A 54,166-nucleotide genomic window follows, 5' to 3' on the forward strand; every position below is an offset into this window, starting at 1 on the left:
CGCGGGGCCGGCTAGAGTAGGTTCTATGGGTTTATCTCGAGCACTCCGGATGATGCGGGAAGATATTGATACCGCGCGCCGGCGCGATCCGGCGGCGCGCTCCCGCCTGGAAGTAGTACTGGCTTACTCCGGCGTGCATGCCGTGTGGGGGCACCGGGTGGCACACGCGATGTGGGAGGCGACGCCGCGGCTGCGGCTACCGGCGCGCCTCCTCTCGCAAGCCACCCGGTTGCTCACCGGGGTGGAAATCCACCCCGGTGCTCGCATCGGCCGCCGTTTCTTCATTGACCACGGCATGGGCGTGGTCATCGGAGAAACCACAGAGATCGGCGATGATTGCATGATCTACCACGGGGTGACCCTGGGTGGGTCATCAGCCGAACCGGTCAAACGCCACCCCACCTTGGGAAATGGCGTCATGGTGGGAGCGGGCGCGAAAATACTCGGCCCTGTCCGCATTGGGGACGGTTCCCAGGTGGGCGCTAACGCCGTCGTCGTTCATGATGTGCCGGCGGAAGCGACCGCGGTGGGAATCCCCGCACGGGTACGCACCCCGGCCCATCACGAACCGCTCATCGATCCGGCGATCTATATTTAGGGCTTTTTAGGCGCCTTCGTAACGCGCGATCTGGTCGATGCGGCGCTGGTGGCGCTCATCTTCGCTGAAGGGTGTTTCCAGGAAAAGCTTGACGAGGTTCCACGCCTCTTCCGGGGTATGCTGGCGCGCTCCAATGGAAATAACGTTGGCGTTATTGTGTTCGCGCCCGAGCTTGGCGGTGGCCTCATTCCAGGCGAGGATCGCGCGCACGCCGCGCACTTTATTCGCTGAAATCTGCTCGCCGTTCCCGGACCCGCCCAATACAATTCCTAGCGACCCGGCATCATCTACGACGCCCTGCCCGCAGGCAATACACGGGGCGGGGTAATCATCGAGCGCGTCATAGGTTTTAGCGCCGTGGTCCACCACTTCGTAGCCACTTTCTTCCAGTTTCTCCACCAGGAATTCCTTGAGCTCGAAACCGGCATGATCTGTTCCAATATGTACTCGCATGCAGCAATCCTATCCTATTGTGCCGCTTGTCACTTTTACTTTGGGGTGGTGCGCCGGTGGCGATGCGCTATTTAAAGTGTCGTAGGCGTCCACTACCCTGGACACATGACTGATACTGCTTTGCATGCTGTGCTTTCGGGTGCCGATACGTCGGTGCGCCCCCAGGATGATCTTTTCCGTGCCGTCAATGGCACCTGGTTGCGTGAGAAGGAAATTCCAGCCGATCAGGTCTCGGTCGGTTCTTTCATTGATCTACGCGATGAGGCGGAACTTCACGTACGTGAACTTATTGAGAAAGCTGCGGATGCCGCGGGCACTGCCGGTTCGGAAACGGCCGCTGGCGATAAGGCCGCCGCTGCGGATGCCGCACCGGGCGTTCCTGCGGAATCCCTCGCGAAGGTTGTGGCCCTCTACCGTTCTTTTATTGATACCGCTGCAATTAATGAGAAGGGCACCGCTCCCCTCACCGCTGATCTTGATCCGGTAGCCCAGGCGGAAACAAAGGAGGATCTGGCCCGCGTTATTGGCGCCCTCATGCGCACCGGGGTGGATAGTTTCTTCGGGGTGGATGTGGCCCCCAGCCTGGTCAATCCCAATGTCCATGAGTTCTCCATCGGCCAGTCCGGCCTGGGTTTGCCCGATGAAGCCTATTACCGCGAAGCGCAATTCGCTCCGGTCCTGAGCGCCTACCGGGATTTCGTGCCGCAACTGGCCCAGCTCGCTTTTGATGAGAAGGCCACCGAACCCAGCGCTGCTATCACAGCCGCCGCCGGGCGCGTCATCGATGTGGAAACAAAACTCGCCGCCGCGCATATGAGCCGCACGGATGCCCGGGATATGGATAAGGTCAATAACCCGATGTCCTTCGCGGATTTCGTGGCTTCGGCCCCGCAGTTCCCCTGGGCCACCGCGCTGCGCGCTATCGGTTACGATCCTGATGGGCTCGGTACCATTATTGTCACCACCCCGCAGGCGTTGCGGGCCGCCGCGCAGCTGTGGGAAGAAACTCCGCTGGAAACCTTGCGGGAATACACTCGCTGGCGCATTCTGCTCGCGCGTGCTTCCTACCTGCCCGAAGTGATTGATGCCAAGAACTTCGATTTCTACGGCAAGGTGCTCGCCGGTACCACCCAGCAACGTGACCGCTGGAAGCGTGCGGTGCAATTGGTCAATGGCGTGCTCGGTGAGGCAGTAGGCCAGCTTTACGTGGCCTCCTACTTCCCGCCCGAACACAAGGCCACCATGGATCAGCTGGTGGCTGACCTCTTGGATGCCTACCGCCTGTCCATCCGGAATCTGGATTGGATGAGCGATGCCACCAAGGAGCGCGCCCTGGCCAAACTGGATACTTTCGCCCCGAAGATCGGCTATCCCGATAAGTGGAAGGATTATTCCTCCATGCAGATCGGTACGGATCTGCTGGCCAATATTCGCGCTGCGTGCGAATTTGAGGTGGAGGAAAACATCGCGAAGCTCGGCAAGGAAGTTGACCGCAGCGAATGGCATATGAATCCGCAAACGGTCAATGCCTACTACAACCCGCAGTGGAATGAGATCGTATTCCCGGCGGCGATTTTGCAATGGCCTTTCTTCGAGCAGGATCGCGATGCGGCTTTCAATTACGGCGGTATTGGCGCGGTTATCGGCCACGAAATCGGGCACGGTTTCGATGACCAGGGCTCCAAGTTCGATGCGGATGGTTCCCTCAATAACTGGTGGACGGATGAGGATCGGGCGGAATTTGAGAAGCGCACCGCGGCTCTTATCGCGCAATTCAATTCCTATATCCCGGCCCAGTTGAACGGTGATGAGGCTTTCCACGTCAACGGTGAACTCACCCAGGGTGAAAACATCGGGGATCTAGGTGGCCTGTCCATCGCGCTCAAGGCTTATGAAATCCACTTGGCGCGCGAAGGTCTCACGCTGGAGAGTGCTCCGGTTATTGATGGCTACACCGGCGCGCAGCGCGTCTTCCTCTCCTTCGCCAAGATCTGGCAGGGGAAGAACCGTGACGAATGGGCCCGCCAGCTCATCGCCATTGACCCGCATTCCCCCTCCGAATTCCGCTGCAATGGCACGGTGAAGAATATCGATGCCTTCGCGCAGGCTTTCGGTTTGGAAGAAGGCGACGGCCTCTACCTCGCCCCGGAAGAACGCGTGCGTATTTGGTAAACGTGCTTCGTGCCTCCGTGCGAATACGTGCGGAAGTAGTACGACGCCGGCGCTAGCGCGCGCCTAGTTGCCAGAGTGCCACGGCGGCGGGGTGCCGGACTGACCAGGCCACCTATCCATGACATCTGTCATGAAGAAGTGGTGATTCTTGGCAGTTCCGGTACCCCGCCGCCCATTTTTACACTGATGGCATGAACACAATACCCGGGGCCAACCCGCCCCATCCGGTCCCTACCGCGCACCCCGTTGTTGCGGCCCGCGCCCTCAGCCGTTCTTTCGGACAAGTGCGCGCCGTAGATAATCTGTCGCTCACGATCACTACCGGGGAAATCGTGGCACTCCTAGGCCCCAACGGAGCCGGGAAAACCACACTCCTCGATATGGTTCTCGGCTTCACCAAGCCCAGCAGCGGCACCCTTGACGTTCTCGGCCAGGCTCCCGGCTCCCCGGCCCTCACCGGGCACATTGGGGCCATGTTGCAGACCGGCGGGATGCTACGCGATCTCACCGCCGCGGAAACCCTCCATTTCCTTGCCGATTGCCTTCCCTCCCACCTACCGGTCGCTGATGTCATTGAGCGCGCCGGCATGAGCGACTTCGCCTCCCGGAAAATCGCGAAATGCTCCGGCGGCCAAATCCAGCGCATCCGTTTCGGTGCCGCACTGCTATCAGACCCGGAGCTGCTTATCCTCGATGAGCCCACCGCGGGGCTGGATGCCACGGCGCGCCGTGACTTCTGGGCGCATATTCGGGCCGACGCCGCCCGCGGGCGCACCATTATCTTCGCCACCCATTACCTCCAGGAAGCCCAAGACCTTGCCGAGCGAGTCATCCTCATGAATAACGGACGCATCGTCGCGGACGGGAGCGTTGCTGATATTACCGCCCAGCAACGCCACCACCTCACCGTCACCTGGAATCCGCAATCCAGCATCACCCCGGAGGAACTGGCCCGGCGCACGGGCGCTGACACCATAGAGCGGGACGGGGAGCTGGTGCGTTTCACCGTGGCAGATTCTGATCGGCTTGCCGCCGTGATTCTCAACGAAGGTCTCGGCTCCCATCTTCAGATTTCTGCCGCCAGCCTCGAAGATGCTTTCTTCACCCTCACAGCCTCCCCGCACACCGATTCACCCGCCACTGCGGCACCCGAAGGAGCCCGCTCATGACCACTCCCGTAACCAGTCCGGCTACGCCCCGTTCCCGCACCAGTATTTTCTTCTCCTATATCCGACACGAGCTCTGGCGTAATTTGCGGATGGTGGATTCCCTGATCTTCCTTATTGCCCTCCCCCTCGTGATCTTCGCGGTTTTCGGGGTGGCCTCACCGGGAACCGATAAGCACATTCCTGGCGGCACCATCGCCGCCTACGTCATGGTGAGCTTGGCCCTCTACGGGGCGGCAACCGCCGCGACGTCTATGGCGGGGGCTGCCGCCGTGGAACATGACAGTGGCTGGGGCCGCCACCTAGCCCTCACCGGGATGCGCCGCGGGGACTATCTGGCAGGCAAAATCATTGTCAGCCTCCTCATCGCCTGCCTCCCCATCGGCGCGACCTTCCTCCTCGGTATTCTCACCACGGCGCAATTTGATACCCCCGGAATCTGGCTCGCGAGCGCCGGACTGTGCCTGGTAGGCGTATTTCCCTTCGCGTTCTTCGGTCTGGCCGTAGCCCTGGCATTACGCAGTGAAACCGCGGTGTCCATTGCCTCCGGCGTGGTGGTGCTTCTCGCTTTCCTCGGTAATCTTTTCATGCCGCTGAGCGGGGCAATGATGGAGATGGCCCGCTACACGCCCTTCTACGGGGCAGGCGTGCTGGCCCACTGGCCCCAGAACGGGGAGGTTATTATTACCGGTGCTTTCGCCACGCCGGGTATGCCAGAGATCCTTCCCACCGAATCCTTCGCCTGGGCAATCGGGAATGTGGTGGTGTGGACGCTTATTTTCGCGGCGCTGGCATTCCTCGCCCTGCGCCGTTCGACGGTGCGGCGCTAGAGTACGGGCGCTAAGGTACGGCTAACGTGCGAGCACAGCACCGGGCACGAGCGGCGGCCGCGGAAGAGCTTCGCGACCGCTATGCTCGTTCTATGGCCCCATCCCCCGCCGCGTCGTCTCCCACAGTCTCATCGACCACCGCCGCGCCGCGGACCTCCGCGCCGTCCCCAGCTAGCCATTATCTAAATCGCATGTGGCGCACCGCCAACCAGATACCGGCAGCCCCCACCACTCGCCGCGAGCGCCTGACCATGCTCTTCGGCAGCGGGATCTGGCTCATCTTCCTGGTCTTTCCTTTCGCTGGAGTTCTCTTAACGCCAAGTCTCACTCCACTTGAGCGCGGCCTCGGTTACGCGGGAATCTGTGGGTTTGGACTGACATATATTCTGATTTTCCAATTTCCGGATATGCGTCCCTCGTGGCCCCGCTGGGTATCCCTAACGTTATGGAGCATTCCGCTGCTTGCCTGCGCGGCACTTATCCACCCTTTCCCCTTTGGCTTCGCCTACACGGCACCTTTCTTCGCGGCAATATGGATTTTTTCGCTCCCGCTCATACCCGGGATTCCGTGCGGGCTTCTCTGTTTCGCGGGCGGAGCGGCGGCCCATATCTTGGCGCCGTATGATTTCGTGTGGGCAGCGTTTCTGGGCAGCATTATTATCCCAATGATCCCCATTCTCATCTCTCGCTTGCTGGAAGAATTTGCCGCGCGGTCGGCACGGATGCGCGCAGAGCTCATCCTTTCGGAGCAACGCTCCGAGCTGGCCTCCGTGGTTCATGATGTGCTGGGGCATTCGCTGACCGCCATCACCGTGAAAACTCAATTGGCCTCGCGACTAATGGAGACCAACCCGGATGCGGCGCGTGCCGAATTAGAAGAAAGTCTCAAAATTTCGCGCGATGCTATCGACACGGTGCGGGCCACCGTGACCGACCTGCGCCAGCCCACTCTTGATGCTGAGCTGGATTCCGCCTGCGCACTGCTCCGTTCCGCGCGTATCGCCGCGCATGTCACGCCTCCCCCGGAACTTCCCCTCCTCACCGCCCAGCTTTTCGCGTGGGTGGTGCGGGAAGCGGTCACGAATACGGTGCGCCATTCGGGTGCGCACACCTGCACCATCACTATTGAGGACAGGGAGAGTGGCACGCGCTTGCGGGTGGAGGACGACGGCGTAGGTATCCCCGCGGAAACTTCGGCAGGTACCGGACTGACCGGACTGCGCGAACGTGTTGAAGCTGCTGGTGGGACCCTATCGATCACCCGGCTAGAACCGGGAACTCGCGTGGAGGTACGGCTATGACTGGTAGTACGGGAATAAGCAACGGGGCGTGGGCAACCGCCGATGCGCAGGCGGCGGGTACGCCCATCCGAGTAGTTATCGCTGATGATCAGCGAATGGTGCGCGAAGCATTGGCGGCGCTCCTCAACCTGGAAGAGGATATCGAGATAGTGGCGCAGCTGGAAGATGGCAGCGCCGTCGTTCCCACCGTGGTGGAAACTTGCGCCGATATTGCGCTCCTCGATATCGAAATGCCGCATGTGGATGGAATTGCGGCGGCGCAAGCACTGCAGGACGCGGGGGCCGGCTGCGGCGTCGTTATTGTGACAACCTTTGGGCGTGCCGGGTATTTGCAGCGTGCTATGGCGGCCGGGGCGCGCGGTTTCGTTGTTAAAGATGCGCCGGCCGAGGAACTCGCCGCGGCGCTGCGCACCGTTGCCGGCGGCGGCTACGCTATCGATCCGCAGCTGGCCGCGCAGGCCTTGCAAATGGGGCCCAATCCGCTCACCGAACGCGAAGGAGATGTGCTGCGGCTGGCGCTCAGCGGTGCGACCGTGAAAAGCATGGCAGCGCAACTGTTTTTATCGCAGGGGACGGTGCGCAATCACCTCTCGGCCGCTATCGGGAAAACGGGGGCGAGCACCCGTACCGAGGCGGCGCAGCTCGCCCGGGCCCGCGGGTGGATCTAGGAGTGCACCCGCGGGCGGCGCTGGCGGCGGCTAGCTAAAAATTGGCCCCGTGGTGCGCGAGCGCTTGAGCTCGAAGAAACCGGGGGTGCGAGCTAGGGCGAGGCAGCCGTCCCAGAGGGCGAGGGCGGCCTCGCCGTGCGGGGCCGGGGAGATGACAGGGCCGAAGAAGGCCACGCCGTCAAATGAAATAATGGGCACGCCGACCTCATCACCCACGAGCGCCAGCCCGGCCGCCACGCTCTCACGGAGGGCGGCGTCGTAATGTGCGGCGTCGTTCAAATACTCGCTACCTTCACCGAGAGCAGCGAGCACCTCGGCAAGAATCTCGCGCCCCACGGGGCGCCGGTCTTCGTGAATAGCCTGGCCCAGAGCGGCGTAGAACTCGCCGACTTTTTCGTTACCTTCCAGCTGGGCGATTTTCATGGCGACAAGCGCTGTTTCGCGGCCCTCTTCCACATGTGCGCGGTACTCCTCCGAAATATCTTTGCCCTCATTGAGAATGGCGAGGGAGAAAGGACGCCAGGTGACGGTGAAATCACGGGCAGCGGCGACCTCCGCGACCCAGCGAGAAGTAATCCACGTCCACGGACATGTTGCATCAAACCAAAATTCAACCTGAGTACTCATGGTTCTATCCAAGCGTGAAAATGGGCGCCGCGGGGCGCCTCGCGCCATGAGCGAAACTGAAACGGCAGGGCAACGGTACGCGAACGGCGCGCGAACAGTGCGGCAGAAAGCGGGCACGGCGGGCACGGGCGCGCCAGAACCGGTAGGATTTCACGTAAATTGTGCTGAAAGCCAAGGAAAGGAAGCTTGATGGCCGGGACTAATCTCACCCGCGCAGAAGCTGCGGAGCGCGCACAGATCGTCGCAACGCAGAATTACCGCATTGAACTTGATCTGACCACCGGGGAGGAAACCTTCGCGGCGGTGACCGAAATTGATTCTGAAGCAACGCCGGGTGCCGATACGTTCCTCGACCTCATCGCGAAGTCGGTGGAGCGCGTAGTGCTTAACGGCGCGGAGCTTGACCCGGCCAGCTACCAGGATTCGCGCCTGCCGCTGCCCAACCTCGCGGCGCAGAATACGGTGCGGGTGGAATCCACCCAGTACTACTCGCGCACAGGCGAGGGCCTGCACCGTTACGTGGATCCGGCCGACGGCGAGGTCTACCTCTACTCCCAGTTTGAGGTGGCGGACGCCCGGCGAGTCTTCGCGAATTTTGAGCAGCCTGATCTCAAAGCGAATTTCACCTTCACGGTGACCGCTCCGGAGAACTGGAAAGTCTTCTCCGTGTCCCCCACCCCGGAGCCGGTGGCCCTGGGCGAAGGCAAGGCGCGCTGGGATTTCACCCCCACCGAGCGCCTGTCCACCTACCTGGTGGCGATTGTGGCCGGCCCCTACGAGGGCGTGGAAGGCGAACCCTTCCATTCCATTGACGGGCGCGATATTCCGCTGGGCGTGTACGCGCGTAAGTCGCTGGCACCCTACCTGGATGCCGATGAGATTTTCACCATCACCCGCCAGGGCTTCGACTACTACGAAGCCAATTACGGCCATCCCTACCCGTTCCGCAAGTACGACCAGGTGTTCTGCCCCGAATACAATGCCGGGGCCATGGAGCACCCGGGCCTGGTGACCATCGTGGAAACCTACGTATTCCGCACCAAGCCCACCGGCGCGATTATCGACCGGCGCACCATCACCATCCTGCACGAACAGGCCCATATGTGGTTCGGTGACCTGGTCACCATGAAGTGGTGGGATGACCTGTGGCTCAACGAATCCTTCGCGGAGTTCATGAGCCACCTGGCCGCTGCCAATAACACCCGGTGGAAGGATGCCTGGACCACCTTCCTCGCATCCGAAAAGACCTGGGCGATCCAACAGGACCAGCTCCCCTCCACCCACCCGATTGCCGCGGATATTCGCGATCTGGAAGATGTGCTCGTCAATTTTGACGGCATCACCTACGGCAAGGGCGCTTCGGTGCTCAAGCAGCTGGTGGCGTACGTGGGTCAGGAACAATTCTTGGCCGGGGTGCGGGCCTACATTGCCAAGCACAAGTGGGGCAATGCTACCCTCACCGATTTGCTCACCGAGCTGGAGGCTTCCTCCGGGCGCGATCTCAAGGAATGGACCCGGGTGTGGCTGGAAGAATCCGGCGTCAATACCCTGCGTCCCGAAGTCGAATCGAGCAGCGGGGTTATTGACCGGCTCACCGTGGTCCAGACGAATGACGCGAACTCCTCGCTACGCCCGCACCGTATCCGCATCGCCGGATATGACCTGGACGGGGACGCGCTGCGTTGCGTGAAGTCCGAATGGGTGGATATTGCCGGTGAACGCACCGAGATCGCCTCCTTCGCGGGAGCGGAACGCCCCGACCTCATCCTCCTCAACAGCCAGGATTGGGGTTACGCCAAGATCCGTTTCGATGCTGATTCCTTCCGGGTAGCCTTGGAGAACCTCGACAAGTTTGATAACCACCTGGATCGCTCCGTGGTGGTCTTTGCGGCCATGGATATGATGCGTGACGGTGAACTCGACGCCCACACTTACGCCGATATCGCGCTGGCCGTGCTGGCGGACGAAACCGATGGAACCGTGCTGCGCGTGGTGCTCGGGTCCCTGCATTCCGCGGTTGAGCTGTACTCTAACCCGGCAACCCGCGTGGAGTTCGCGGCGGCTGTTTCCGAGCGTATTTTCGAATTGGCGCTCACCGCGGCACCGGGTTCGGACCGCCAGCTCCAGCTCATGGGTGCGGCGATGCGCCGGGCCGTGAGCGAAGAGCAGCTCGCTCTTATTGCCGGGTGGCGCGACGGCGTTGCCGTTCCGGAAGGCTATGACGTCGACCAGGAAGTGCGCTGGAATATTCTCATCGCGCTGGCAGCGAATGGGCGGGCCGATCAGGCCGCCATCGATGCCGAATTCGCCCGCGATTCTTCCTCCTTCGGGCAGATTTTCGCGGCCCAGGCCGAAGGTGCGCTGCCTGATAGCGCGGCCAAGGAAAAGGTCTGGGAAGAAATTGTGCATCCGGAGACCAATACCCGCCAGCGCAACCTCGCCCTGGGCACCGGGCGATCCTCCGCGGAAAGCGTACGGGCGTACGCGGAGAAGTACTTCGCGGTTGCCAAGGAAATGTGGGATAACAACTCGGTGGAGATCGCCTCGAATATGCTCGAGTACGCTTACCCGGCCCAGCTGGCCGGCCGTACCGATCTTGGGGTTGACCTGCTGGCCCTCGGTCAGGAATGGCTGGCCACCACGGATGCTGCTCCGGCCTGCCGGCGCATCGTCTCCGAAGTGGTCGATGGTACCGCTCGCGCGGTGCGCAACCAGGAAGCCGACCGGAAGGCCGGGAACTAGGAGCTCTAGCTCTGGCAAGATAAGCCGCGTGCAAAGCGCATAAATCGGCGCGCGAGCAGGTTATACAAGCGCATGGCGCAAACGGTGGTGCGGGAACTCCTGATGGGTTTCCGCACCACCGCAGTTAACTGGTGTGCCACTGGCGCTAGTGTGTTCGCTTTCTTGAATATTTATATCGTCACACTTATTAATAGATTTTCATTAACTGCTTATAAACTTGTGGTGCGTACCGTATATATCCAAGGAAGAGGAAGGTACCCCGATGAAGCACCCGAGTTACCTGGCTGTTGCCGCCGCCGCGGCCACAGCCATTTTTATTCCCACCGTGGCACTTGGTGCCCCGGCCACACCGAACGCAACGACGAGCAATCTTTCCCGCATGGATGCGGACAAGGATAAGGTTGCACAAGATAAGGCCGCCGCGGAAGCCGAACTGGCTCGAGTAACTGCCGATCTCGCCGCCGAGCAGGCGAAGATTCCGCAGCTCGAAGAATCTCTTGCGGCCGCACGCCAGCGCTTGGCGGATCAGGAGGCACCGCTCGCCCCGCTCCTCGCACAGCAGCAGGAACTGACAACCGCATGCGGCAAGCTGGACACCGCCGTAGCCAGCCAGGAGGAAAAACTGGCCCAGCTGCGAACCACACTGAAAGAAGTTCAGGAAACCGAGTACGCCACCATTGATGAGAAAAACGCGCTGGTGGTCAAGCGGACAAAGATGCAGCAGGCCGGCGCGGATGTAACGGAGATCAGCGCTCAGATCGACGCCCTGGAAAAGAAGCTTGAGCAGCTGCGCACCCAACAGCAGCAGCTCAATACCCAGATTTATGCCTTGCAGCCGCTCGTTGAGGAGCTGCGGGCCGCGCAGCAGCAGTGCCCCGTTATGCAGGCTGAGCTTGCCCAGCAGATTAAGGATGCGCAGGCGGCGGCAGACCCGGCCCGCGCGGAGGTTGCCGAGCAGGAGAAAGCGCTGAGTGAGGCGCGCACCCGGGTGGCGACGCTCACCGAACGCGCCGCCGCGCTCAACAAGAAGATCGCGGAGCTCGCAGAGATCCTCGCGCGCCCGGTGCCCGCCCCGCCCTCGCAGCCCGACCGTCCGGTCCAACCGGGGCAGCCGGCCCCGTCTGTTCCGGCAGATCCGGCCCAGCCTTCCTCTCCCGTTGTTCCGACGACGCCGCCCGCCGGTCCGGCGGCCAGTCCGGCCGGCACCGGTGCCCCGGCCACGCCCACCGCACCTGCCGGGGCGGCAGCGAGCAGCACTCAGGCAGGAGCGGCGCCCCAGGCCACATCCCAGAAAAAGCAGCTTGCCAACTCCGGCGCTGAACTGGGTGGTGCCATCGGCGCGGCCGTTGTGCTTCTCGGGGCTGGCGGCGTGCTCATGACCCGGCGAGTGCGCGGCTAAGTAGCGGGCCAGCTATCCAGCAACCGCTGGATCCCCATCATGATAGAAGCGGCGGATACACACCGGTATCCGCCGCTTCTTCTATAGGAATGCTGGCGTTTTCACACCATACTGGCGCTTCCACACCACGCAGCTGCTTTTATGCCACGCGGCCATGTTTTACCCACGCGGCCGCGCCGTCCCTTAGCGCAAGGCGCGCGGGAGCCGGGCGCCGTCGTCGTTAAACGCGGAGAGCGGGTAGCACGTGACCTGAAGATCGCCGCTCACCTCCATCCGCACCTGCCCGCGCGGGTAAATGCGCTGGGTGAAGGAGGCGGTGTTCTCCTGGAAAAGCTCCACCAGAGAGCCGTCCATCCACAGCGAGGCCGGCGCGTTCACCGCCGCGGTGAAGAGTACTTCGTTCGTTTCCGAATCGCGCAGCGAGATGGTGCCGCTACCCGCCAGATCCAGGGAGAAGGAGTGCAGCTCGGGCAGTTCGGTCACGACCTCGCCTTCGCCTTCACGTAGCGCGAAAATTTCGGGGGCCGGCTGGGTCCACACCCGGCCCTCGGTGATACGCACCTGGCGCGGGTAGGTCAGCGCACCGTTGTAGCCCGAAGCGTCAATATCCGCGTCGGTGCGATCCGAACCTTCCCAGGTCCAGCCCCACGCAAGCACACGGTCCCCATCCACCACGCACTGGGGCGCGTAGAAGTCGGGCCCGGCGTCGAATTCACCGCCGGCGCGGGGCACGAAACGCGGGTATCCGGCGCTCATATCGAGATCGCCCACCAGGTAGGCCACACCCGTGAGATGATCCATGAGCGTTTCCGCTTCCACCCACTGGGAAACGATAAGCACCCACGCATCCCCCACCTGGATGAGCTGGGGGCATTCCCAGATGGAGGCCGGGGCGTAGATGGAGGCGAGCGGGTCGTCGCCCACCAGCAGGGTGTCCAGGTAGAGCCAGTTGCGCCAGTCGGAGCATTCGTAGAGGAAGATGACGGGGGTGCCGTCCTCGAAGCCGCCGCCGTGAATGGCGTAGGTTGTGCCCTCCACCTGGAAAATGAAGGGGTCGCGCATAGCGCGCACGTTTTCGATGGGCGGCATGGTGGCGACGACGCCGGTGGGCTCCCAGCCGCTCCGGTCGGCGTTTTCCTCTGCCAGGACCGTCACGGAGGGGCCATCCCCGCGGGTGACGGCGGTGTAGAGCAGCGATGATACCCCCTCGTGCACGGTGCCCACGCCGGACCAGCAGCCGGCCGAATCGGGCTGACCGGGGCGCGGCTTGAGGGCGATGGGCTGCGCCGTCCAATTGACGAGGTCGGCGGAGGTGGCATGCCCCCAGTGGATGTGGTCATGCCAAGGTGCCTTGGGGTTGTACTGGTAGAACATATGCCAGGTATCGCCCACCTTGTGGATGCCGTTGGGGTCGTTGACCCACCCGAAGTTCGGGCGCACGTGCAGGGCGGGGAAGAAACGGTCGGGGAAGTGATCGAGCTGTGTCATGATTGCCTCCTTTGTTGCGGGGGTTGGGGGCGGCGTGGCGGCCAGCGGGGAACGGCTGTGTCCCTCATCGTTGAGGAGGGCACGGTCGGGTACCCAGCCGGCGTGACGGCGCCCGTGGGCTGCGGCGTAGAGCCGATGTTGGTCGGTTCCCGCCGTTGAGCTTTCCTGCGGCGCCGTGGGGCAGCCGCAGCTCGGCCCGGTGATGACGGTGCAGGGCACCAGTCGGGTACGGTGCCGCGTAGCGGCGGCATCCGGTTCACCAAGCAGGCGGGTTATCTCGGTAATGGCGCGCTCGGCAACCTCTTCTACGGGGTCCACGGCGCGCAGGAATGATTGGGCTTCGGGCAGGTGGGAATCGTCGAAAACTGCCAGGCGGATATCGCGGCCGGGTACCAGCCCGCGGCGCCGTATCTCCGCCATGGCGGGCACGCACATGGCGGAGCTGCCCAGTACCAGGGCGTCAATATGGGCGCAGGAATCGAGTACCTGAGCGATCTGGCGGCGCAGCGCCCGCGGGGAGGAATGGGCCCCCACCAGCTGATGGCGGGTCACCCGGTGGCCCCGTTCCACCAGGGCCTCCTCGAAGCCGCGCATATGCTGCGAGCCGTTGGCGATGCGCCGGTCCGGGTAGAAGAGCACCGGGTAGCGCACCCCGTGGTCGAGGAGGTGTGCGGTGATATCGCGGATCCCCTGCTGGTAGTCCGTGCTTACCTGCGGAGCCACCACGGCGGGATCATTCCCGTTAACCACCGCGAAGGGGATGGCGTGGCGGCGCAGCCGGGGCAGCGAATGCCGGCGCCATCCGGGCACGGGGCTGATAATAACCGCGTCCAGACGGTGCGCGATGAGGGCGCTGAGCGCCGCTTCTTCGGTATGCACATTCGCCCCGGTATCCAGCAGGAAGGGCACCAGGCCGGCGTCGGTGGCCTGGCGGGCAAGCTCCAGGGCCACCGCCGTGCCCCCGGCGTTACCCAGCAAGGTTCCCACAATGGCGATTCCGGGCGACGCCCCGGCACGCAGGGAGCGGACGGTGCGCGGGCTGGAGTACCCCAGTTCCGCCGCCGCTTCAAGGACCCGCATCCGGGTGGATTCGGCCACCCGCCGGGTTCCGTTGAGCACGTGGGACACCGTGGTGATCGACACCCCGGCGCGGCTCGCCACGTCTTTCATCCCTACGCCCGCCATTGTTCCTCCTTCTTATTTTTTACGACGACGCCGGCGGCCCGCTGCGCGGCCCGCGCGCACCTGCCCGCGCGCCACTCGGACGGCGCACGGTGCGCACACGGTGCGTGGGCACCGTACCTGGCGCGGGGCGCACACGGTGCGCCGCCGTCAGCGCCGTCCGGGCTATACGTCTTCGAGAAGAGTTCCCTTCGTCTCCGGCATCATAGTCCGTGACCAGATGACCGCGCCGAGCATGCACGCAGCGTAGAAGAGGAATGTGAAGGTCATCGAGGCTTGGAACATCACCGGGAACGTGCCAGAAATGATCGCGGCAGACACCCAGTGGGCGGCCGAACCAACGGCCTGCCCGTTCGCACGGTGGGCCGGCGGGAAGATCTCCGAGATGAAGACCCACAGTACCGAACCAATACCAACCGCGTGCGCGGCGATGAACACGATGATGAGCACCAGCACAATAATGCCGGTGGTAGTGGACAGTTCCGAGCCGTTGAAATAGAAGATTCCGGCGATAGCCAGCAGGGCCACCAGGTCAATGCCCGCACCGAGCGTGACCAGCGGGCGGCGCCCCACCTTATCCACGAGGGAGCGCCCCAGCAGGGTGAAGGCCAGGTTGGTCAGCCCCACCAGGATGGAGGAAGCGAAGGCGGCATCGCCGGCGATACCGGCCGACTGGAGCAGGGACGGTGCGTAGTAGAGCACCGCGTTGGTGCCCGCGAACTGCGAGAAGAAGGCAATGAGGATGGCCATGGTGATGGGGCGGGCGGTGCGCTTGGAGAAGAAGGGCTCCGTTGCCGCGGCGTGCGGAGCAGCATTATGCATATTTTCCATCACCTGAGCGGCCTCGTGCTTGCCCCACAGGTCTTCCATCACACGCAGGGATTCGGCGTCGCGCCCGCGGGTGTAGAGCCAGCGCGGGCTTTCCGGGATGAAGTAGCACACCGCGAGGAAGATGAGTGAGGGTACCGCCTGAATACCGAGCATCCAGCGCCAGCCCAGTTCCACCGGCATCATCTTGACGATGATGTAATTGGAGAAGTAGGACACCACAATGCCGATCACGATATTGAGCTGCACCGTGGCCACCAGTTTTCCGCGCCGGGCCGCTGGGGAAATCTCCGCCGTGTAGAGCGGGGCAATCACCGAGGAAGCCCCCACTGCGATCCCGCCAAGCATGCGGAAGATGAGGAAGAAGACCCAGCTATTGGCCACCGCCACGCACACCGAGGTGATGAGGTAGAGGGCCGCCACGCCTTTGAGCACGGGGCGCCGGCCCCATTTATCGGCCGGAATGCCACCGAAGAGGGCCCCGATAATGGTGCCGATCAAGGCGCAGGACACCGTGAAGCCCAGCTGCCCGGCACTCAAATCCCATTTATCTTGGAGCGCTGCCGTGGTTCCGGAAATCACCGCGGTATCGAAACCGAAGAGGAAGCCACCGAGTGACGCGGCGGTGGCCGAAAATGGTACGAGATGTTTTTTCATGTTCTCTCCTCACCGTTGAGAATGCTAATCGTGGCCGGTGCGGAGACGGTGGGAACGGTGCGCTTCCATTGCGCCTCATCCTCCCCTGCCCCGTACCCCATTCCCCACTCAGGGACGAGGCAGACCGGCCGGTGCATTCACTCTAAGAAGAAGTGCTGGCAACAGATAGGCCCGTCTCCTAAAATTTGCGCAAATTTTAGGAGACGGGCCTAGCTGCGTCGTCGTACCTTTAAAGCCAGTCGCACAACCGCTTGTTCTAGCGAGCCACCTTAGCCGCTTAGCCGCGCGGGTGACAGCGCTCATATTCCGCCGTATACGCGGCGATAAGGGAGCGCAGCCGGGGGTGCTCGCCCAGGTCCTCGGTGAGCACCACATTTTCGGTGCCGTCCGCCAGCGGAATCTTCCAATTCGGGTACTCGGTATCCGTGCCGGGCTGGTTTTGGGTGCGCCGCTCGCCCACCGCATCCACCAGCGCAATGGCCTGCAGCTGGGCGGGGGTGCGGGCAATATAGCAGTGCATCGCCTCAATGAGCTCGCGCTCGGTAGGATCACCATTCTCCAGCAGGCCGCAACCGCACAGGGTCTCGATAAGTACCTGGCGCTCGCGGCGGGCTTCTTCGCGCACCTGCTCCACCGGCTCCACCAAGATATTCAGGGAGGCGCGCAGATCCACGTGTTCGCCGGCTAGGTAACCAGCCAGCGGGGGCAGGTCGTGAGTATCCACCGTGACCAGGGAAGCGCTGCGGTAATGTTCGGGGGCGCGGAAGGATTCCCCTTCCTTTTCGAAAAGCATTACGGAGGTGCCGAAAATCCCGCGTTCGGTGAGGAAATCACGCACCCAGGGCTCCACGTTGCCTAAGTCTTCCCCGATGAGGAAGGTCCCCGAACGCACCGCTTCCAGCATAAGCACCCCGATGAGCGCTTCGTGGTTGTAGTAGACGTAGGTGCCGTCCACCGGCTTATTGCCCGCCGGAATCCACCACAAACGGAAGAATCCCATCACGTGGTCGATGCGCAGCGCGCCGGCATGGCGCATAACGGTGCGGGCCATATCGCGCACCGGGGCGTAATGCTGGCGATCCAGCTCCACCGGGTTGAAGGGCGGCGGGGACCAGTCTTGGCCGAGCTGGTTGTACATATCGGGCGGGGAACCCACGCTCACCCCGCTCGCGAAGGCATCCGGGTTGGCCCAGGCGTCCGCGCCGCAGGCCTGCACCCCTACCGCGAGGTCGTGCACCACGCCGATGCCCATACCGGCATCGCGCGCCACCTTCTGGGCGGCCTCCAGCTGCTGGTCCATCACCCACTGGCACCAGCAGTAGAAATCGATACGTTCGCTCAGCTCAGCGCGTTCGCGGCGCGCCGCCAGGGTATCGGGGCGCTCGCACGCGGCGGGGAAATGCTTGCCGTAGCGTTCATACATGGCGCACCAGAAAGCGAAATCTTCCAGGCCCTGCCCTTCGGCGGCACGGAAAGCATCGAAATCGGCCTGGCGGGCGTGGCTGCGCGGCTCGCGGTAAATCACTTCGAGGGCGCTGCGCTTGGCTTCCCAGCAGGCACTGCGATCCAGCAGCGTATTGTGCAGCGAGGATTCCTTGGGGGCCTGCCCCGCCCACGTGACCATGGAGCGCTTGCCGGAGTCCATATAGGCCACTTCGCGGATATCCTCCGGGCGGATGTAGAGGGGGTTGAAGAAGCGGCGCGACGTCGGCAAATACGGCGAGTTGGTGAGCTGCCCGCACGGTTCGGCGGCGTGCAACGGGTTAATAAGCACGAATTGCGCCCCCAGCCCGCCGAAAAGCGAACCGAGTTCGGCCAGATCCGCGGTGTCCCCCGTCCCCCAGGATTCACGCGAACGCACCGAGTAGAGCTGACTCATCACGCCCCAGCCGGCCACGCCCCTGTCGGCCGGCGCGGGCAGGCGCGCGGGCACCACGATAAGCGCCCCGCTGTGCCAGGTGGCGGCCTCCTCCCCCGCGGCCGGCGGGGTCACCTTAGCGCGCACCGTATGGTAGCCGAGCGGAAGATTGCCCGGGATCACGAAGGCGGCGCGGCCGATCATGGCGCCGTCGATGAGGCGCGGCAGTTCAAAATCTTCAGCCTGGACGGCGGGAAGTTCCCCGCCGTCTTCCAGTTCGTAGGTGAGGGTAACGGCGGCACCGTGCGGCACGTGCACGCGGATGATCTGCTCATTTCCTTCGCGCACCACCGTGGTGGCGGGCAGCACGTGGCGCCATTCGCGGCTATCTACCGTGTCCAGCGCCGCCTGCGCCGCTTCCGGAGTGGAGGTGTCAATCCCCATGGCCGCGAGCACCGCGACGAGCGTATCGGCATCCACCGTCACGTATTCGCCCGCGAAACTCCAATAGTGCGTTGCCACTCCGTATGCATCAGCGATGCGGTTGAGCATATCTTGCGGTGGTGAACCCGCCATGGTTCCCTCCTTGTGTCTCCCCGTGTGTCCCCGGTTGCTCGCCTCCGGTGGCGAGCCCGGTTACTAGAATATCTGCTCTCTTGCCTTTGCGTGGAATCTGGCGCCGTGGCGGGAATGGTGCGACGACGGCGCCAGCTGGCGCCCCTCCCCTGAGCCGCGCACGGACTCGCCATCGCGGTATTTTTCGGGTGTGAAAATTCGGGCCCCGCCTCACGCTGTTCGCGCGGGGTAGGTGCGGCGGAGGTAGCCGAATGCGAAGACGATAGCCACCGCGATGAGCAGCCATGTTAGTGCGTAGGGCAGCGCGAATACCCCCTGATGCGCTGTGAAGGCTGTGGCGACGATAGAGGTGGTGAGCGGTATGAACATGGTGGAGGCGAGGGATTCTACGATCACCGCCGAGCTTGCCATGGTCTCGATGGTGATGCCGTCGGGGACGTCGGGGTCATCGAAGAAAATATTGAGGGTGTCCAGGTACGCAATTCCCATTCCGATCCCGGCAATGGTCCATACGGTGCAGAACACCGCGGTGGGTGATGCGAGGTGCCACCCGGAGAAAATCCAGGCCGCGAAGAAGAGTGCCGCGAGCGCGATGCAACCGAGTCCGCTTATCACGCGGAGTCGATATCCGCGCCGGGTGGTGGCCGGTTTGATGCCGCAGAACACGCCCACGATGGCCCATCCGAGGCCGCCACCCATGATGATGACGCCCAGCGCATCCGGGCCGGCCCGGTAAAGGTCATGCGCCGTGAGAGAGACGAGTTCATTTCCGGCAAAATACCCTCCGGTGAGGAAGAGCATGCCGGCAAGGGCGGCGCGGCGGGGTGTTGCGCGCGTGAAGGTGCCCTGCGGCATGAGGAGCACGGCCACGTAGCCGAGCACCGCTACCCCCGTCACCATGAGCACGATCTTGAGCGCACCCGCCGCGGGGAGCACCGTTATTCCCACCCCCACGATGATGAGGAGGAGCGCTGTAACGGAGAAGGGCGATTTTTTACGTTCCCCTTCGGTTGTGAGATTGAGGGCGATAACGAAGCGGGCTACCAGCAGGAGCGGGAGGTAGAGCAGCATGGCCCAGCGCCAGGACAGCAGGTGTGTCACCCACGCCGCGTAAGCGGGGCCCAGCACGGAAGACACCACCCAACTGGCGGAGGAAAAAGCTAGGGTGAGCCGCCGGGCGCGCCCGGAGAGTCCGAGCGCCACCGCCCCGATGGAGGTCATCGCCAGGGTGGAGCCCGCCAGGCCCCGGATCACCGCCCCGCCAAGGTAGACCGAGATATGCGGTGCCGCCGCACTGGTGCAGGCTCCCACCACCAGGAATACCGTGGCTCCCATGAGGAGGCGCGGTAGCCGAATCCGATTCATGAGCGCCGCCCCGATGGGTAGTCCCGCCATGGAGGACATTGCGGATACCCCCATGATGACGCCGTAGAGGTGTTGCGCGTGCAGGTCCTTCGCCAGGATCGGCAAAATCAGCTGATTGAGGTAGGTCTGCATTCCCCCGATAAGTTCGAGGACGATCACGGCAATGGCAATAACAAGCCCGGCGCTTCGCTTTTTCATGGCCTTACTTTAACGGCGTGAAGAACAAAAAGATACGGGAAGCCGCATCACAATACCGTCTCAAAATATGGACAACTGTGCTATGGTGGCTTCGTTCGACCACACGCATCTTGACGCCCACCCGTGCACCCTCGCACTATTTGAGCGCCAAAATCTCCACATATGCGCGATACGGCCTGTTCAGATGCTGAGATTATGAAAGGTTTCTGAAGGTTTCCGTGCCCGCTATTGTTACGCACCTGCGTTCCCTCCTGCCCTGCGCCGCTGACCTGCGCGCCACGAAAAAATACTGGCGTCAAGATATCGCTGCCGGCATCACGGTGGGGATCGTGGCCCTCCCCCTCGCCTTGGCTTTCGCTATTTCCAGTGGACTCAGCGCGGAGGCCGGCCTCATTACCGCGATTGTGGCGGGGATTATCGCCGCGGTTTTCGGTGGTTCCAACTATCAGATTTCTGGACCCACCGGCGCCATGGCGGTGATCCTTGCCCCCATCGTTGCCGCGCACGGCGCACGGGTGGTGCCGCTCCTATGCCTCATGGCGGGACTCATGATTCTGCTGGCCGGGGTGCTGGGTTTGGGCCGCGCCGTCTCCCTCATCCCCTGGCCGGTGATCGAGGGTTTCACGGTGGGGATTGCCGCTATCCTTTTCTTCCAACAGGTGCCCAATATTATCGGCGTGGAGGCGCGGGCAGGCTTGAGCACCCTACCAGCGGCTTTCGAAGCACTCACCCGAATAACTCCGACAACGGCGCTCACCACGGGGCTGCTCTGCCTGACCGCCGTCATCATTATCGCGGCATGCGCGAAGATCTCGAAGAAGCTGCCCGGTTCCCTTATCGCGGTCGTGATAGTGAGCGTGGGCGCCTGGGGCGCCGGCCTCACGGTGCCGTCCATCGGCACCATCCCCGCTGCTCTCCCCGCCCCAGTCGTCCCCGAAATATCCGTGGGCCTGCTCAGCGCGCTGGCGCCGGGCGCGCTGGCGGTGGCGGCACTGGCGGGTATCGAGTCGCTGATCTCCGCGCGGATCGCGGCGGGGATGGTGCGCGGCGGCAGTTATTCGCCGGACCGGGAACTGGTGGGCCAGGGCCTAGCGTCGGTGGGCTGCGGACTTTTCGGTGGGATGCCGGCGACGGGCGCCATTGTCCGCACCGCTGTGAACGTGCGCTCGGGTGGGCGTTCGCGCCTGGCCGCGATTATTCATTCGGCGGTGCTTCTCGGGGTGGTGTACGTGGCTTCCGCGACTGTTGCGGTTATTCCACTTTCGGTTCTTGCGGGTGTGCTGGCGGTTACCTGCTACCGCATGATTAATCCCGCCACGGTGCGTCAGGTGCTGCGTTCCAACCGCGCGGACGCCGCGGTTTTCGTTATGACGGCGATTATTACGGTGGGCCTGGATATTATTTGGGCGATCACCGTGGGAATTATTATTTCCGGCATTTTGGTGTTGCGGCGCATGGCCAACCGTTCAGGTATTTTCCGTGAAGATCTCCCCTCGGATCCGAAAATCGCTATTTTGCGCATTGACGGCACCATGTTCTTCGGTGTGGGTGACCGTATCGAGCGTGAAATTCCGCGCCTGGCGGGAGTGGATGTGGTGATTTTGCGGCTTTCCCGAGTGGGGATCGTGGACGCAACCGGGGTGCGCGCTCTGGCGCAGGTGGTAGATCGCTTGGTAGATGCCGGAAATACCGTGCTGGTCAAGGGTTTGCCCACGCAGGTGCAGGAGATGGCCCAGCGCATGGAGCTGGGCCAACTCAGCATCGACGATTATCTTTTCGCGGATATGGACAACGCCCTGGCGCAGGCTCGCCAGATCGTGGCCGCGAACGGCGGCGCTGACCCAAGCGGCCGTTTCCGCGCGGTTGCGGAATAGGTACGACGACGCCGCCTACCCCCTACTGCCTAAACGAAGGGTGCACCGTACTCATAAGAATGCCCAGTGCCAGCAGCACCACGCAGACCACAATCGGGAGCCACGGTGCGATGCCGTAGAGCGCCGTGGAGCCAACGGGGGCCAGCACGTAGGCCATCCCGTTATTGGCGTTGATGAGCCCGGCCATGCCGCCCTGTTCATGCGGTTCCATCTTCAGGGTGGGCGCGGTGTTATAGCCCGGCATCGCCAAGCCGGAACCAAAGCCCGCCAGAACGCAGGCCACTACGAAGACCCACAGGTGCGTCGGGTAGAGCAGCAGCGCCACTGCCACGAAGAAAATGATCAGGCCGCGGCGGAAGAGCTGCACCGCGCTCCAGCCGAGCCGCGGCGCCACCCCGGCCTGGGCAATAATCATGACCACTCCCATAATGGACATGCACAAGGCCGTGAACCCTGCGGTGGCCGCAGCCTCCAGTCCCAAGGCATCTTGAAGCAGGAAGCCGAATACGGTGGTCAGGGTGGAAAATACCGTGAACATGAGGAAACCGCAGGCCAGGAAGGCAAATGCCCGCGGGTCAAAATAGCTAACTTTGGCGGGTTTCTCCACTCGCTTTTCACCTCGGGTGGGTGTGAAGGTGAGGAGCAGCACCGCAATTCCCGCCAGAATCATGAGTGGCATAACCACGAGTGGCAGCATGAATCCGCCGAGGGCCGCCAGGCTCCCGCCCACCAGCGCGCCAAGAATGGTGGCGAAGCCTTGTGCGGCACCGAGCATACCCACGCCTTTGACTCGCTGCGCCTCACTGTGGGTATGGGTGATGATGTAGGTCTGCGCGGCTGGTGTAATGGCGGCGATGGATCCGCCGTAGAGGAGCCCCCGGGTAAACACCACCCCGATCACCAAGGCACTTCCAGCAAGCGCACCTTGAAGCCCGAACCAGGCCACTACCACGAAGGCTGCCAGTGCCGTGGCAGCGCCGAGCATGCCCGTCACCAAGATGGGGCGGGTGCCCCGCCGTAGGGATACTCTCCCCCAGGTGGTTGAACTGAGCGAGAGCACGATGGCAGCCAGGGAGATCGTCGCCCCAATATGCCATTCCTGCAAACCGATTTCCCGCGAGAGCGGAGCAATAATCGGGTTGAGAATCATCTGCCCCATATAGGCCAGCAATACAGCCAAAAATAGCGGGAATAGACCCGGTATCTGGTTCTTTTTCGATGCAGATTGAGATGTTGATCCGCGCCCCGTTTCCGGCTTTAGCTCAGATTCTGATCGCGATTCCGATACCGGTTCCGATCCTGATTCCCATGCCGAGTGCGGGTGAGCATTAGCTTCGGTCATAGCAGTTCCCTTTCAGACGTTATGAGTGAACTGCACACACACTAGAACACTGTTCTAGTAGTGTCAATGCCGTGTGGCGATATGCTGGATATATGCACGCTACATCCGTGAATACCGGCAGGCGCGTCGGCCTGAACCAGGATAAAATTCGCCGGGTCGCTCAGTCCCTGACCCGCGAACGCGGCATAGAAAATTGGTCAATTCGCGATTTAGCACTTGAGCTCAAGGTCTCGCCCTCGGTGATCTACCATTACTTCGCGAATCGGGATGCCATTATTGATGCCGTTATCGCGCAGCTCATTGGCTCCATCGCTCTACCCGAAAAAAGCCTGGAGTGGAAAGAGTGGTTTATGGCGCTGGCTACTAACGCCCGGCCCGTGCTGCTGGAGCATCCTGGGGTGACCGAGCGGATGATGCATGGTAATTTCAGTGCGGAGATGCTGCCGCTACTTGAGGCTTCTTTCGAAAAATTGCACGAGGCCGGTTTCCATCACCACGCCCCGCAGGCCTACACGATGATTATCAATACGATTTTGTGGGCGATTACGGCGAGGAATTTGCGCAGCCCTACCCGCCGGGAGCCGCGCCACGACCTGGGCCGCATGGTGGCGCAGGCCCAGCCCCTGGCCGCAGGCTCGGCCGCGCTCACCGATATGCTTGATAACTACCTGCTGCCCCTCACTGATCCTCAGAACGAGAACCAGATGAGCCAGGAGTACTTCACCATCATGGTGAGAGCACTCCTGGTCGGCCTGGAAGAAACGCTACTCCCCCGCGAAAGCAGCAACTAGCGCCAGCGACGCCGAGCTCCTAGTACTCCGCCCATACCGAGGAGCACAAGAAGGGCCGCGAGGAAGGCGGTTTGGGAACCATGAGCGGCCCCGGTTGCAGGCAGTTCCCGCGCCGGCATTCCACTCGCGTGCGGCGTTGGGGTGACCGTGAGCGTAGGAGTCGCGCTCGGCGTCGGAGAAGGCTCTGACGTAGGTCTACCACTTGACTCCGGCGTCGGCGAGGTACGAGGAGTTTCTGTCACGGAAAGCGTCGGAGAAGGCTCGGGATCCTCCGGTTCGCCCTCCTCTTCTTCCTCTCCGGGGCTCGGTTCTGGCTTCGGATCATCATTGTGCGGTTGAGGCGGGCACAGATCGCTCTCAACGAGCGTGAGATTGCTGACGACGTCACTACCGCTCGGTCCTGTTGCGATGACACTGACCGTTTGCCCCGCTTTCGCATCGGGAACGGGAATAGTCATATTCGCATCCCCCGAGGTCACCGGCTTCTCCAACAGCGGCTTGCCCGCTAACGTCACTTGATACTCCGGCATGCGGCTCGTGAGGTGCGGAGCAACCTGTGCGATGAGTTCCCAGGAACCCGATCTCGTTTCCCTACCAAGGACCTCAACACTTACCAGAGAATCGTCCAGCTGCGATGCGCGAGTAATATCCAGCTCACTCGAGCAATCAAAACGCTGAGTTGAACCAAGCGTAACCTTCGGATTACCTTCCTCATCCTTAAAAGTGAAATGTTCTATTGTCGGATTTGCCGGCACCCATCTACAGTTATAACTGTTATTGACACGCACCTTCAAAAACGGAGCTGCGAAATGCGGACGCTTCAATTCTCCCGTAATCTTTACCTTGACTAACAAAGAAAAGTGAAACTTTAACTCCGTTTCCGTCACCGATATCTGCGGCGTGCCCGCCACGCATTGCGAGCTAATAGAAATCTTCGAGGACTTCTCGACGTAGCCGCTACCTTGCTCCGTCTCGATGTCTGCGCCGACCGCGTGCGCGGCCCCGATCCCAAAACCACACAATCCACCAGCTACAACGAGCGTGGTGGCTATTCGTTGCAAAATCTTCTTCATGGCGATTTGTCGGGGAAACTAGCCCAGAATCACCCCCCCCCCCCGCAAGGAAGGCAACCCAAAGGATTACAGGGTTAATAGACAAAAATAGTTGCTAATGACGGCGTGTCGTTAGCTCCCGATCCGGCCTTTACGGATGTTTAGACCGTCTTCCCACGGGCGCTCCATGTTGATATGGGTATCGATCTCGGCGGGCTTATCGCTGGGCACGCTGACGGGTTTCTTCCGTGTCTGGACCTTGTTAGAAGCGAAATCAGACATCGGTTGAGTGTTGATCGACCTTGAATAAAGCCAATAATCAAGCGCGGTCAGCAGGTGGGGCTGGGACCAGCCCCGATGGATGTGTAAGAACTCTTTCAACGGCGCGTTCACCCCTCCCTCAAGCCGGTTCGTCGTCGACTCAAGAACGGTTGACACGTCCAGACTCGGATCAAGGAACGTGAAGAGCACGCCTTGTTTGACGTAGCGGTCAAGAGAGCCCACGATCCGGCGGGTAGTAGTGTGGGTGTACCACCATTTCTTGTTTTTCCGCGCGAAAGAAGGAATATTCTCAAGGCGGGTTTCCTCTCGGTAAGTCTTCTCCGCCAGCCATGTGTCGTAGAGACCGTGGAAAGCGTGCAGCGAGTTTTGCCAGGCAATAGCCCCCTCGCGGGTAGTTATTTTGGTTAAGTCGAGAGCAAGCTTATATAAGGCCTTATGAGCGTGGGTTTGCGGGCGGGTGGTGGTGACTTGGCGGATATTACGTTGCACGTGTACCAGGCAGCGTTGGATGCGTGTGGTGGGCCATTCCTGCTTGATCGCTGCCAGCGCTCCGGCTGCCCCGTCGGTGGTGGCAACGATAGGGGCAGGCAGACGGCGTAGGAGGGCGAGGTAGGCGGATTTGGATTCACGGTCGCATAGTTGGTAGGCGATCACGCCTTCTCGCGTGTAAGCGATCAATACGCACCAGTTGTAGGCGATATAGGTCCCGTCGATGAAGACCTGGTCGTAGACCTGCCCGGTAGGTGTCCAGATAGGGCGGGTTTGCCAGCACCAGGCATGCTTGCGGTCCCAGGTTCGGGTGTTGGGCGTGCTCTGGCGTCGGGGTGTGGTTGTGGTGATGTAGGTGAGGAATTCAGCGAATTCTTGGGCGTGTTTTTGCCGGTCATCGGTCGCGGTGAAACTGTAGCGGCATTCCTTGCAATACCAACGCTGACGGCCGTTTGGGTGGTGGCCGTTTTTCTTCATGGGGGTATCGCATACAGGGCAACGGCGGGCGCGTGTGGAAAGGGTTTTCACTACATGGGGATATCCCGGTGTTTGTCAAGCATGCAAGGTTATTGAGGTCGAAAAGCTCAATAACCCGGACTTTCTGTTGGTATAGCAAGGGAAAGTCCGGGTATTAGCAACCATTTCTGTCTATTTACCCGGATTACATCCTTTTTCTACACTATTGAGAAAGCAATTCTCAATATGTTTCTAAATATCTACACATGTGAACTTATCGACAACGTGCGGCAAATACCAGAAAAATCCAGGTAAACGCCCTAACACTTGCCCCGCCTATGTTTGCCATCTGCGTCACTCGCCCAGCCAGTACCACCAACCACTGAAAACTGAACAAGCCGGCCATAAAAGATGAACCAGTCCGATTGAGAGTCCGGGCCAGGTCGCGATCCCAGGGCCACCCCCTAAAATAGACCCATACCGCCCCGGCCGCTCTCTTGCGCCCGAGCCCGCCGTGAAAGGAGCCGCGCGTGGCATTGACCCTATCCACCATCGAGGAAAGCGTGCGCGCACTGGCCGGCCAGCCCAGCTACACTCGCGATTTCTTCTTTGATCTGCTACGCGCCTACGGCATCTCAAAATCTTCTATCGCCCGCCTGCGCTCCACCACCGCCAGCTCCATCAACGTCGCGGCAAATCCGGAACGCGAGGTCGTGTGGAAAAACAAGCTCTATATCAGCGAAACCACTGGTGACCTCGCCGCCGTGGCCCTTGAACTCAAAACCAGCGAGACCGCGATCCGCTACAACACCCGTTTCGTCATCGCCACCGATTACACCGACCTCGCCGCGTTCGACACGAAAACGGGCGATTCCCTCATTACCCCGCTCGCGCAGATCGACAAAAACGTCACGTTCTTCCTGCCGTGGGCAAATATGGAACGCCTCGACTTCACCTCGGATACCAAGGCGGACCGCCGCGCCGCCGAACACATGAGCAAGCTCTACGACGACCTGCTCGAGGCCAGCCCGGATATGCTCACCGACACCGCCTCCCGCCACGGCCTCAATATTTTCTTCACCCGTCTCCTCTTCTGTTTCTTCGCGGAGGACACCGGCATTTTCGCGCGCGGCCAGTTCACCAGCGCGATCGGCTCCTACACTCAGCGCGACGGCTCGGATACCGCGGAATTCTTGCGCACCCTCTTCCGCGCACTGGACACCCCCAGTCCCGCCGATAAACCCGTTTATTTGCAAGATTTCCCGTACGTCAACGGTCGCCTTTTCCGCATTAATAACGACGACGACGCCTCGCTGGCTGTCCCCCACTTCACCATGGCGGCCCGGGATTCCCTCTTGCGGCTCGGCACCTTGGATTGGTCGGAAATCAACCCGGATATTTTCGGTTCCATGTTCCAGGGGGTGGTCGATAAGCAGCAGCGCGCTAACCTGGGCCAGCACTACACCTCGGTGCCCAATATCTTCAAAACTATCCGCCCGCTCTTCCTGGATGAACTGGACAAAGAATTCGACGCCGCAGCCAACTCGGTCAAGAAACTACGGGCTTTGCTGGCTCGTATCCAAAGCATTAAGGTATTCGATCCCGGGTGCGGCAGCGGTAATTTCCTCGTCATTGCTTATAAGGCACTGCGCCAGCTCGAGCACCGCATCCTCGAACAGATCGACGCGATCTCCACCCGCGGCTCTTTCGGCGCAATCGGCAGTAAAACCGACGAAGAGGTCGGCCAAGGCTCCCTTGGCCTCACTTCTTCGGTCATCAATATCGAGAACTTCTACGGCATTGAGATCGACGACGTTTCTGCCGAGATGGCTGTTTTGGCACTCTGGCTGGCCAAACACCAAATGAATGAGGAATTCGCTGAGAAATTCGGCGTGGATATCCCCCTCATTCCCCTCAAGGAAACCGGGCATATTGTGCACGGCAACGCCACCCGCCTGGATTGGAACGAGGTGTGCCCCAATAACGGCACCGACGAAATTTATTTAATCGGAAACCCACCCTATGTAGGAAGTACCTACCAGACGAAGGATCAGAAGGATGACTTCGCCTATGTTTTCGATAGCGCGAAGTACCCGAAGAAACTCGATTACGTTGCCCTATGGTTCATTAAGGGCGCGAACTATATCCGGGGCACGAATGCCCAGCTCGCTTTCGTGACCACGAATTCCATTACCCAGGGCGAACAGGTCGCCCTCCTCCACCCTCATGTGTTCACTAATGGAATCGAGATCGGCTACGCCTACACCTCCTTCAAGTGGAGTAATAATGCCTCCCATAATGCCGGAGTCACCGTCGCCGTGATCAGCCTGCGCAATGAATCCTCGGAGCCGAAATATCTGTTCACCGGTCCGGTGAAAACCCCTGTCGAGAATATCAACGCCTACCTCATCTCTGGTAGCGATACCTACGTGACCGCACGTACCAAGGCTCTCTCCACTGCGCTTCCAAAGATGAGCTACGGCTCCAAACCCACCGACGGCGGCAACCTCATCCTTTCCGATCAGGAAGCGGAAAATTTACTCACTAGCCATCCCGAACTATCTGAAGTGATTAAGCAATTCGTGGGCGCCGATGATTACATCAATGGGAAAGACCGCTATTGCCTGTGGCTCACGGAGGAAAACCGGCACGAAGCAGCCAAGATTCCAGAAGTGAAGCGGCGCTTGGATCGTGTTTCCGCCATGCGTTCGGCCAGCACGAAGAAGCAGACGCAGGAATTCGGCGCTGTCCCATGGCGCTTCGTAGAGATCCGTTATAAGCCCACGGATTCGATTATCGTGCCTAGTGTCTCCTCCGAACGGCGTGACTATGTTCCTATCGGGTACCTGGGTCCGGACACCGTGATTTCAAACCTAGCGTTTGCGATTTACGACGCCGATCCCTGGCTGTTCAGCCTCCTCACATCAAGAATGCACATGGCTTGGCTACGTGCTGTCGGTGGCTATATGGGGACTTCACTCCGTTACTCGAATACCCTGGTCTATAACACCTTCCCCGTGCCAGAGTTATCGGCGTCGTCGCAAGAAGAACTCACAAAACGCGCGCTACGCGTACTCGATGTACGCGAATATCACTGCGAAAAAACACTCGCGGAACTCTACGACCCCGACCATATGCCACGCAATCTACGCGAAGCACACGAAAAAATTGACGAGGCAGTCGATAGACTTTATCGCAACAAGCCCTTTGCCTCTGACGAGGAGCGGCTGGCCGTGCTATTTGAGAAATATCAGCAGCTAGTCGCGGCGGAGGGAAAGTAAGCGTGGCGCGCGCCGCCGGGAGTGAGGAAGATATGCACCACATTGATATACCGGAAACACACACTGAGCCCTTGGCGTCGATTCTCAATAATTTGCGGCTGGAACGCTGCGGGACGGGCCGGTATCGCGGTCAGAACCTCGTGCAGATCACCGGGAAAGTGTACGGCGGGCAGGTGCTCGGGCAGGCCACCATGGCGGCGGCTGACGATGTGCAGCGCTCGCTCGGCATCGGTGAGGATGAGCGGCTGGCGCATTCCATTACCGCGGCTTTCCAGCGGGCCGGGCACCTGGATGAGCCCATCGAGTTCCAGGTGGAGGAGATCAATGATCTGCGGTCTTTCTCTACCCGGAATGTTACGGCGTATCAGGGTGACCGTTTGATTTTCACGGCGCGGGTCTCCTTCCAGCTGCGCCAGCCCGGGCCTACCTTGGCTTCTCCAATGCCGGATGTTCCCGGGCCGGAGGGGCTGGCCTCCTCGGTGGATTTCTTCGGGGCGATGGATAACGTGTACGCGAAAGTGATGTCTTCCACGAACGGGATTGATATGCGGCGGGTGGAAGGCGATATTTACCTGCGGCCCGATCCTTCCGGTTCCCCGCGCCAGCACCTGTGGCTACGTGCGCGCTCACCCATGCCAGCGGGGACCTCGCGTACTCTCCAGCGGGCGATGCTCGGGTATTCCGCGGATCAGTTCATGTTGGAGCCGGCGCTGCGGGCCCTCGGGCTGGCCTGGCTCTCCCGCGGAATTTCAGTGGCCACCCTCGATCACGCGATTTGGTGGCATCGCAATTTTGACATGTCGGAGTGGATTTTGGCGGAGATGAAATGCGTTTCCGCGCAGAACGGGCGCGCCCTCGTGAACGCGAAGTTCTTCCAGGACGGGCGCCATATTGCCTCTATGAGCCAAGAAGGCATGGTCCGCGTGCCGCTGCCGGCCCTCAACTAAGGAAAGTAGTACACCTGATTCCAGGGTGCCGGTAGTAATCTCGCGCCTTGAGGATGGGGAAACAGGAGGAGTTAGGTACCGGCTAGGCGCGATATTTCGCCATATCCGTATATCCGTATATCCGTAGCGAAAGCACTACGAGTTCCCCTCTTCCCTAGCTGTAAGCAACGGGGGTAGAAGTTATCCACAAAATCGGCTCGCGTTGCACTTTTCCACACGGCGGTAAATAGCTCTTTTTTGTGGCTCTGTGCCATGCAAGAATGGCGGAAAAGGAGAAGTAACTACTTCGCCACTAGGCGATCAGAGGAGTGAGACATATGGATATCGCCGAGGATAGGTTGTGCATTCCGGAGCTTACGTTTAACTCGCTTGAAGATGTTCTCAAGCGCAAGGAAGAGATCTTGCAGGAGGTCAGAATGACCCGCGAAGAATTCGACCTACGCGCTGATAACTACCAGCTCGGGCCACAAGAGTCTGACGCTTATTTCGAGATGATAGGCCTGGATCGCTTCGAGGAGTTGTACCGTGGTGAACGAACGTTTGAATGATTATACCGATAAGTTTGCGGCACACTTACAGCTTGTTGGGGAGCTGATGGACCCCGGATTTTCGCTGCGGAGACAAACGGCTCCAAAGGAAGATCTTCCCACAATAAGATTGCTTGGCGATATTCGCGTCGCTCCTCTGCTCATTGTCCGTTTCGATTACGAAGTTTTCCTTAATCCGGAAACCGGCTCTCTCACGGTCAATGAATCAACATTCTCGGTCATCCGAGGAGCAAAAAACAGTGAGCCTTTGGTGCGCTGGGATTATATTCGCTCACCACGCTCAAATATCCCCTGCGCACATGTCCAGGTACATTCCCACCGCGACGAATGGACGCACGCTTTACTCCTGGGTGGTAATCATTCTCGCCGCTCACGCCGGCGCATCAAGAATGAAGCCCGCACTCCGCGTATTGCTGATGTTCATTTCCCCGTAGGCGGGCGCAGATTCCGGCCCTGCCTGGAAGAAATCATCCTTTTCGTTATTGACGAATTCGGAGCAGCGTGCACGCCGCAAGCACGCAAAGCACTCCAGCATGGTATCCGGGAATGGGAGGAGAACCAGCTGCGAGCCGCGGTACGCAATAACCCCACCATCGCACTCCAAGCCCTCGAAGCATAACCACCCGCACTTAAATCGGTACCCGCCCTATAACAGCGAATGAGGTAGCTGTTCGGCTATCACAATAACCGAACAGCTACCTCATATCCGTATACTTATCGCTGCTAACTGGCGGCACTAATCCGCGCTCCCGCCTGCATCCGGCAGGCTCCGACGCACTAGCGTGGCTCGGAACTCGCCTGCGTCGCACGCTATCTGCGAGCGGGCGGAATAGCAGCTAGCCTTTAGCGCGTCAGCTTACGATGAGCACCGGCACCAGGATTGAGTGCGGCTTCGCCCAGGCGTTCCACCTTGTTCTTCTCATAGCCTTCGAAGTTACCTTCGAACCAGTACCACTTCGAGGGATCCTCATCGGTGCCTTCGTAGGCGAGGATGTGAGTGGCTACGCGGTCGAGGAACCAGCGGTCGTGGGTGATAACCACGGCACAACCCGGGAATTGCAAAAGCGCATTTTCCAGAGAAGACAGCGTTTCCACATCCAAGTCGTTCGTCGGTTCGTCAAGGAGAAGCAGGTTGCCGCCCTGCTTGAGGGTGAGAGCCAGGTTGAGGCGGTTGCGTTCCCCGCCGGAAAGCACCCCGGCTTTCTTCTGCTGATCCGGCCCCTTGAAACCAAAAGCGGAAACGTAGGCACGCGATGGCATTTCCACTTGGCCGACCTGGATGTAATCCAGCCCGTCAGAAACAACTTCCCACAGGCTCTTTTCCGGGTCGATACCGGCACGGTTCTGATCCACGTAGGAGATCTTCACCGTTTCCCCGATCTTCAGCTCTCCACCGTCGAGGGGCTCCAGACCAACGATGGTCTTGAAGAGGGTGGTTTTACCCACGCCGTTCGGACCGATAATACCGACGATGCCGTTACGCGGCAGCGAGAAAGAAAGTCCGTCGATGAGCACGCGGTCCCCGAAGCCCTTCTTGAGGTTCTTCGCTTCGATAACCACATTGCCCAGCCGCGGCCCCGGCGGAATCTGGATTTCTTCGAAGTCAAGCTTGCGGGTCCGTTCGGCTTCCGCCGCCATTTCCTCATAGCGTTCCAGACGTGCCTTCGACTTGGCCTGGCGGCCCTTAGCCGAAGAACGCACCCACTCGAGTTCATCCTTGAGGCGCTTGGCGAGCTTGGCATCCTTCTTGCCCTGGATTTCCAAACGATCTTTCTTCGTTTCCAGGTAGGTGGAGTAGTTACCTTCATAGGGGTAAAGGCGGCCGCGGTCCACTTCCGCGATCCACTGCGCCATATTGTCCAGGAAGTAACGGTCGTGCGTGATGGCAATAACCGCGCCCGCGTAGGACTTCAGGTGCTTTTCGAGCCACAGCACGGATTCGGCATCTAGGTGGTTCGTCGGTTCGTCAAGGAGAAGCAGGTCTGGGGCTTCCAGCAGCAGCCGGCACAGGGCCACACGGCGACGTTCCCCACCGGAAAGTACGGATACCGGTGTATCCCCGGGCGGGCAGCGCAGCGCGGCCATGGCCTGCTCCAGCTGAGAGTCCAGATCCCAGGCGTTAGCGGCATCGATTTCCGTTTGCAGCTTGCCCATTTCTTCCATGAGGGCATCGAAGTCAGCATCCGGATTCGCCATTTCTTCACCGATGGCGTTAAAACGGGAGATCTTGTCAAGAATGTCCTTGCGGCCTAGCTGGACGTTCTCCAGGACAGTCTTATCTTCTTCGAGGGGAGGTTCCTGGAGGAGGATACCCACCGTGTAGCCCGGGGAGAGGCGCGCTTCCCCGTTGGAGGGCTCATCCAGCCCTGCCATGATTTTCAAGATTGTTGATTTACCGGCACCGTTCGGACCGACCATGCCGATCTTGGCTCCGGGGAAAAACGCCATGGTGACGTCGTCAAGGATGGTCTTATCCCCCACACGCTTGGAAGCGTGGATCATCTGGTAAATGTATTCAGCCACTTATCCCGTCCTGATTCGCGATTCAGTGCCGCGCACCGCGCTAGGTGTTGCGCGAGCGGCCCAGACCAGTGTACCGAGCCGCCCGCGAAAAGTCCCCCCGATGTGACTGGAACCGGGGTGGAATTGGAATTTCTCAGGCCGAAGAGCGCTGCGCGGCCAGCGCTTCAAAAACGTTCACGCCGATGGCTTCCTCCGGGGCTTCATCCCCTGGCATCGATTCGGAGGGATCACCATTTTCGGTGAGCCAGCGGCTGTCCCCCGGGGTGCTTTCTCCCGCCGCTGTATCCGCGGAATTCACCGCGCCAGCCGATCCGCCATTTGTTTCCGCACCCGGATCCGGGCGAACCTTAACGAAACTAGCCCGCCCGGTGGTGAGCTCTACTCCCACGGCATCGGCAAAGATGGTGAGCCCACGCATGGTGGAACCGTCCTTACCTGTCCATTCGCGCATGTCAAGCCGCCCGCGCACCAGTAGCGGGGTGCCGGTAGTCACCGATGTTTGGATATTGCGCCCGAGGGTGCCGCGCGCCCGCACCGTGTACCAAATAGTATTGCCGTCCTCAAAGCGGTTAGTTTCACGCGAGAAATAGCGCGGTGTCACCCCGAGATTGACAGTAGTGACATCCCCACTGGTGGCATTCTCATAAACTTTCGGGTTGCCGCCGGCATATCCGCGCACCGCGACGATGGTGTCATTAACCATGATGCTGTCCTTTCCCACCGCCACGGGCGGGCGGTGGACACCATCATGACCCGCTGATACACGGGCGGGGAGACCCCTTCACCTGGCTGTGGATAACCACGGCGTTTCGGCAAGATGTGGATAGTGGAGCTACTCGTCTTGCGTAACGCTATCGACTTTCAACCGAATCCCTGAATCCAGGAGCAATCCCAGGTACAGACAGTCAGCGCAGTAATAGCTCGTAGACCGACATCGAGATGAGAAGAGAGCCTAGCAGCGCTTGCGTCCGCTAGACCCTCTCTCAGACATGATGGGAGACCTTGTTCCCACCTTCTGCGCTATTTATTTTACCCCAGCGCTCATATAGAACCCGACGCCGCGAATTATCGGCGGATTATCGATTGTTTTGCCCATATAGATAGTTCTTTTCCGGGGAGTCCACAACACTCGACACATCACGGGCTTAGCTAAACCCGCCGCAGTCGCTACTCCCCGCGCACCACCTGGCGCACCCGTGCGTACTGCTCCAGTACCTCCCGCGCCGGGGCAGCGCAGTGCTTCTCTACCACTGCGATAAGCTGCTCGTTCACCGCGCGTTGGTAGCGGCGTGCCCGGGTGGCCGCGCTGCGGCGTCGTGCCCACCATCCCAGGGCGAAACCGCACAGCACCGCGAGCACCGCTCCGATACCCGCAGCCCACCACGGCACCGCCGCCGCGATACCGGCAGCAACGCATGCCGCCGCAAGCGCCACCCCGGCCAGCACGCCACCCAGCAGCGCCCCGCGCCCGGCGGGCCGCACCGGCACGGCGCGCAACGCCCCACCAATGGCGCGGCGCAAGGAAGCTGCGTCACTCACCTGTTCGTCCAGGCGGCGCGCCCACAGCCGCGGCAAACCGCTACTCGCGTGCGCGAGCCAGGCTTCGCGGTGCGCATCAACCACCGCGGCGGCGGGTTGTTCGGGCGGCGCCACGGCCCGCGAATGCCACCCCACCCCGGCAATAGCCTCGGCCACGGCGGGCACCCCGGAAGCCACCGAGAGCCCGCGCGCGATCTCCTCGGCCTTCTCCGCCTCCAGACGCACCGGCGGCTCCTCCAGCCCCTCCCCCAGGCGCGCCCCGATCTCATCAAGATACGCACCGGTGGTTTCCAACGCGGCATTCGTCAGCCCGGCCGCCTTTTCCAGGGCGTCGCGCAGCGGCTCCAGCCCGCGCCGGTGCAGCGCGGACACCGGGAAAATCGGAACAGAATCAGCGATGCCGTCCGCGCGCAGCAGCTTGCGGATATCCGCGGTAATGGCCTCCGTGCCACCCGCGGGGAGGGTATCGATCTGGTTGAGCACCACGATCATGCGGTCAGCACGTTCGCGCATCGCCGCGATATACGAATCGTGGATGAGGTGATCGGCGTATTTTTGCGGGTCGAGCACCCACACCAACACGTCCACGAGCGGCAAAATGCGATTGACAAGCGCGGAATTACCCAGGCTCACCGAATCGTGGTCGGGCAGGTCAAGGAACACCAGGGAATCAAGCTCGCGCTTCGAGCTGCTCAGCAGCGAATTATGGGAAATGGTGCGGTCCTTTTTCACGCCGAGGGCTTCGAGCACGGGGCGGGCCGCCGGGGACCACACGCACGCGGTGATATCCATGGTGGTGGGCCGCACGTCCCCCGCGTCCGCGAAATTGAGCTCGGTAAGCGCATTGAACAGCGTGGATTTCCCCGAACCGGTACCCCCCGCGAGCGCCGCCACCGTTAGGCCGAGCCCGGCCTCCAGGCGCCCGGAAATTTCCTCCAGTTCCCGCTCGGCACGCTGAAGCACATACGGATCGAACAGATCTTTTCCTGTTGCGACGACGCCGCGCAGCTGCTCCAACCGCTCGGTCACGGTGCCTGTGTCCATGAGCTTCTTTCCTTCCTCCACTAGAACCTGTCTTTAAATTCGACGGCGCGCAGCCGGAGCGTGCGCCCCGAACCGAGCTCCACATCGCCAAGCTGGCTGCGGAACACCTCCGTGACCTCGGTGATTGCCCCGTCGAGGAGCCGCGCGAGTTCTTCGCGTGCCTCGCGCACGGCCGCGCCCCGGTAGAGCCCGTCGGCTAGGGCGCGCGCCCCGTTCACTCCCCCGGCCGCAGCCCCGAGCACCGCGGCCATCCCGGCGATGCCGAACCAGCGGGTAGGCGGTGCGGCGTGGGCGGCACTTTTCAGGTAGCTCATCCACGCGGAGAAAGCGCGGAAACGGATGGCATCCAGGTCGAGGGCGGCGCGAGCGCTCGCTGCGAGTTCGCGGGTGTCAATGACCCCGCCGGCCCAGGCGGTAAGGATAGCTTCGCTGGCATCGCTGAGCTGCTGGGTGAGGGTGACATCCGCGGCGGTGCGCACCGCTTCAAAAACAGTGGTCATGGCAGCGTCACGCGCCCCGCTACGCCTGCGGGCCCCCAGGCCGGGGGCGGCGGCCGGGTTAATGCCGGCCAGCGGCCCGCCGCTCGATGCGGCGGAAAGCCAGGCGGTGGTGGGAGCCCCGGCCCCGAAACGCCCGCTGAGCGCGGCTTTACGCAAGGCACCGCGCGGCGCGGCAGCGGATTTCTCCACCACGGTGCGCAGGTGCTCCACCGCTTCGGCCTGCATTTCCACCGCCGCAGCGATATGTTCTAGGCGCTCACCCATATGCGGGAACATAGCGGCATCCGCCCGGGTGATGAGCGCCCTACCGAAGCCGGTTTCCGACATGGATGCAAGCCACTGGCGCAGCTCGGCCACGCTGGCGGGGGGCAGTAGCCCGGCGGTGGGCCCGTTATCGGCCACAATGAGGAGCGGGGAGTCCCCCAGCCCTGAGCTTTCCATGCGGCGCGCCAAGTCCGCGCGCACCGTGGGGGCGGCGCTCGCGGGGACCCGGTTGAGCACCACCGCGGTGGTCACTCCGCGCCCGTGCGCATCGGTGAGCACCGACCAGGCGGTGGCATCCCCGTAGCGGGAGGCGGTGGTCACAAAGATCCACAGGTCCGCGCTATTGAGAAGCGTGCGGGCCAGGGCGCGGTTATCGGCATCCACGGAGTCCAGATCGGGAGCGTCCACGAGCACGAGTCCGGGAATCGCACCCGCGCTTTCCCGCACGTCCGCCAGAGTGGTGAGCACGTGGCCTTCCAGCAGCGGAGCATCATCCGGGTGCACGGCGATAACCGGGGTGCGGGTGGTGGGGCGCAGCACCGAGGCGGCGGAAAGTTCTTCCCCGAAAAGCGAGTTGAAGAGAGTGGATTTCCCGGCCCCCGAGGAGCCACCGAGTACCACCACCGCCGGGGTGGCCTCGCGTTCCATCCGTGGGAGCACCCGGTTTTTCAGCTGAGTGATGAGCTGGGTGCGCTCCGCTTCGATATCGCGCGAGCCGGGCAAGGCAAGGGGGAAACGCGCTTTATCGAGCGCGTCGATAGTGCGAGCGATAAGACGAGGAACATCACGATATTGAGCCACCCCTCTATTGTTCACTATTTTGACGCGGGCGCGTAGTTTTAACCCCGCCGCCGATTCGGGTACATTAAGAGCGCTACTTGCAGATTTGGTACGTTCTTGCATATTTGCACGTTCTTACCGATTTTGCAGATTTTGCGCATTTGTGCAACTCGTGCATAATCTGCATGTTATGCCCCTGTAGCTCAGTGGATAGAGCACCGGACTTCTAATCCGTCGGTCGAAGGTTCGAATCCTTTCGGGGGCGCTCTTGTTTCGAGCCACTGCGCGGCGGCTGTTTCGAGCCACTGCGCGGCGTCGTCGTACCTTCCTTTCCCCACGCGGACCGCAGCCACCCGCCCGCGTGCGTGTGCTTAGAATGGAGGGGTGAGTTACCACGATCTAAACGATCCGATTGTCTGGATCGATTGCGAAATGACAGGTTTGGATCCCCAGCGTGATGAGCTGGTGGAAATTTCCGTTGTCGTGACGGACGGCAACCTCCACCCGGTAGACGCAGGCATCGATATTATTATTAAGCCCTCCGCCGCGGCGGCCGCGCAGATGAACGATTTTGTGCGCGATATGCACACGTCCTCCGGCCTCATCGAGGAGTGGGAGAACGGGGTAAGCGTGGCGCAGGCGCAGGAGCAGGTGCTCGCCTACCTCAAGGAGCGGGTGCCGGAAGGCAAGGCGCCGCTAGGGGGTAATTCGGTGGGCACCGATAAGACCTTCCTCACCGCATACATGCCTGAGCTGGTCGATTACCTCCACTATCGCATTATTGACGTCTCCTCCATTAAGGAGCTGACGAAGCGCTGGTACCCCAAGGCGTATTTTGTGTCCCCGGAGAAGTTCGGGCACCACCGGGCCCTCGGTGATATTTACGATTCCATCGACGAGCTGCGCTATTACCGCGCGGTGCTCTTCCCGGAAAGCGTGGACACCGAGGTCGCCCAGCAGGCCGCACGCCAGGTAGAAGGCGAAACGAAGCGGCTGGCCGCAGCCGGCGAATAACTACGCCTCTACGCCCTCCCCGATGAAGCCGCCAATGGCGCGCAATTCGGGCAGGTGCGGATTCCGGCACGAGTGCGCCGGGCACAGATCGAACCACGGGCCCATCTCGGTGAGGTGGGCCCGCTGCGCGCGCGGACGCCCCTCCAGGCGCTCCTCCACCAGATCGGCCAGGCCGGCCACGAAAGCCGGATGCGTTTCCGGGGTGGAGACCCGCGCGAAAGCCAGGCCGCACTGCTGCGCGGTGGCCCGGGCTTCGTTGTCCAGATCCCACAGCACTTCCATGTGATCGGATACAAAACCGATAGGAACGACGACGACAGCCCGCCGCCCGCGCCCCGGCAAAGTTTCGATCACGTCATTAATATCGGGTTCCAGCCACGGAATATGAGGCGGGCCGGAGCGGGACTGGAAGACCATCTGCCAGCTCAGGCGGGCCCCCACCCGCTCCTCTACCGCGCTACGGATAGCATCGCGCACCGCTTCGTGCTGGCGCAGGTAGAGTCCGCCACCCAGTTCGGGCGGGCCGGATAGCTCATTGGCCCGGTTGGGGATGGAATGCGTGGTGAAGAGGACTTCGACCTCGTCCGCCGCGAAACCACGCTCGCGCATCTGGGTATAGGCAGCCGCGAGCCCCTCGATAAAGGGGGTCACGAAACCGGGGTGATCGAAGAATTCCCGGAGTTTATCCACCCGCATATCCTCGGGGATCTGCGCGTATTCGAGCGCGTCCGCGAAATCCTCCCGGTACTGCCGGCAGGAAGAATATCCCGAATACGCCGAGGTGGGAACGGCCAGGAGCGTGCGGTGGCCGTCCTCGTAGGCATCGCGCACCACTTCCCAAATATAGGGTTCCCAATTGCGGTTGCCCCAGTAGACGGGGATAGCGTGGCCGCGCCGGGCCAGCTCGCTTTCCAGGCGGGAGCGCAGCGCCGCGTTTTGCCCGTTGATGGGCGAGCTGCCCCCGTTGAGGCGGTAGTGCACCGCCACTTCTTCGAGGCGGTCATCGGGGATGCCGCGCCCGGCCGTGACATTGCGTAGGAAGGGCAGCACATCTTCCTGGCCGTTGGGCCCGCCGAAGGAGGCGAGCACGATGGCGTCATAGGCGGTCGGTTCACTCACCCAGTGTTCCCCGCGCGCGGCGGCGTGCTGCACGGCGGGGCTTCCCGCCAGAATATGCTCGCCCGGGGCGCGGGTGATGCGCGTGGCACGCGGAGCTTTCCGTTCGGCCACCAGGGCGGCGCTGGTCTGTTGGCTGGCTTGGTAGTCCATGAGTCTCCTGTGTCAGCGCTGTTTAGGCTTCGTACCGCAGAATCTTGGCTAGTTCGCTCGTTTCGCAACGGCGCCCGAAGAAGAAGGGAGTTTCGTGCTTCATCCACCGGCGCGCCTGGGTGTAACGCATGGCGCGCATGAGGTCCACGATCTGGGTGGGATCTTCGGCTTCAAAAGCGAGCATCCACTCGTAATTCGACATCCCGAAGCACGCGACGGTATTGGCGAGGATCCCCTCAAATTTCGAGGCGGCCATCCCGTGTTCACGCAGGTGCACGGCGCGTTCCTTGCCGTCCATGAGGTACCAATCCGCGTGGCGCACGAAGGGGTAGGTGCACAGCCAGGTCAGCGGCTTATCACCGACCAGGAAAGCCGGGGCGTGCATGCGGTTAAATTCCGCGGCCACGTGCACCCCGGGAACCTGCCAGGTCACGTCAAGATTCTCGAAAAGCGGGGTGGTACGCAGGTCACGCATGAAATCTTGGAGCGGGGCAAGCTCTTTTCCGTGCACCCACACCATGAGATCGGCATGCTCATGCAAATTGGATAGATCGTAGAAGCCACGCAGGGTGACCTCCGGGTGCGCGGCAATAACGTCATCGATGCGCGCCGTGGCACCGGAAAGATCCGCGGGGGCCGGGCTGCCGGCCGGGCGATGAACAACAGTGTAAATCGTGTATTCGGTATCAGGATGGTGGTCGCCGCCGGAGACGCTCCAGTTCGGTTCCACATCTGCGGGTCGTTGAGTCATGTTCCCCATCGTACTGTCTCCTAAGTCTTTCGTCACTTGACACGCGCAGAAAAACTGTATCAGATTTCGGAGACTGCCGATTTTCGCCCGGTCCGGCGCGGGTGGTACCCCTCCAGTATGGCCGAATTTCTATGCACGGGGCGATTATTTTGCAGGGCGCCGCACGCGCGGGTGTCGCCATCTTGGTACGACGACGCCGCCCCGCCGCCACGCCCCCGCCGCGCAGCGCTGTTCACCCGGCGCGGGGCTCAGGCTCGGCTACCGCTCCGCACCTCGTACTGGCGCACCCCGGAGCTGACCCCGGCGAAGCGGAAGGGGGCGGTGGTCTGCGGCGGCGTCGAAAAATCGGCGGCGTCGGTGCGCAGGGAGCCGTGCAGGACGCGGTAGGTGGGGAAATCGATGGTTTCGCGCGCGGCGAGCAGCGCGGCCACGCCCTCGGCATCGGCCCCGGTTTCCCGCAGCCGCTCGCGGTAGCCGGCCACCGGAATACCGGTGAAGAATTCCGCCACCGCTCCCGAGCCGTAGGAGAACAGCCCGATAGCAGTATCGGTGAGGTCGGCCGGGTCGGTGCCGAGCAGAGAAAGAATGCCAATGTAGAGGGCGGCCGTATAGGAGTTGCCGATCTGGCGCCCGTAAGCAAGGCCGCTTTCGATTACCTCATCCCCGCGCGAGTCACCCGTGTGAGCCATGAGGCGAGCGTGAGCCTTGCGAGCCATTTTCCCGAAGGGCTGGTGATGCACAAAACGAGCCAGTTGAGCTGCGGGAATGCCGCCCTGTTCCAGGTAGTCATCGTAGGCCCCGGTAAGGGCATCCATATAGGCGTCCATGGAAAGGTGGCCGTCCACCAGCGGGGTGCTGGAATCATTCGGGCGCCAAAAATCATTAATATCCGCGGTGTATACGCCGCTTACCGCGGGGATGCGCAGCAGGCGCGGCTCCGCGCTGACGAGGAAAGCCACGGCACCGGCTCCCTGGGTGGGCTCCCCGGATCCGCCCGCCGCGTAGCGGGCGATATCCGCGGCGATGACCAGCACCTTTTCCTTCGGGTGGCGCGCCACGATACCCAGGGCGCTTTGCAGCGCCGCGGTGCCCCCGTAACAGGCTTCTTTCATTTCCACGGTGCGCACATGGCGCGGCAGCTCAAGGAGAGCATGGAGGAAAACCCCGGCGGATTTCGATTGATCCACCCCGGATTCGGTAGCGAAAATGACGGTGCGGATTCCCGCGGTACCGGTGGCGGCCAGGAGGCGTGCCCCGGCCTGGGCCCCCAGGGTGACGGCGTCCTCATCGAGGGCCGGGATGCTCATATGTTCTTGGCCGAGCCCCACGTGGTACTTACCCACGGGCACATCCAGGGCCTCCGCCATATCCGCGAGCGGCAGGCAGTAATGCGAAGTAGCGCAAGCGAGTGCGTCAATGCCGATATTCACTTAGTCCTCCTTAGCGCGTGAGTGCTGCTCCGCTGCGCGGGCACCGGATTCACCCGCGGGAACACTGTTCACCGAAGCACTGTTCACCGGTGCGGGCGCTCCGCCGCGTTCAAATTTACGGTGCGCGTGCATAAGCTCACCCGGATTCGTTTGCGCGGCCAACAAGGACAGCTCCCCGCACAGCACGGTAGCCGCGATCATGGCCGCCAGGCGCCGGGAGTTTTCCCCGGCCGGCCGGCTCCGGTCCGCCAGGTCCATGCGCTCCATGACCGCTTCAATGCCGGGGAGGTCCTTACCGTTCCCCACGGTTCCCACAATGAGATTCGGGAGGGTGCAGGACACGTAAAGCCCGCCTTCGCGTTCTTCCACGTGGGTGAAGCCCTGGGAGCCCTCCACAATATTGGCGGCATCCTGCCCGGTGGCCAGGTAGACAGCCAGCAGCATATTGGCGTAGTGGGCATTGGCCGAGCGCACCGCCCCGGCGAGCGTGGAGCCCACCCAATTTTTGCGGTAATTCAGTTCGGCGATCCGGTGCGCATCACTGCGCAGGCGCCGGGCGATCACCTCGTCCGGAATGAAAATATCAGCGATGGTGCGCCGCCCGCGCCCCAGAATCCCGTTGACGGCGGAGGGCTTTTTATCGATGCAGTAATTCCCGGAAATGGATCCGTACTCCAGCTCCGGGCATACCGCTGCTATCGCGCTCATCAGCGCCTCGGCGGCCTGGGTGGCCATATTGTGGCCCGAGGCATCCCCGGTGGAGAATTCGAAACGCACAAAAAGCAAATTCCCCACCACTTCGGGGTGGATATCCAGCAGGCGCGCGAAGCGCGACTGCCCGGCCACCACCCGCTCCCACTCGGAGCGCCGCGCCGCGATGGCGGTGACCGCGCGGAGAGCCGCCGCGGCGTCGTCGGCAATAAAAAGCACCGAGCGGGACATGCGCTCATCGGCCACGCAGACGCGGATACCCCCCTCCACCATGCGCGAGACATCCGCGCCGCGGTTGCACGAAGGCCACAGCGGCGTTTCATACGTGGCGAGCGGGACTTCCACGGCGCCGCTCAGCACGGGGCCGGAGATGTGAATGGGGCCCACCCATTTGGTGGGGATGGGGGTCTGCGAGTCCGGGGTGATTCTCGAGTCAGTCACGCCGCTCAGTCTACCGGCTCAAAAACGAATGTCTTGAGGAAGGCGCGGGCGCGCGCCGAGGCAGGACTGGTGAAGAAGCGCTCGGGGCTATCGATTTCCACGATCTTCCCGGCATCCATAAAGACCACGCGGTCGGCAATGGCCCGCGCAAAACTCATTTCGTGGGTGACGAGCAGCATCGTCATCCCACCGCCGGCTAGCTCCAGCACCACATCCAACACTTCGCGCACCATCTCCGGATCCAGCGAGGCGGTGATTTCGTCCAGGAGCAGCACCTCCGGCTCCATCATGAGGGCACGCACAATCGCCACCCGCTGCTTCTGCCCGCCGGAAAGCTGGCTGGGGCGCGCATCGGCGCGGCTCGCCAAGCCGACGCGGTCGAGCAACGCGAGGGCGCGTGCGCGGGTGGGGCCGGTGGGTGCCTTGCGTACCACGCGCGGGGCGAGGAGCAGATTCTCGAGGACCGACAGGTGCGGGAAGAGCTCGTAGTTCTGGAAAACCATACCGATGCGGGCCCGCGCCGCGGTCCAGTCCGTGCCCGGTTCCGCGAGGTTCTGTTCACCGTAGGAGATGCTGCCGGATTGGATATCCTCCAGTCCGTTGATGGTGCGCAGCAGCGTGGATTTGCCGCATCCAGATGGGCCGACGACGACAACAACTTCGGAGGGCGCCACTTCCAGCGAAATACCTTGGAGGGCATGCACGCCATTTGGGTAGGTTTTGTCGACGTCGACCAAACGCAGCGTTTGTACATGCCAGGCCGCGCCACGCAAAGCGAGCGGGCTGGGTGCGAGGGCAGGGTCAAGGGGCTGCGAATATGCCGGGCTTGTCATAGTGCCAGTTTCCTTTCCAAGTGGCGCGAATAAGCGGAAATCGTGTAGCAAACCACGAAGTAGATGAGGAAGACCGCGCCGTAAATCCACAGTGCGGCATCCGGGTAGTCGAAGCGTTCCCGGTCGATAATCGACTGGGCAACTTTGAGGATTTCGATGACGCCGATGAGGGAGACGAGCGCCGTCGTTTTAATCATGCGGGTTGTGAGATTGACCGTGAGGGGGATGAGCTGGCGGATCGCCTGCGGGAGAATCACGTGGCGTTGCAGCTGGCGGGTGGAGAGCCCGAGCGCACGGGCGGATTCGTATTGGTGGGCGGGTACGGCGGCAATGGCGCCGCGCACCAGGTCCCCCATCTCCGCCGTCCCCCACAGGGTGAAAACGATAATCGCGGCGAGCTCGCCGGACATATCGAGGTGGAAGGTGCGGGTGGAATCGAAGTAGACGATGAAGAGGAGAACCACTTGCGGGATGATGCGTAGCACCTCCACGTAAGCGCGGGTGAGGAAACGGACCAGGCGCGAGCGCACGTCCATGACCAGGCCCAGGAGGGTGCCGAAAACGAGGGAGAGCGCCATTGCGATGAGGGCGATGCGCACTGAAACCCACAGCCCTTGGAAGAGGAGGGAGATATTTTCCGGGTCGAGGAGCGGGCGCCAGCCTTCCCCGCCGGTGGTGGAGGTGGTGGGCGTGAGGGCGTCGGGCGGCGTCGTTACATACGCGGATACGGAAGCGAAGGTGGCGTTAGCGAACGGCAGCATAGCGGCGCATCCTCCCTTCCAGCCAGCGTGCCCCGAGGGCCACGGGAAGCAAAATAATTGTGTAGCACACCGTCAGGAGCAGGAGGGATTCCTGCGTGGTGGATTGCAGGCCCATGTGTTCGCGGGCCAGGTACATGAGGTCCGGAACGGCGACGACGTACACCACCGACGTCTCTTTGACGAGGAAAATAATATTCGCGGTGAGCGCCGGCATCGCTACCGCAACCGCCTGCGGGAGCAGTATCCGGGTGAGAACCTGGCGGCGGGTAAGCCCGAGGGCAAGGGCAGATTCACGCTGGATACGCGGCACCGAGTCCAGGCCGGAACGGAAAGCTTCCGCCATATAGGAGCCACCCAGGAAGGTCAGCCCGATAATCGCACAGGTTTCCCCGGTGAGGGTAAGTCCAATTTTCGGGAGGCCGAAATAGAGAAAGAAAAGCTGGACAAGGAGCGGGGTATTGCGCGATAGCTCGATGTAGACAGCCACGAGCTGGCGTGCAATAGGAACCCGGAAATGCACGAGCGCGGCGCACACCCATCCGAGGAGGAGGGAGGCGGCCACGCCGATGGCGCCGATGCGGAGCGTGACAAGCATGGCCTGCATATACAGGGGCCACGCTTCGCTCAGTACTGATAGATCCATGAAATATCCTCGCTGGGGTTTGGCTGTGCTAGAAGTTCTCTCCGCGGCGCGGGCCGCCCGCTCGGTTCACGGCGGGCGGCCGGTTGAGGCCATTAGGACGGCCCGCGCCTGCGGGAGGAGGGAACTCTTAGCGAGCCCCGCCTTCGATCACGAGTTCATCGGGCGAGATCGCGGTGCCGTAGACCGGGGCGAGGGTCTGCTCGAAGTTCTTGTGGAAGAAATTCTCTTTGCCCAGCTCCACAAGGTTGTTATTGATCCAGTCGCGCAGCTGGGTATTCCCCTGCTGGACAGCCGCCGCGATGGTGGATTCTTCTCCGAAAGAGGAAATACCTGTCACGAAATCCTTGTTTTGTTCGGTGAAAGCAAGGGCCTCGGTGTTGTCTGTGATCCACACGTCCCCGCGCCCATCGGTGAGGGCATTCGTGGCTTCGGTGTACTGCTCGTACTTCGTCACCTTCCACTCCGGATGGTTGGCGGTAATCCACGCGTCCTGACTGGTGCCCTTGACGATAATAATATTTTTATTCGCGAGTTCCGTTTCCGAACGCACCGGGTTCTTCGCGCTGGAAACAGCACCGAAAGATACCTTCATGTACGGGTTGGCGAAGTCCACCTGCGCGGCACGTTCCGGAGTCACCGTGAAGTTCGCGAGGATAATATCAACCTTCCCGGATTTGAGGAATTCCACCCGCGAGGAGGCATCCACCGGGACCCATTCAACCTTGACACCCAGGTCTTTACCGATGCGTTCCCCGTAAACGATGTCGTAGCCTTCGTAGGTGTTTTTCCCAACGAGAGAGCCAAAAGGTGCCTTATCAGCAAAGGTGCCGATCTTGATGGTTCCGGCTTCTTTGATCTGTTCGGGGGTGCGGGCCCCCACGGTGGCGCTTTCTGCGCCGGCCCCGGAACCGGAGGCAGTACCGGCGGCGGAGTCACCCGAGCCGGATATATCCGGGCTAGAGCACCCGGTAAGGGCCATGGTGAGCGCCGCCAGGGCGGAAAGCCCGCCCAGGACGCGACGACGAATACGTGAGGTTTGTGCAGATGCCACGGTTCTTCCTTACTTGGTGTTGGGTTGACCGTGGATAATGCGGGATTTTGGGAACGAGACGCAAGGCCGTGCCACCGCGGACATCGCATTATCCACAATTGTGCTAATCCCCGGGAATCGAGCGCCGGGGTGCCGCTTGTCCGCGCTGGCTATCCGAAAATGCCCGGCCGTTAGGTATGAGGGCAGCTAATTTTCGGGTTCCGCTGGCGAACTAGCGACAGCAACACATGCAACACATGGGGCACATGCAGGTACGCACGCAGGCACCGCGCATCGCGGTGTGCATCTGAGTGGTCCTGTTCGCCATGGGAATTACGTTAGGCGCTCGCCGCCCAGAAATCCAGTTGAGGAAAGAACCACCTCTGTGGGACATATCATAAGCCGGTGTGGGAGTGGGGTTATTAGGGCAGGTCAGATACGGTGTCGGTGCGGCGTCGTTTTACAGGGACGCAACGCTGAGATGCGGCAACCTCACGTACCTCAGCAGTCACATGAGCCTCGGCGGGAGACGGTATGTTTTTCACAGCTGTACTTCGCATGTCGTACGAGCGCAGTACAGTTCCCGAGAACTACCACACGAAAAGAGCGAGTAATACCATCCGCTACGTCGCGTCAAAGAGAAGAGGATTTGACGGTCATCACATTACCTTTTGATCTGAATGGATTACGCGCAATGCGTATCCGCAGATCTCGGCCTTTACTACTTTTTACATCTTATACATCTTAGGAAGACGGATCGTTGGGTGCGGCATCGCTATCGCGTGCGCCCGGCAACAGCACTGCGTGAGCGCGCCCCCAAGAGTCGAAACTTTGCAATGACGGCAAATACGCTCACGAATCCACCCACTAGCCAACCAGGGCCTGCAGTTTTGGTTACACTAGGCGTGCAGATTCAACTCGCGCCTAACAGTAAATTAGGCAACAAGCGGATTAATACTCTCGACTTCAGATGCATCAAAAGAGAGAACGTCAAAATCGCGCTGCAAATTCACCCAAAATTGCGGGGTTGTCCCGAGAGCCTTCGATAACCTAAACGCCATAGGAACACTGATAGAACGCTTACCGGAAATAATCTCCCCAATGGCCGTTTGAGATGCCCCAATAGTCTTGGCGAGGCGGTAAGGAGTGATTCCCAGAGGTTCAAGAAATTCTTCTTTCAGAATCTCGCCCGGGGTCGAAAGATACTGGTTAGTGGTAGTCGCAGAAATAGACATCATAAGCCTCCTGTGTTTCATTATCCCAGCGGAACACAACCCGCCATTGATTATTCACGCGGATACTCCAATACCCGCGAAGATTACCCGAAAGTGCCTCAAGTCGGTTTCCCGGCGGCTGGCGAAGATCGTGCACACTTCTCGCAGCGTTCAACATCTGCAATCGCCGGGTAAGTTGTTTTTGCAAACCGGCCGGATAACGCCTCGGGTAGGGACCTCCTCGGAAGAAAGCGTACAGATCAGGATCGCGCACTCTCATTTCTCAATACTAACGTGGTGCGAGAGTATTAGCAATGCTATATATCTGTTGCATGACACAAACTCGTGTGCGCCGCACCACGCCGCGCGTACGACTCAAGATCGACGCCGCGCAGCCGGGCCCGTTCGGCCAGCTCCCCGGTAATGAACACCTGGCACTGCCGCGCCGCACTGACCGTCCGCACCCCGAGCAGCGCCAGCAGCGCGCGCACCTGATCGCGCCAGGAACGCAGCCCAGCCACCGCAGCGGCCTCCCCCTGGATAGCCAGCTCGAGGAATTGGCGAGCCACGCCAGCCGCCCGGGCACCCAAAATAAGCGCACGGACGACGTCGAAAGGAGTGCGCACCCCGCCCGAGGCCAGCAGGTCAAGCCCGCTTTCGGCCTCCGCTTCGAGGAGGCAGAGCGGGGCGGATTGGCCAAATCCATCCAGGTAGGAGTACTCGCGCGCTTCCCGCCGGGAGTTTTCAATACGGGCGAAGTCCGTGCCGCCCACTCCCCCGACGTCGACCACCTGCACACCTAGATCCGCGAGAACACGTTGCGTTTCCCGCGAGATCCCGAATCCCACTTCTTTGACGATCACCGGCACTCCGGCCTGCGCCACGATTTCTTCCACCGAGGCACGCCAGCCGGAAAATTCGCGTTCCCCTTCGGGCATAACAATTTCTTGCCCGGCATTGAGATGGAGCTGGAGTGCGTCCGCTTCCAGAAGTTCAACCACGCGCCGGGCATCCGCGCCGCTGCGCCCCACCCCAATATTTCCCATGACGAAACCGCGCGGATTTTCTTCCCGAATCACGGTAAAAGAAGAAGCCGTGCTCGGATCATCAAGGGCCACCGAGGCGGACCCACTTGCCATCGGCACGCCTACCTCCCGCGCCGCGATGGCCAACACTCGGTTAATCTTCCCGGTTGCCTCCGTGCCCCCGGTCATCCCGTTGATATAAAAGGGCACCGGCCAGCTAAACGTCCCGACCCGGGTAGACAGGTCCACCGCCGCCACATCACAAGCGGCCAAAGCGTGGTGAACAGGGTTCACACAGTCGAAATCATTGCGACGGATTTCCTGCGCACGCGCCAGGGCTACGTGCTCGTCTTTGCGCGCCGCCCGGGAAGTATCCTGCCGCGCACCAACCCCATCGCCCGCACCGCGCGAATCTCTAGCCCCAGCCGCGCCGGCAGCATTCGCCGGGCTCATCCTTCCACCACCGTAAGGTCGAGCGGTTCGACGCCACCTGCGCGCCAGCCCCGATATACCGCGTCTTTATCCACATCGCTTCCTACCAGGGCGATCCCGCAATCACCCCCGCCAGCTCCGGATGATTTGGCAGCTCCCCCCAGCCCGGCGGCGACGTCGCACAAATGAGTCAGGCTCTCGGTTTCGATAGTGATACCCGAGCTGGCGCCCAGCTGGCGCAGAAGCCGGCGCGCGGCGGTAACCTCGGCACCGATGCGGCCACCAGTGCGCAACTGGGTGGCCAGGCGCTCCACTACATCCTCGTATTCGTCTAGGAAACCGGGGAAGTAGGCGCCGCGAGAACGAGCCTGTACCCCGGAAACCAGATGCTCGGTGGAGGCAGGCAAGCCGGTCCACCCCACCAGGAGTTCTTCGTGGACGGGAGCGGGCAGCGATTCCACCGCCCAGCAATCCCACGCCGGGGCGTTCAACGTTTCGGTCACGCTGTGGCTGCGCGCGTATTCGCTCAGGCCCGCGCGGTCCGGGGAACGGTAGTAGACCCAACCGCGGTAGGTGGAGGCGGCAATATCCCCACCCGAGGCCCGCGGGGCCCGCTCCAAAACGGAAAGCAGCGCGATCTTATAGCGTTCCTCCAGGGTGAGTTTGAGATGGTAAAAACGGTTGAGCACATCCACGATTGCTACCGTTACCGCGGCCGAGGAACCCAGGCCGTATTTGCGGCCGTCCTCTTCGACCAAACCGGAGGTGATATCAAGGTTGTAGTGGCGGGCCTCGAGGCCGCGTTCACTGCGCAGCGCCTCAACAGTGCGGATCGCATTGGCAGCGTAATCGGAGCCAATATCATCAAAAACAGGGAGCGCGTTTTCGTGGCGCCAGTAGAGAGGTGCGAAACCGTTGCCGTGCGAACGTACCAGCCCGGAGCCTTCCGCCGGGGTAAGAACGACGTCGATAAAACGGTTCACCGCGATAAGAATCGCTGGCCGGCCGGCCTCCACCACGGCGTACTCCCCCGCGATATAAAGCTTGCCCGGCGCATTGGCATGGATGCGTACGGGAGCCTCCTGCATCTCTGTTTCGCTCACAACACCTCCCGGTGAGACTCCGGCTCCTCCACGAGGTAAGCACCGTTCCCCGCGTGAGCAATGCTTACTTTGCCGAGGGCTTCAGCGTGGCGTGCCACTTCGGCGGCGAGCTCCGGGCGGGTTAGGAGCACCACGTTCGGCCCGGCATCCGCGGTGGCATACACATCCAAACCCACCCCGCGCAGAGTGCGGGCCAGCTCAAATACTCGCCAGGACGCGGAAGTGAGGTAATGAATCGGCGGTTCGGAGCTCATAATGAGAGCGTGCATACGCAGCGCGGAGAGCTCGGTGAGCTCACCAATCCGCTGCATATCCCCCGCCTTGCAGGCATCCACCATCTGAGCGGCCATATCGCGAGTGGATTCCACCCAGCCGCAGTAATACGGCGAGGTAGCGCGGGTGGTAACCATCGCTTCCCGGGAGGTAATTTTCTTGTGAGCAGTGTTTAATACCACCGAGACCATGGCCAGCGGCGGAGCCGAGATTTCTTCGGCAAAAGATTCTTCATCCGTACCGGCGTGCCAGAGCGCCACCCCGCTAATAACCGAACGCGCGGCAGATCCCGAACCGCGCCGGGCCAGGCGAGAGAGCTGAGCGGTGTTCACATCCATTCCGTATTCGGTGGCAGCCGCGAGCGCCAGGGCCGCGAACCCGGAGGCCGAGGAGGCCATTCCGGCGCCCGTCGGTGCTTCATTATCGCTGATGACCAGCAGTTTTTCGCTACGCCCGGCCTGGTCGCGTATCACATCGAGAACCCGCTCGACTCGGGCAAGCGCTTTTTCACTCGCTTCCTGGCCGTTGAGAATGAGTCGATCACGGTGGGAAGTGGGGGCGAGGCGGGCTGTCGTCGTCGTCGGAAAAATATCGAGTGTAAGGGAAACGGAAGGTGCGGCAGGGAGCATGAGCTCGTCATCCGCTTTGCCCCAGTATTTGATGAGGGCGATATTCGGGTGGGCGCGCGCGGTGCTCATTTGCTGGCCTCCACCCAGGTAGACCAGGCGTTAGCTGCGCCGGCTGCACTCAGCGCCGCGGCGATGTCTTTCGCGTGAGCACTGTTCTCCGCCAGGGCGATAACGCACCCGCCGATCCCACCGCCGGTCATCTTCGCGCCGAGCGCGCCAGCACCGTGAGCAGCGTTTACAAGAGTATCGAGTTCCGCGGAGGAAACGCCCAGCTGCGCGAGGGTAGCATGGGCGCGCCACATATTCTCCCCCATGCTCGCCCAGTCCCCCGTTGCGAGCTGCATTTCCGCATCCGCCGCGTATCCGGCCAGGCGCGCCACCAGGGTCTCCACTTTCGCCGGGAACTGTTCGCGCAGCTCACGGACCGAGCCGACGGCTTGCCGTGTAGCTCCGGGAACCCCGGAATCACCGATAACCACGTGGAGGGGGCGCGCCACGATCAACGGAGTGACGTCTGGGCGCTGGAATTTAATAACGGTATCGGCGACGACGCCATGCGCATCCATCCCCGAGGGGCGCCCGTGGGCCACCCGTTCGGCCACCTGGATGAGGAGGAAACGCTCGGCTGGTGAGAGGCGCACCCCCGCGGCATCGGCAATGGCCGAAACAATCGCGGCAGCGACCGCCGCTGAGGAGCCGAGTCCGCGCTCATAAGGAATATCGGAATAAATGGTGACGTGGGCGGAGCTGCCCGGGGCCACGAAATCAAGCCCGGCGTCGATAGCCGCGACCACGGGGCTCAGGCGCTCCGGTGCGGAAGCGGCCGGGCCACGATAAAGTTCGGAACTAATCGTTGATTCGCCAGTGGTGATGGTGGCGTTGGCGATAACGGGAAGCACATGAACGGGAAGAGAAATTGCCGGGGCACCGTAGACCACGGCGTGTTCGCCGAATAGGATCGCCTTGCCGTGCGCGCGGCCGACCCCGATACGTACCTTGGGGATACGGGTTTGGGTATCGAACGCGAAGGATTGCGATTGGCTCAACTGTGCGGCTCCTTGTCACGGCCGCGAGCGGCCTACCTGTACTTGCCCTGCTGCGCGGGGCAGGGCTCCGCGCTGGTCATTCCCCTATCGTACCGAGAATTTGGTGACGTGACGGTGAGGATAGCGCGCGCCACGTTATGCCGAGCGCGTTGCCCCTGCCTCAAGCACGGCCCGCCGCGCACAATATTCACGCCGCGGGCGAAATGGTCCAACAAGCAAAAGAGGCGCAGACGAGATGCGTAACTATCATCTACCCCGTTGATCACCTGTTTTCCCTCCGCGCTCCTCGCTCCGCCCCAGCCAGGCAAAACACCCGATGCCGAGGAACCACAGCGGGAGGGTGTAGAGGATATATCGGGAGCCATCATCAAAGAAAAACAGCACAAAATCCGCGATGCTCGCGAGCGCGATAGCGAGGATTCCCACCCAGGTCAGCACACCGCCGCGGTCTTTCTTCTTACGCTTCGCCATCGAGGCTCCTCTCCCGGGCTATAGGACAAAATGTGTTGGTTACGGTTTAGTAGGTTGGGTTCCATTTAGTCCCGTTGTGTAGATCGGTCCATTCAATACCCGTCCCCCACATCTCGGCCTCGGCCTGTGCTTGGTGACGCTCACGGGCCCGAGCGAAAAGGGCAGCGATCTGCTCATCACTGACCGTCTCGCGTAAGACCTGCCCAGCACTGCCCGGGTTCTCGGTATGGCGTTGACACCACCACAACACTGCCTTGACCTGGTGGAGCAGGCTCATACCCCGATGACGGCGCAGCATCGCCCGTAGCGCCGAGTTAATCTTTCCCTCGATTAGATTCGAGGTAGCAGGAATCGGGTCGTCTTCCACGACCAGTGCGGGCTCTAGGTAGGTGAATAGTGTCTGGTTACCTACCAGTGTGTTCAGCGAGTTACGCGCCTTCAGGAGGCGGGCGTGCGTGTCAACGATCCGGCCATCACTAAGCCGTGTTTTCTCTGCCAGTAGTGTTTTCCAGGTCTGGTTCCACACTCTTAGACGCTCGATCCATTCGAGTGCTTCCTTGCGGGTGGAAATGCTAAGCAAGTCTTTAGCTAGGCCGTAGAGCTCGACACCGGCCTGGGTACGCGCCCTGGTCGTGGTATGGCGTTTCACGGTACAAAAAGCATGGTACGTGCAGCGTTGGACACGGGTGGTGGGCCAGGCATGCTTGACAGCACTGGCGATCCCGCTTCCTCCGTCACATACCACTACGTCCGGGGCTGCGATACGGGAGAAAAGCGCCGTCCAGGCAGCGGTGGTCTCGTTTCTAGCCACGTACCAGCCCAGTACGTGTGTTTTTGTGCAGGCTATTAACACGGCCAGGCGGTGGGCAAGGTAGATCCCGTCAACGAAGATGACGTGGTGGTGTTCTTTCACGGTGGTATGGACCGGCCAGAGTTTCCATAGCGGAGCGAAACGGCGTCGCAAGGAGCGTCCCTGGCCTGGGTGGTGGCGGTAGGTGTATTCGCCTAGCAGGTAGTCCCAGAAGGCTGTGAGGTCGCGTGCTGTGGTGGTGTTATGTCGGGTCTGTGTGGTTTTGCAGTGCGGGCAGTAATAGCGCGGTTTCCCGGTCGGGGTTGTTCCCCATTTCTGGGTGGGGTGTGTGCATGTTTTGCATTTCGGATTCGGCATTTACTTATTTAAGCCGAGTCCGAGTCCTGGTTTGTGGTGGTGTGGTGCGGGAAAGTCGGGGTTAAACCAACACGTTTTGTCCATCCAAAAACTCGAGTCAAA

General features: G+C 61.5%; 44 protein-coding genes and 1 tRNA gene. 16 read left to right on the forward strand and 29 right to left on the reverse strand.

Features of this window, described 5'->3' with window-relative positions:
* Positions 1-25 precede the first annotated feature (25 nt).
* Complete coding sequence (gene epsC / locus QP828_RS03030) at positions 26-598, forward strand: serine O-acetyltransferase EpsC (RefSeq protein ID WP_126135518.1); 573 nt, start codon at positions 26-28, stop codon at positions 596-598.
* Between the two features lie 6 nt (positions 599-604).
* Here epsC and QP828_RS03035 read toward each other — a convergent pair whose 3' ends face one another.
* A complete protein-coding gene (locus QP828_RS03035) occupies positions 605-1,051 on the reverse strand; it encodes a ribose-5-phosphate isomerase (RefSeq protein WP_126135519.1) in 447 nt (148 codons plus the stop codon).
* Positions 1,052-1,156: 105 nt separating this feature from the next.
* On the opposite strand from QP828_RS03035, the gene QP828_RS03040 reads away from it, so the two are divergent.
* From QP828_RS03040 to QP828_RS03060, 5 genes are all read left to right on the forward strand, one after another.
* Complete coding sequence (locus QP828_RS03040) at positions 1,157-3,223, forward strand: M13 family metallopeptidase (protein ID WP_274732752.1); 2,067 nt, start codon at positions 1,157-1,159, stop codon at positions 3,221-3,223.
* 191 nt (positions 3,224-3,414) lie between these two features.
* The gene (locus QP828_RS03045; protein WP_274732751.1) at positions 3,415-4,392 is read left to right on the forward strand and encodes an ABC transporter ATP-binding protein; all 978 of its coding nucleotides are present in this window, start codon (positions 3,415-3,417) and stop codon (positions 4,390-4,392) included.
* Positions 4,389-5,219: an ABC transporter permease gene (locus QP828_RS03050; RefSeq protein ID WP_274732750.1), complete on the forward strand. Its 831-nt coding sequence runs from the start codon at positions 4,389-4,391 to the stop codon at positions 5,217-5,219. Before QP828_RS03045 ends, QP828_RS03050 begins: the two co-directional genes overlap by 4 nt.
* A 191-nt stretch (positions 5,220-5,410) precedes the next feature.
* Positions 5,411-6,520, forward strand: a complete 1,110-nt coding sequence (locus QP828_RS03055) for a sensor histidine kinase (protein ID WP_284891240.1) — start codon at positions 5,411-5,413, stop codon at positions 6,518-6,520.
* Positions 6,517-7,188 (forward strand): response regulator transcription factor, encoded by a 672-nt coding sequence (locus QP828_RS03060; protein WP_284891243.1) that lies wholly within the window; start codon positions 6,517-6,519, stop codon positions 7,186-7,188. Before QP828_RS03055 ends, QP828_RS03060 begins: the two co-directional genes overlap by 4 nt.
* A gap of 30 nt (positions 7,189-7,218) precedes the next feature.
* Here QP828_RS03060 and QP828_RS03065 read toward each other — a convergent pair whose 3' ends face one another.
* Positions 7,219-7,815 (reverse strand): mycothiol-dependent nitroreductase Rv2466c family protein, encoded by a 597-nt coding sequence (locus QP828_RS03065; RefSeq protein ID WP_274735890.1) that lies wholly within the window; start codon positions 7,813-7,815, stop codon positions 7,219-7,221.
* Positions 7,816-8,004: 189 nt separating this feature from the next.
* Between QP828_RS03065 and pepN the strand changes: the two genes are divergently transcribed.
* Both pepN and QP828_RS03075 read left to right on the forward strand, forming a co-directional pair.
* Positions 8,005-10,557 (forward strand): aminopeptidase N, encoded by a 2,553-nt coding sequence (gene pepN, locus QP828_RS03070; protein ID WP_284891245.1) that lies wholly within the window; start codon positions 8,005-8,007, stop codon positions 10,555-10,557.
* A gap of 262 nt (positions 10,558-10,819) precedes the next feature.
* Entirely contained in the window at positions 10,820-11,956 is a 1,137-nt protein-coding gene (locus QP828_RS03075) for a coiled-coil domain-containing protein (protein WP_274732745.1), read from the forward strand.
* A gap of 183 nt (positions 11,957-12,139) precedes the next feature.
* Here the strand turns inward: QP828_RS03075 and QP828_RS03080 are convergent, their stop codons facing one another.
* The 4 genes from QP828_RS03080 to QP828_RS03095 form a co-directional block, all read right to left on the reverse strand.
* On the reverse strand, positions 12,140-14,629 hold the full coding sequence (locus QP828_RS03080) for a LacI family DNA-binding transcriptional regulator (protein ID WP_274732744.1): 2,490 nt from the start codon (positions 14,627-14,629) through the stop codon (positions 12,140-12,142).
* A 162-nt stretch (positions 14,630-14,791) separates the two neighbouring features.
* Positions 14,792-16,111, reverse strand: coding sequence for a sugar porter family MFS transporter (locus tag QP828_RS03085; RefSeq protein WP_284891247.1), 1,320 nt, complete (start codon positions 16,109-16,111; stop codon positions 14,792-14,794).
* 277 nt (positions 16,112-16,388) lie between these two features.
* A complete protein-coding gene (malQ, locus tag QP828_RS03090) occupies positions 16,389-18,545 on the reverse strand; it encodes a 4-alpha-glucanotransferase (protein WP_274732740.1) in 2,157 nt (718 codons plus the stop codon).
* A 210-nt stretch (positions 18,546-18,755) separates the two neighbouring features.
* Positions 18,756-20,108: an MFS transporter gene (locus QP828_RS03095; protein WP_274732738.1), complete on the reverse strand. Its 1,353-nt coding sequence runs from the start codon at positions 20,106-20,108 to the stop codon at positions 18,756-18,758.
* 218 nt (positions 20,109-20,326) lie between these two features.
* On the opposite strand from QP828_RS03095, the gene QP828_RS03100 reads away from it, so the two are divergent.
* The gene (locus tag QP828_RS03100; RefSeq protein WP_274732737.1) at positions 20,327-21,982 is read left to right on the forward strand and encodes a SulP family inorganic anion transporter; all 1,656 of its coding nucleotides are present in this window, start codon (positions 20,327-20,329) and stop codon (positions 21,980-21,982) included.
* Positions 21,983-22,004: 22 nt separating this feature from the next.
* On the opposite strand, the gene QP828_RS03105 is transcribed toward QP828_RS03100, so the two are convergent.
* Positions 22,005-23,162: an MFS transporter gene (locus tag QP828_RS03105; protein ID WP_274732736.1), complete on the reverse strand. Its 1,158-nt coding sequence runs from the start codon at positions 23,160-23,162 to the stop codon at positions 22,005-22,007.
* A gap of 254 nt (positions 23,163-23,416) precedes the next feature.
* Here QP828_RS03105 and QP828_RS03110 point away from each other — a divergent pair, with 254 nt between their 5' ends.
* Positions 23,417-24,115, forward strand: a complete 699-nt coding sequence (locus QP828_RS03110) for a TetR/AcrR family transcriptional regulator (RefSeq protein ID WP_284891250.1) — start codon at positions 23,417-23,419, stop codon at positions 24,113-24,115.
* Here QP828_RS03110 and QP828_RS03115 read toward each other — a convergent pair.
* On the reverse strand, positions 24,112-25,188 hold the full coding sequence (locus QP828_RS03115) for an LPXTG cell wall anchor domain-containing protein (RefSeq protein ID WP_274732732.1): 1,077 nt from the start codon (positions 25,186-25,188) through the stop codon (positions 24,112-24,114). The genes QP828_RS03110 and QP828_RS03115 overlap by 4 nt on opposite strands.
* A 111-nt stretch (positions 25,189-25,299) precedes the next feature.
* Positions 25,300-26,466 carry an IS1249 family transposase gene (locus QP828_RS03120; protein WP_274734625.1) on the reverse strand — a complete coding sequence of 389 codons (1,167 nt, stop codon included), beginning with the start codon at positions 26,464-26,466 and terminating at the stop codon, positions 25,300-25,302.
* 458 nt (positions 26,467-26,924) lie between these two features.
* Between QP828_RS03120 and QP828_RS03125 the strand changes: the two genes are divergently transcribed.
* From QP828_RS03125 to QP828_RS03140, 4 genes are all read left to right on the forward strand, one after another.
* On the forward strand, positions 26,925-29,675 hold the full coding sequence (locus tag QP828_RS03125; RefSeq protein WP_274736481.1) for a DNA methyltransferase: 2,751 nt from the start codon (positions 26,925-26,927) through the stop codon (positions 29,673-29,675).
* A 71-nt stretch (positions 29,676-29,746) separates the two neighbouring features.
* Positions 29,747-30,622 carry an acyl-CoA thioesterase gene (locus tag QP828_RS03130; protein WP_274732670.1) on the forward strand — a complete coding sequence of 292 codons (876 nt, stop codon included), beginning with the start codon at positions 29,747-29,749 and terminating at the stop codon, positions 30,620-30,622.
* A 317-nt stretch (positions 30,623-30,939) separates the two neighbouring features.
* A complete protein-coding gene (locus tag QP828_RS03135; protein WP_274732668.1) occupies positions 30,940-31,170 on the forward strand; it encodes a hypothetical protein in 231 nt (76 codons plus the stop codon).
* Positions 31,151-31,789 carry a hypothetical protein gene (locus tag QP828_RS03140; RefSeq protein WP_274778572.1) on the forward strand — a complete coding sequence of 213 codons (639 nt, stop codon included), beginning with the start codon at positions 31,151-31,153 and terminating at the stop codon, positions 31,787-31,789. Before QP828_RS03135 ends, QP828_RS03140 begins: the two co-directional genes overlap by 20 nt.
* A 224-nt stretch (positions 31,790-32,013) precedes the next feature.
* Here QP828_RS03140 and ettA read toward each other — a convergent pair whose 3' ends face one another.
* From ettA to QP828_RS03160, 4 genes are all read right to left on the reverse strand, one after another.
* Positions 32,014-33,693: an energy-dependent translational throttle protein EttA gene (ettA, locus tag QP828_RS03145; protein WP_126135664.1), complete on the reverse strand. Its 1,680-nt coding sequence runs from the start codon at positions 33,691-33,693 to the stop codon at positions 32,014-32,016.
* 133 nt (positions 33,694-33,826) lie between these two features.
* Entirely contained in the window at positions 33,827-34,396 is a 570-nt protein-coding gene (locus tag QP828_RS03150; protein ID WP_274733507.1) for a single-stranded DNA-binding protein, read from the reverse strand.
* Positions 34,397-34,860: 464 nt separating this feature from the next.
* On the reverse strand, positions 34,861-36,276 hold the full coding sequence (locus tag QP828_RS03155; protein WP_274733505.1) for a GTP-binding protein: 1,416 nt from the start codon (positions 36,274-36,276) through the stop codon (positions 34,861-34,863).
* Between the two features lie 20 nt (positions 36,277-36,296).
* A complete protein-coding gene (locus QP828_RS03160; RefSeq protein ID WP_274733504.1) occupies positions 36,297-37,841 on the reverse strand; it encodes a GTPase domain-containing protein in 1,545 nt (514 codons plus the stop codon).
* A 171-nt stretch (positions 37,842-38,012) separates the two neighbouring features.
* On the opposite strand from QP828_RS03160, the gene QP828_RS03165 reads away from it, so the two are divergent.
* Both QP828_RS03165 and orn read left to right on the forward strand, forming a co-directional pair.
* Positions 38,013-38,085, forward strand: a tRNA-Arg gene (locus QP828_RS03165).
* Positions 38,086-38,204: 119 nt separating this feature from the next.
* The gene (gene orn, locus QP828_RS03170; RefSeq protein WP_126135659.1) at positions 38,205-38,834 is read left to right on the forward strand and encodes an oligoribonuclease; all 630 of its coding nucleotides are present in this window, start codon (positions 38,205-38,207) and stop codon (positions 38,832-38,834) included.
* Here the strand turns inward: orn and QP828_RS03175 are convergent, their stop codons facing one another.
* The 16 genes from QP828_RS03175 to QP828_RS03250 form a co-directional block, all read right to left on the reverse strand.
* Positions 38,835-40,103, reverse strand: a complete 1,269-nt coding sequence (locus QP828_RS03175; RefSeq protein WP_274733503.1) for a ferrochelatase — start codon at positions 40,101-40,103, stop codon at positions 38,835-38,837.
* Positions 40,104-40,125: 22 nt separating this feature from the next.
* Positions 40,126-40,854, reverse strand: a complete 729-nt coding sequence (gene hemQ, locus QP828_RS03180) for a hydrogen peroxide-dependent heme synthase (protein WP_274733502.1) — start codon at positions 40,852-40,854, stop codon at positions 40,126-40,128.
* A gap of 248 nt (positions 40,855-41,102) precedes the next feature.
* The gene (locus QP828_RS03185) at positions 41,103-42,284 is read right to left on the reverse strand and encodes a hydroxymethylglutaryl-CoA synthase (protein WP_274733501.1); all 1,182 of its coding nucleotides are present in this window, start codon (positions 42,282-42,284) and stop codon (positions 41,103-41,105) included.
* Positions 42,285-43,436 (reverse strand): hydroxymethylglutaryl-coenzyme A reductase family protein, encoded by a 1,152-nt coding sequence (locus tag QP828_RS03190; protein WP_274733500.1) that lies wholly within the window; start codon positions 43,434-43,436, stop codon positions 42,285-42,287.
* A gap of 5 nt (positions 43,437-43,441) precedes the next feature.
* Positions 43,442-44,269: an amino acid ABC transporter ATP-binding protein gene (locus QP828_RS03195; RefSeq protein ID WP_274733498.1), complete on the reverse strand. Its 828-nt coding sequence runs from the start codon at positions 44,267-44,269 to the stop codon at positions 43,442-43,444.
* The gene (locus QP828_RS03200) at positions 44,266-45,030 is read right to left on the reverse strand and encodes an amino acid ABC transporter permease (RefSeq protein ID WP_274733497.1); all 765 of its coding nucleotides are present in this window, start codon (positions 45,028-45,030) and stop codon (positions 44,266-44,268) included. The genes QP828_RS03195 and QP828_RS03200 overlap by 4 nt, the downstream gene beginning before the upstream one ends.
* Entirely contained in the window at positions 45,014-45,673 is a 660-nt protein-coding gene (locus QP828_RS03205) for an amino acid ABC transporter permease (protein WP_126135654.1), read from the reverse strand. The genes QP828_RS03200 and QP828_RS03205 overlap by 17 nt, the downstream gene beginning before the upstream one ends.
* 127 nt (positions 45,674-45,800) lie before the next feature.
* The gene (locus QP828_RS03210) at positions 45,801-46,724 is read right to left on the reverse strand and encodes a transporter substrate-binding domain-containing protein (protein WP_274733495.1); all 924 of its coding nucleotides are present in this window, start codon (positions 46,722-46,724) and stop codon (positions 45,801-45,803) included.
* A 914-nt stretch (positions 46,725-47,638) separates the two neighbouring features.
* On the reverse strand, positions 47,639-47,941 hold the full coding sequence (locus QP828_RS03215) for a HigA family addiction module antitoxin (protein ID WP_274733493.1): 303 nt from the start codon (positions 47,939-47,941) through the stop codon (positions 47,639-47,641).
* On the reverse strand, positions 47,913-48,191 hold the full coding sequence (locus QP828_RS03220; protein WP_274733492.1) for a type II toxin-antitoxin system RelE/ParE family toxin: 279 nt from the start codon (positions 48,189-48,191) through the stop codon (positions 47,913-47,915). The genes QP828_RS03215 and QP828_RS03220 overlap by 29 nt, the downstream gene beginning before the upstream one ends.
* 43 nt (positions 48,192-48,234) lie before the next feature.
* Positions 48,235-49,395, reverse strand: coding sequence for a type 2 isopentenyl-diphosphate Delta-isomerase (fni, locus tag QP828_RS03225; protein ID WP_274778571.1), 1,161 nt, complete (start codon positions 49,393-49,395; stop codon positions 48,235-48,237).
* Positions 49,392-50,477 (reverse strand): phosphomevalonate kinase, encoded by a 1,086-nt coding sequence (locus tag QP828_RS03230; RefSeq protein ID WP_274735109.1) that lies wholly within the window; start codon positions 50,475-50,477, stop codon positions 49,392-49,394. Before QP828_RS03230 ends, fni begins: the two co-directional genes overlap by 4 nt.
* The gene (gene mvaD, locus QP828_RS03235) at positions 50,474-51,448 is read right to left on the reverse strand and encodes a diphosphomevalonate decarboxylase (protein WP_274735108.1); all 975 of its coding nucleotides are present in this window, start codon (positions 51,446-51,448) and stop codon (positions 50,474-50,476) included. The genes QP828_RS03230 and mvaD overlap by 4 nt, the downstream gene beginning before the upstream one ends.
* A complete protein-coding gene (gene mvk / locus QP828_RS03240) occupies positions 51,445-52,425 on the reverse strand; it encodes a mevalonate kinase (RefSeq protein WP_126135649.1) in 981 nt (326 codons plus the stop codon). The genes mvaD and mvk overlap by 4 nt, the downstream gene beginning before the upstream one ends.
* Before the next feature lie 246 nt (positions 52,426-52,671).
* On the reverse strand, positions 52,672-52,896 hold the full coding sequence (locus QP828_RS03245) for a hypothetical protein (protein ID WP_274735107.1): 225 nt from the start codon (positions 52,894-52,896) through the stop codon (positions 52,672-52,674).
* A 46-nt stretch (positions 52,897-52,942) separates the two neighbouring features.
* Positions 52,943-54,064 carry an IS1249 family transposase gene (locus tag QP828_RS03250; protein WP_274734633.1) on the reverse strand — a complete coding sequence of 374 codons (1,122 nt, stop codon included), beginning with the start codon at positions 54,062-54,064 and terminating at the stop codon, positions 52,943-52,945.
* Positions 54,065-54,166: the final 102 nt, after the last annotated feature.

The organism is Actinotignum sanguinis, assembly GCF_030230305.1.
GTDB classification, from domain to species: Bacteria; Actinomycetota; Actinomycetes; order Actinomycetales; family Actinomycetaceae; genus Actinotignum; species Actinotignum sanguinis.

Bases quoted from the DNA above. Each gene is read 5' to 3' on its own strand.
- mvaD (WP_274735108.1), bottom strand. From the start codon at position 51,448: ATGAGCACCGCGCGCGCCCACCCGAATATCGCCCTCATCAAATACTGG.
- QP828_RS03205 (WP_126135654.1), bottom strand. From the start codon at position 45,673: ATGGATCTATCAGTACTGAGCGAAGCGTGGCCCCTGTATATGCAGGCC.
- QP828_RS03115 (WP_274732732.1), bottom strand. From the start codon at position 25,188: ATGAAGAAGATTTTGCAACGAATAGCCACCACGCTCGTTGTAGCTGGT.
- QP828_RS03135 (WP_274732668.1), top strand. From the start codon at position 30,940: ATGGATATCGCCGAGGATAGGTTGTGCATTCCGGAGCTTACGTTTAAC.
- epsC (WP_126135518.1), top strand. From the start codon at position 26: ATGGGTTTATCTCGAGCACTCCGGATGATGCGGGAAGATATTGATACC.
- QP828_RS03060 (WP_284891243.1), top strand. From the start codon at position 6,517: ATGACTGGTAGTACGGGAATAAGCAACGGGGCGTGGGCAACCGCCGAT.
- QP828_RS03150 (WP_274733507.1), bottom strand. From the start codon at position 34,396: ATGGTTAATGACACCATCGTCGCGGTGCGCGGATATGCCGGCGGCAAC.
- QP828_RS03075 (WP_274732745.1), top strand. From the start codon at position 10,820: ATGAAGCACCCGAGTTACCTGGCTGTTGCCGCCGCCGCGGCCACAGCC.
- QP828_RS03215 (WP_274733493.1), bottom strand. From the start codon at position 47,941: ATGATGTCTATTTCTGCGACTACCACTAACCAGTATCTTTCGACCCCG.
- QP828_RS03175 (WP_274733503.1), bottom strand. From the start codon at position 40,103: ATGGACTACCAAGCCAGCCAACAGACCAGCGCCGCCCTGGTGGCCGAA.
- QP828_RS03095 (WP_274732738.1), bottom strand. From the start codon at position 20,108: ATGAAAAAGCGAAGCGCCGGGCTTGTTATTGCCATTGCCGTGATCGTC.
- QP828_RS03065 (WP_274735890.1), bottom strand. From the start codon at position 7,815: ATGAGTACTCAGGTTGAATTTTGGTTTGATGCAACATGTCCGTGGACG.
- QP828_RS03055 (WP_284891240.1), top strand. From the start codon at position 5,411: ATGTGGCGCACCGCCAACCAGATACCGGCAGCCCCCACCACTCGCCGC.
- QP828_RS03035 (WP_126135519.1), bottom strand. From the start codon at position 1,051: ATGCGAGTACATATTGGAACAGATCATGCCGGTTTCGAGCTCAAGGAA.
- QP828_RS03245 (WP_274735107.1), bottom strand. From the start codon at position 52,896: ATGGCGAAGCGTAAGAAGAAAGACCGCGGCGGTGTGCTGACCTGGGTG.
- hemQ (WP_274733502.1), bottom strand. From the start codon at position 40,854: ATGACTCAACGACCCGCAGATGTGGAACCGAACTGGAGCGTCTCCGGC.
- malQ (WP_274732740.1), bottom strand. From the start codon at position 18,545: ATGGCGGGTTCACCACCGCAAGATATGCTCAACCGCATCGCTGATGCA.
- QP828_RS03195 (WP_274733498.1), bottom strand. From the start codon at position 44,269: ATGACAAGCCCGGCATATTCGCAGCCCCTTGACCCTGCCCTCGCACCC.
- QP828_RS03040 (WP_274732752.1), top strand. From the start codon at position 1,157: ATGACTGATACTGCTTTGCATGCTGTGCTTTCGGGTGCCGATACGTCG.
- fni (WP_274778571.1), bottom strand. From the start codon at position 49,395: ATGAGCCCGGCGAATGCTGCCGGCGCGGCTGGGGCTAGAGATTCGCGC.
- QP828_RS03250 (WP_274734633.1), bottom strand. From the start codon at position 54,064: ATGCCGAATCCGAAATGCAAAACATGCACACACCCCACCCAGAAATGG.
- QP828_RS03080 (WP_274732744.1), bottom strand. From the start codon at position 14,629: ATGGCGGGCGTAGGGATGAAAGACGTGGCGAGCCGCGCCGGGGTGTCG.
- QP828_RS03085 (WP_284891247.1), bottom strand. From the start codon at position 16,111: ATGAAAAAACATCTCGTACCATTTTCGGCCACCGCCGCGTCACTCGGT.
- QP828_RS03045 (WP_274732751.1), top strand. From the start codon at position 3,415: ATGAACACAATACCCGGGGCCAACCCGCCCCATCCGGTCCCTACCGCG.
- QP828_RS03200 (WP_274733497.1), bottom strand. From the start codon at position 45,030: ATGCTGCCGTTCGCTAACGCCACCTTCGCTTCCGTATCCGCGTATGTA.
- QP828_RS03050 (WP_274732750.1), top strand. From the start codon at position 4,389: ATGACCACTCCCGTAACCAGTCCGGCTACGCCCCGTTCCCGCACCAGT.
- QP828_RS03110 (WP_284891250.1), top strand. From the start codon at position 23,417: ATGCACGCTACATCCGTGAATACCGGCAGGCGCGTCGGCCTGAACCAG.
- pepN (WP_284891245.1), top strand. From the start codon at position 8,005: ATGGCCGGGACTAATCTCACCCGCGCAGAAGCTGCGGAGCGCGCACAG.
- QP828_RS03155 (WP_274733505.1), bottom strand. From the start codon at position 36,276: ATGGACACAGGCACCGTGACCGAGCGGTTGGAGCAGCTGCGCGGCGTC.